Source organism: Bacteroides bouchesdurhonensis (assembly GCF_900155865.1).
Classification (GTDB): Bacteria; Bacteroidota; Bacteroidia; order Bacteroidales; family Bacteroidaceae; genus Bacteroides; species Bacteroides bouchesdurhonensis.
Genome location: NZ_LT707006.1, coordinates 288,357 through 343,217 on the forward strand (window position 1 = coordinate 288,357; position 54,861 = coordinate 343,217).

General features: G+C 42.6%; 42 protein-coding genes and 2 pseudogenes (1 of these 44 cut by a window edge). 15 read left to right on the plus strand and 29 right to left on the minus strand.

Going from position 1 to position 54,861, the window contains the following annotated elements:
* The 4 genes from CZ225_RS01115 to CZ225_RS01130 form a co-directional block, all read left to right on the plus strand.
* Window positions 1–182 carry the 3' portion of a RagB/SusD family nutrient uptake outer membrane protein gene (locus CZ225_RS01115; RefSeq protein ID WP_077152696.1) on the plus strand. It extends 1,798 nt beyond the left edge of the window, so only the last 182 of its 1,980 coding nucleotides appear in the window; its start codon lies beyond the left edge, outside the window; the stop codon is at window positions 180–182.
* Window positions 183–199: 17 nt separating this feature from the next.
* Window positions 200–1,147 carry a BT_3987 domain-containing protein gene (locus tag CZ225_RS01120; protein WP_077155632.1) on the plus strand — a complete coding sequence of 316 codons (948 nt, stop codon included), beginning with the start codon at window positions 200–202 and terminating at the stop codon, window positions 1,145–1,147.
* Between the two features lie 80 nt (window positions 1,148–1,227).
* A complete protein-coding gene (locus CZ225_RS01125; protein ID WP_077155633.1) occupies window positions 1,228–3,549 on the plus strand; it encodes a glycoside hydrolase family 3 N-terminal domain-containing protein in 2,322 nt (773 codons plus the stop codon).
* Between the two features lie 35 nt (window positions 3,550–3,584).
* Window positions 3,585–6,752: an alpha-mannosidase gene (locus tag CZ225_RS01130; protein WP_077152697.1), complete on the plus strand. Its 3,168-nt coding sequence runs from the start codon at window positions 3,585–3,587 to the stop codon at window positions 6,750–6,752.
* Window positions 6,753–6,907: 155 nt separating this feature from the next.
* On the opposite strand, the gene CZ225_RS01135 is transcribed toward CZ225_RS01130, so the two are convergent.
* Window positions 6,908–11,167, minus strand: coding sequence for a glycoside hydrolase family 2 TIM barrel-domain containing protein (locus CZ225_RS01135; protein WP_077152698.1), 4,260 nt, complete (start codon window positions 11,165–11,167; stop codon window positions 6,908–6,910).
* Between the two features lie 1,065 nt (window positions 11,168–12,232).
* Here CZ225_RS01135 and CZ225_RS01140 point away from each other — a divergent pair.
* Complete coding sequence (locus tag CZ225_RS01140) at window positions 12,233–13,996, plus strand: glycoside hydrolase family 2 protein (RefSeq protein WP_077152699.1); 1,764 nt, start codon at window positions 12,233–12,235, stop codon at window positions 13,994–13,996.
* 186 nt (window positions 13,997–14,182) lie between these two features.
* Here CZ225_RS01140 and CZ225_RS01145 read toward each other — a convergent pair whose 3' ends face one another.
* The 10 genes from CZ225_RS01145 to CZ225_RS23100 form a co-directional block, all read right to left on the minus strand.
* Window positions 14,183–16,324, minus strand: a complete 2,142-nt coding sequence (locus tag CZ225_RS01145; protein WP_077152700.1) for a S46 family peptidase — start codon at window positions 16,322–16,324, stop codon at window positions 14,183–14,185.
* 110 nt (window positions 16,325–16,434) lie between these two features.
* A complete protein-coding gene (locus CZ225_RS01150; RefSeq protein ID WP_077152701.1) occupies window positions 16,435–17,790 on the minus strand; it encodes a TIGR00341 family protein in 1,356 nt (451 codons plus the stop codon).
* Between the two features lie 2 nt (window positions 17,791–17,792).
* Entirely contained in the window at window positions 17,793–19,238 is a 1,446-nt protein-coding gene (locus tag CZ225_RS01155) for a lipopolysaccharide biosynthesis protein (RefSeq protein WP_077152702.1), read from the minus strand.
* Between the two features lie 32 nt (window positions 19,239–19,270).
* On the minus strand, window positions 19,271–20,053 hold the full coding sequence (locus CZ225_RS01160; protein ID WP_077152703.1) for a carboxylesterase family protein: 783 nt from the start codon (window positions 20,051–20,053) through the stop codon (window positions 19,271–19,273).
* A gap of 35 nt (window positions 20,054–20,088) precedes the next feature.
* Window positions 20,089–21,120: a Holliday junction branch migration DNA helicase RuvB gene (ruvB, locus tag CZ225_RS01165; protein ID WP_025076122.1), complete on the minus strand. Its 1,032-nt coding sequence runs from the start codon at window positions 21,118–21,120 to the stop codon at window positions 20,089–20,091.
* 202 nt (window positions 21,121–21,322) lie between these two features.
* Window positions 21,323–23,353 (minus strand): C2 family cysteine protease, encoded by a 2,031-nt coding sequence (locus CZ225_RS01170; protein WP_159441739.1) that lies wholly within the window; start codon window positions 23,351–23,353, stop codon window positions 21,323–21,325.
* A 455-nt stretch (window positions 23,354–23,808) separates the two neighbouring features.
* The gene (locus CZ225_RS01175) at window positions 23,809–24,498 is read right to left on the minus strand and encodes a hypothetical protein (RefSeq protein WP_077152705.1); all 690 of its coding nucleotides are present in this window, start codon (window positions 24,496–24,498) and stop codon (window positions 23,809–23,811) included.
* A gap of 2 nt (window positions 24,499–24,500) precedes the next feature.
* The gene (locus CZ225_RS24645; protein ID WP_077152706.1) at window positions 24,501–25,727 is read right to left on the minus strand and encodes an RHS repeat domain-containing protein; all 1,227 of its coding nucleotides are present in this window, start codon (window positions 25,725–25,727) and stop codon (window positions 24,501–24,503) included.
* 463 nt (window positions 25,728–26,190) lie between these two features.
* Window positions 26,191–28,404 (minus strand): RHS repeat domain-containing protein, encoded by a 2,214-nt coding sequence (locus CZ225_RS22870; RefSeq protein WP_077152707.1) that lies wholly within the window; start codon window positions 28,402–28,404, stop codon window positions 26,191–26,193.
* Between the two features lie 99 nt (window positions 28,405–28,503).
* Window positions 28,504–28,776 carry a hypothetical protein gene (locus CZ225_RS23100; protein ID WP_129585717.1) on the minus strand — a complete coding sequence of 91 codons (273 nt, stop codon included), beginning with the start codon at window positions 28,774–28,776 and terminating at the stop codon, window positions 28,504–28,506.
* Between the two features lie 54 nt (window positions 28,777–28,830).
* Here CZ225_RS23100 and CZ225_RS23105 point away from each other — a divergent pair, with 54 nt between their 5' ends.
* A complete protein-coding gene (locus CZ225_RS23105; RefSeq protein ID WP_129585718.1) occupies window positions 28,831–29,031 on the plus strand; it encodes a hypothetical protein in 201 nt (66 codons plus the stop codon).
* 110 nt (window positions 29,032–29,141) lie between these two features.
* Here the strand turns inward: CZ225_RS23105 and CZ225_RS01195 are convergent, their stop codons facing one another.
* The 10 genes and pseudogenes from CZ225_RS01195 to CZ225_RS24935 form a co-directional block, all read right to left on the minus strand.
* Window positions 29,142–29,687 (minus strand): hypothetical protein, encoded by a 546-nt coding sequence (locus CZ225_RS01195; RefSeq protein WP_077152709.1) that lies wholly within the window; start codon window positions 29,685–29,687, stop codon window positions 29,142–29,144.
* Between the two features lie 96 nt (window positions 29,688–29,783).
* The gene (locus CZ225_RS01200; protein ID WP_129585719.1) at window positions 29,784–30,311 is read right to left on the minus strand and encodes a hypothetical protein; all 528 of its coding nucleotides are present in this window, start codon (window positions 30,309–30,311) and stop codon (window positions 29,784–29,786) included.
* A gap of 12 nt (window positions 30,312–30,323) precedes the next feature.
* Window positions 30,324–30,560: a hypothetical protein gene (locus CZ225_RS01205; RefSeq protein WP_077152711.1), complete on the minus strand. Its 237-nt coding sequence runs from the start codon at window positions 30,558–30,560 to the stop codon at window positions 30,324–30,326.
* Window positions 30,561–30,888: 328 nt separating this feature from the next.
* Window positions 30,889–31,248: an RHS repeat domain-containing protein gene (locus CZ225_RS24770; RefSeq protein WP_077152712.1), complete on the minus strand. Its 360-nt coding sequence runs from the start codon at window positions 31,246–31,248 to the stop codon at window positions 30,889–30,891.
* A gap of 2 nt (window positions 31,249–31,250) precedes the next feature.
* Entirely contained in the window at window positions 31,251–31,532 is a 282-nt protein-coding gene (locus CZ225_RS24775) for a hypothetical protein (protein WP_394334014.1), read from the minus strand.
* Between the two features lie 161 nt (window positions 31,533–31,693).
* Window positions 31,694–31,936 (minus strand): hypothetical protein, encoded by a 243-nt coding sequence (locus CZ225_RS22880; RefSeq protein WP_083714542.1) that lies wholly within the window; start codon window positions 31,934–31,936, stop codon window positions 31,694–31,696.
* Window positions 31,937–32,239: a toxin-antitoxin system YwqK family antitoxin gene (locus CZ225_RS22885; RefSeq protein WP_083714543.1), complete on the minus strand. Its 303-nt coding sequence runs from the start codon at window positions 32,237–32,239 to the stop codon at window positions 31,937–31,939.
* 3 nt (window positions 32,240–32,242) lie between these two features.
* Window positions 32,243–35,851, minus strand: coding sequence for an RHS repeat domain-containing protein (locus CZ225_RS24055; protein WP_077152714.1), 3,609 nt, complete (start codon window positions 35,849–35,851; stop codon window positions 32,243–32,245).
* Window positions 35,852–36,210: 359 nt separating this feature from the next.
* Window positions 36,211–36,621, minus strand: a complete 411-nt coding sequence (locus tag CZ225_RS01230) for a hypothetical protein (protein ID WP_077152715.1) — start codon at window positions 36,619–36,621, stop codon at window positions 36,211–36,213.
* A gap of 665 nt (window positions 36,622–37,286) precedes the next feature.
* Window positions 37,287–37,865, minus strand: a pseudogene (locus CZ225_RS24935) (RHS repeat-associated core domain-containing protein); the annotation flags it as partial.
* A 364-nt stretch (window positions 37,866–38,229) separates the two neighbouring features.
* Here CZ225_RS24935 and CZ225_RS01240 point away from each other — a divergent pair.
* The 8 genes from CZ225_RS01240 to CZ225_RS01280 all read left to right on the plus strand — a co-directional run bounded on the left by CZ225_RS01240 (window position 38,230) and on the right by CZ225_RS01280 (window position 46,256).
* Entirely contained in the window at window positions 38,230–39,171 is a 942-nt protein-coding gene (locus tag CZ225_RS01240; protein ID WP_007557696.1) for a helix-turn-helix domain-containing protein, read from the plus strand.
* A 131-nt stretch (window positions 39,172–39,302) separates the two neighbouring features.
* Window positions 39,303–40,421: a tyrosine-type recombinase/integrase gene (locus tag CZ225_RS01245; protein ID WP_007557695.1), complete on the plus strand. Its 1,119-nt coding sequence runs from the start codon at window positions 39,303–39,305 to the stop codon at window positions 40,419–40,421.
* A 228-nt stretch (window positions 40,422–40,649) separates the two neighbouring features.
* Window positions 40,650–41,480 carry a hypothetical protein gene (locus tag CZ225_RS01255; RefSeq protein WP_007557693.1) on the plus strand — a complete coding sequence of 277 codons (831 nt, stop codon included), beginning with the start codon at window positions 40,650–40,652 and terminating at the stop codon, window positions 41,478–41,480.
* A 209-nt stretch (window positions 41,481–41,689) separates the two neighbouring features.
* On the plus strand, window positions 41,690–42,064 hold the full coding sequence (locus CZ225_RS01260) for a helix-turn-helix domain-containing protein (protein WP_040312055.1): 375 nt from the start codon (window positions 41,690–41,692) through the stop codon (window positions 42,062–42,064).
* 5 nt (window positions 42,065–42,069) lie between these two features.
* Entirely contained in the window at window positions 42,070–43,218 is a 1,149-nt protein-coding gene (locus CZ225_RS01265; protein ID WP_007558561.1) for an AAA family ATPase, read from the plus strand.
* Window positions 43,215–43,403 (plus strand): hypothetical protein, encoded by a 189-nt coding sequence (locus CZ225_RS01270; protein ID WP_007558559.1) that lies wholly within the window; start codon window positions 43,215–43,217, stop codon window positions 43,401–43,403. The genes CZ225_RS01265 and CZ225_RS01270 overlap by 4 nt, the downstream gene beginning before the upstream one ends.
* A complete protein-coding gene (locus CZ225_RS01275; protein WP_040312054.1) occupies window positions 43,400–44,512 on the plus strand; it encodes a DUF6371 domain-containing protein in 1,113 nt (370 codons plus the stop codon). Before CZ225_RS01270 ends, CZ225_RS01275 begins: the two co-directional genes overlap by 4 nt.
* Before the next feature lie 277 nt (window positions 44,513–44,789).
* Window positions 44,790–46,256, plus strand: a complete 1,467-nt coding sequence (locus tag CZ225_RS01280; protein ID WP_171028056.1) for a coiled-coil domain-containing protein — start codon at window positions 44,790–44,792, stop codon at window positions 46,254–46,256.
* A gap of 53 nt (window positions 46,257–46,309) precedes the next feature.
* Here CZ225_RS01280 and CZ225_RS01285 read toward each other — a convergent pair whose 3' ends face one another.
* The 7 genes from CZ225_RS01285 to CZ225_RS01315 form a co-directional block, all read right to left on the minus strand.
* Window positions 46,310–47,077, minus strand: a complete 768-nt coding sequence (locus CZ225_RS01285; protein WP_007558554.1) for a hypothetical protein — start codon at window positions 47,075–47,077, stop codon at window positions 46,310–46,312.
* Between the two features lie 89 nt (window positions 47,078–47,166).
* Window positions 47,167–48,009 (minus strand): DUF4848 domain-containing protein, encoded by an 843-nt coding sequence (locus CZ225_RS01290; RefSeq protein ID WP_007558552.1) that lies wholly within the window; start codon window positions 48,007–48,009, stop codon window positions 47,167–47,169.
* A 26-nt stretch (window positions 48,010–48,035) separates the two neighbouring features.
* Complete coding sequence (locus tag CZ225_RS01295; protein WP_007558550.1) at window positions 48,036–48,662, minus strand: hypothetical protein; 627 nt, start codon at window positions 48,660–48,662, stop codon at window positions 48,036–48,038.
* A gap of 15 nt (window positions 48,663–48,677) precedes the next feature.
* Window positions 48,678–49,658 (minus strand): DUF4249 domain-containing protein, encoded by a 981-nt coding sequence (locus tag CZ225_RS01300; protein ID WP_007569488.1) that lies wholly within the window; start codon window positions 49,656–49,658, stop codon window positions 48,678–48,680.
* A gap of 4 nt (window positions 49,659–49,662) precedes the next feature.
* Complete coding sequence (locus CZ225_RS01305) at window positions 49,663–52,224, minus strand: TonB-dependent receptor domain-containing protein (protein ID WP_007558544.1); 2,562 nt, start codon at window positions 52,222–52,224, stop codon at window positions 49,663–49,665.
* Window positions 52,221–53,024, minus strand: a complete 804-nt coding sequence (locus CZ225_RS01310; protein ID WP_007558542.1) for a FecR family protein — start codon at window positions 53,022–53,024, stop codon at window positions 52,221–52,223. The genes CZ225_RS01305 and CZ225_RS01310 overlap by 4 nt, the downstream gene beginning before the upstream one ends.
* 71 nt (window positions 53,025–53,095) lie before the next feature.
* On the minus strand, window positions 53,096–53,611 hold the full coding sequence (locus CZ225_RS01315; protein ID WP_077152718.1) for an RNA polymerase sigma-70 factor: 516 nt from the start codon (window positions 53,609–53,611) through the stop codon (window positions 53,096–53,098).
* Window positions 53,612–53,821: 210 nt separating this feature from the next.
* Here CZ225_RS01315 and CZ225_RS01320 point away from each other — a divergent pair, with 210 nt between their 5' ends.
* The gene (locus CZ225_RS01320; protein ID WP_007558537.1) at window positions 53,822–54,106 is read left to right on the plus strand and encodes a hypothetical protein; all 285 of its coding nucleotides are present in this window, start codon (window positions 53,822–53,824) and stop codon (window positions 54,104–54,106) included.
* A 245-nt stretch (window positions 54,107–54,351) separates the two neighbouring features.
* Here CZ225_RS01320 and CZ225_RS01325 read toward each other — a convergent pair.
* Window positions 54,352–54,861, minus strand: a pseudogene (locus tag CZ225_RS01325) (RHS repeat-associated core domain-containing protein); the annotation flags it as partial.

A 54,861-nucleotide genomic window follows, 5' to 3' on the forward strand; every position in this document is an offset into this window, starting at 1 on the left:
CCGGACCTTTGATGGGATGTGATATAGACGTAACGATGGCGAATGATGTTCGCCAGGAATATTATATCCCGACTCCCGTCAGTTATATTCAGAAGGTATTCTTACGTAAGATGTATCTGTTCCCTTTCCCACAAGCGGAATTGAAACGTAATGTAAACTTAACTCAGAATCCTGAATGGTAATCTTAAAAATAATAGATATGAAAAAGTTAATTAATATAGCACTCTTATTCCTTATCACAATAGGAGGCACCTCTTGCCAAGATGAATTAAAGGATGAATTATTTCAAAAGTATTCTTATCTGAATCAAAATGGCTGGAAAGAATGTGAAGTGAAAATTCTGGATGATAATACCGGTGTACTTTTACTTGATATGGGTGTAAACGGCACTTCAGTAAATAATAAGGATATCGTAATCTCTCTCACTAATGATCCTGACACATTGGAAGCGTATAATTTTGACCGGTATAAGTTTCAGACTGAAATGTATTTCCCGGAACTGCCGACCAACTGTTACACTTTCGATAAAGAATCTTACACAATCCCTGCCGGAGAGTTCAAGACTACAGCCAGTGTACATATAGATTTAAACCAGATTGAAAATATCTATGAGAATTATGTACTGCCTATCAAAATATCTTCTTCTACAGGAGAGCTGATAGGTCCGGGCAAGTACAGTAAACTCCTGGCCAACATCAAGTTTACGAACAAATTCAGTGGAACATACTCCGGCAATGGCAAAATGACAATCGAAGCAACAGGGCAAAACACAGCTACAGGTGCCGCCATATTGTATGCCATATCACAAAATTCTTGCTTCATGTATGCCGGAAATGTAACTTCCGAAACCGATCCGGCAACTTATAAAAAGTACATTTTGAATGTATCCTTCAATGAAAATGAAAAGATCACTATAACAGATCCAAGTGGTAAACTGGGACTGGAACCAGTCAAAGCTACCATTACCAGAAAGTATGAGAATCACGCTACAGATACCCGTTATTATATAGAGACCAGTATATTGGATCTGAAGTATAAATATAAAAACCCGTTAGACAACCGTAAACTGATTTTTGAAGGCACACACACACTGATAAGAAACGTGTTGAAAAGTGAGTATCCAAACGTTGTAGTAGATAAAGAATAATTTAATTCTAATATCATTAAAAAAGAAGAATGAAAGTACAACTGAAACTAACATTACTAAGTTGTCTGCTGGCTGTCCCAATGATTACTCAGGCCGATTCAAAAGATGGCATCTACCACAAAGGTTGGATTGACTTCAACAAGAACGGTCGGATGGATGTATATGAAGATCCATCAGCACCCATTGAAGCACGCGTCAAAGATCTGCTAAGTCAGATGAATATGGATGAGAAAACTTGCCAAATGGCGACACTTTACGGCTCGGGCCGTGTACTTGCTGACGCGTTGCCTACCGACAAGTGGAAATCAGAAATATGGAAAGACGGTATTGGTAATATAGATGAGGAACATAACGGATTGGGAAAATTCGGCTCAGAGTACGCATTTCCGTATGCCAAACACGTAAAAGCCAAACACGATATCCAACGATGGTTTGTAGAGGAAACCCGGTTAGGAATTCCGGTAGACTTCACCAATGAAGGTATTCGGGGGGTATGTCACGAAAAAGCCACTTTCTTCCCTGCCCAGTGTGGGCAGGGAAGCACCTGGAACAAAGAGTTGATAGCCCGTATAGGTGAGGTGGAAGCAACGGAAGCAGCTGCTCTGGGATATACCAACATATATTCGCCCATCTTGGACGTAGCGCAAGATCCCCGTTGGGGACGAGCCGTAGAATGTTACGGAGAAGATCCTTATCTGGTAGGTCAGTTAGGTAAACAGATGATCGAAAGTTTGCAGAAACATAAGTTGGTAGCTACTCCCAAGCACTTCGCCGTGTATAGTATTCCGGTAGGAGGACGTGATGGTGGTACTCGTACCGATCCACATGTAGCCCCGCGTGAAATGCGTACACTCTATCTCGAACCTTTCCGGGTAGCTTTTCAGGAGGCAGGAGCATTAGGAGTGATGAGTTCTTACAATGATTATGACGGCGAACCGATCACAGGAAGCTATCGGTTTCTTACCGAGATATTGCGTCACGAATGGGGATTCAAAGGATACGTTGTTTCTGACAGTGATGCCGTTGAATTTATTTCCGGCAAACATAACGTAGCCGAGAATGCTGAAGAAGCCGTTGTACAATCCGTCAATGCAGGTTTGAATGTCCGCACCAATTTCAGTTCTCCCGCAGGCTTTATCAAACCTTTGCGGAGTGCTATTGAAAAAGGTAAAGTTTCTCAGGCTACCATCGACCAACGTGTAAGCGAAATTCTGTATGTCAAGTTCTGGCTAGGTTTATTCGATAACCCTTATCGGGGAGATGGCAAACTGGCGGAAAAGGTAGTGCATAGTAAAGAACACCAAGCCGTAGCACTCGAAGCTGCCCGTCAATCTATAGTACTTTTAAAGAATCAGGATAACTTGTTGCCTCTTCAGAAAACACTGAAATCTGTAGTGGTGATCGGTCCTAACGCAGATGAGCAGAAAGAGCTTATCTGCCGTTACGGACCTGCTAATGCTCCCATTAAGACTGTTTATAAAGGTATAAAGGAAGCTTTGCCGGAAGCTAAGGTCGTTTATAAAAAAGGATGTGAGATTGTAGACCCAAATTTTCCGGAGAGTGAAGTTCTTCCTTTTGATATAACGCCGAAAGAACAACAGATGATGGAGGAAGCAATTACAGCAGCAAAAGAGGCTGAAGTGGTAATTATGGTACTGGGAGGCAGCGAAGTAACGGTACGTGAAGAACGGTCGCGTACTAGCCTCGACTTGCCGGGCAGACAGGAAGAACTGTTGAAGGTCATGTGCCAATTGGGCAAACCGGTTGTATTGGTCATGATTGATGGTCGTGCTTCCAGCATTAATTATGCAAAGAAATACGTACCTGCTATTCTTCATGCCTGGTTTCCGGGAGAGTTTTGTGGTCAGGCAGTGGCAGAAACTATTTTTGGAGATAACAATCCGGGTGGCAGACTATCAGTGACTTTTCCGAAATCAGTGGGACAAATACCCTTTGCTTTCCCTTTCAAGCCGGGTTCGGATAGTGGTTGCGGAACATCAGTGACCGGTGCGTTATTCCCATTCGGACACGGACTGAGCTACACGACTTTCGGATACAGTAACCTGAAAATATCCCCGGAACAACAAGGAGTGTTGGGAGACGTGAAGGTGAGTTGTACGGTGAAGAATACAGGAAAAAGAGCCGGTGACGAAGTAGTGCAACTTTATCTGAGAGACGAAGTCAGCAGTGTGACAACGTATGTGAAAGTACTGAGAGGCTTCGAACGTATAACGTTGCAACCGGGTGAAGAGAAAGTAGTAACGTTCACGTTACGTCCGCAAGATCTCGCTATCTGGGATAAGAACATGAAGTTTCAGGTAGAACCGGGAACGTTTAAAGTAATGGTCGGTGCCTCTTCAAAGGACATCAAACTGGAAGGTAAGTTCAAAATCAATAGGTAAATTAATATAGTAAACAAAGAAACGATCTGAAACACATGAAGAAAAGAACCATTCTTTTAGCTCTGCTTTTGGCAGCGACCGGATTAAGTCCGGTGCAGGCTCAAAAGAAGTATAAAGCGTATATCGTATCCAATGCCCATCTGGATACCCAGTGGAATTGGGATGTACAGACTACCATCGACGAATATTTGAAACACACGCTTGTACGAAACTTCTACTTATTCAAACACTATCCTAATTATGTATTCAACTTCGAAGGAGGGGTAAAGTACAACTGGATCAAGGAGTACTATCCTTCGGAATATGAGTTGGTGAAAAAGTATATTAAAGAAGGACGCTGGCACGTATCCGGCAGTTCATGGGATGCGAACGACACCAATATGCCATCGCCGGAATCATTCTTCCGTAATATCCTGCTAGGACAACAATTTTACAAACAGGAATTTGGTATCAAATCCACCGATATCTTCCTACCGGATTGTTTCGGGTTCAGTTATACTTTGCCCACAGTCGCTGCTCATTGCGGCCTCATTGGTTTCTCCACGCAGAAGCTGCAATGGAGACACAATAACATGCATGGTAAGTCTAAGATGCCATTTAACATAGGATTATGGCAAGGTATAGACGGTTCGCGCATTATGGCAGCCTTGAACGGAAAGAATTATGTTCACGAATGGGATGGAGGAGACATCAGTAAAGACAATGACCTGAAGAATACGGCTAAAAGCAGTACCAACCATACAATTTATCGTTACTATGGCGCAGGTGATCGCGGTGGTTCCGCCAATATCAATTCGGCTATTTCCATCGAAAAAGGAGTCAAAGGAGAAGGAGAAGTTGAAATCATCAGTGCTACTTCCGACCAATTATACAAGGACTATCTACCTTTCGACAAGCATCCCGAACTCCCCGTATATGACGGAGAATTGCTAATGGATATACATGCCACAGGATGTTACACCTCGCAAGCCGCTATGAAACTCTATAACCGTCGTAACGAACAGTTGGGTGATGCGGCAGAAAAAGTATCTGTAATGGCAGACTATATTGACGGAGCAACATATCCCGCAAATACGCTGACAGACGCATGGCGCAGATTTATCTGGCATCAATTCCACGATGATCTTACAGGGACCAGTCTGCCGAAAGCTTATACATACTCATGGAACGACGAGTTAATTTCACAGACACAATTTAATGATATCATCCGCATGGGAGTAGGCTCGCTGGCTTCATGTATGGATACTAGAGTAAAAGGAAATGCTATCATCGTATACAATGCAATGGCGGCACAGCGAAAAGAACTGGCGGAAGCCTATATTGACTCTCCAAAGAAGCCTGCGGCAGTACAAGTATTCGACGCTAACGGAAAAGAAGTTCTTGCACAACTCGTTGATTGGAAAGACGGTAAAGCACACATTGCTTTCAGTGCTTCCGTTGCCCCTTTAAGTTGTTCTGTTTATGATGTCCGTTTTGGAAAGAGTAGCAAACGTTCTTCATTGAAAGCAACTCAGAATACATTGGAAAACAGCGTCTACAAACTGACTCTGAACGCTAATGGTGACATTGCTTCGATTATAGACAAACGTACCAATCAAGAATTAGTTGAACCGGGTAAAGCATTCCGACTGGCACTCTTTCTGGGAAATGAATCAACAGAATGGCCAGCGTGGGAAATTCAAAAGAAAGTCATTGACAAACCCGGAACCGAAATTTCCGGAGAAGTAAAGATCAGTATCGCAGAGCAAGGACCATCATATGCAGCACTCCGCGTAGAACGCAGCTATAACACTTCCAAATTCGTACAATACATTCGCATGAGTGAAGGAGCAAATGACGAACGTATTGATATCATCAACGAAGTAGATTGGTCCACAAAGGATGCTGTACTAAAAGCGGAGTTCCCAATGAACGTAAAGAACCAGGAAGCTGTTTACGATCTGGGTATTGGAACGGTGAAACGTAAAAATAATACCAACACGGCTTATGAAGTGTATGCACAGCAGTGGGCAGATATTACTGCTCCCGATAACAGTTATGGGGTAGCTATCCTCAATGACTGCAAATATGGATGGGACAAACCGAATGACAATACATTACGTCTTACTTTATTCCATGCTCCTATCAGCAAAGACAGATATAAATATCAGGAACAGCAGGATTTCGGGCACCATACGTTTACTTATTCTATCGTAGGTCATCAGAATGAACCGTTACAAGCGGGTATCAGCCATTTGGCAGAATCACTGAACAGCCGTCTGGCTGTATTTAACACCCCGAAGCACAAAGGTACACTAGGACGCGAATATTCTTTCGTTAAAGTCAATACACCGCAAGTAGTAATCCGTTCACTAAAGAAAGGTGAGGAAAGCGATATGTATATGATCCGCTTTTACGAAATGCAAGGGAAAGCGGCACAGAACGTAGAAGTAACTTTCCCTGCTGCTATTGAATCAGCCTATGAAACAAATGGTATTGAGGAGAAGATAGGCGAAGCCACTATCCGCGACAATAAGCTCTGTTTCAATATGGCTTCCTACCAACCGAAAACATTCGCTGTCCGCCTGAAGAAAGGAAATGTGAAAGCAGCTCCTATACAGAACATCCCCGTTCAACTGGGATTCAACAGCAAGGCTTTCACACCCGAAAACTTCGGCTATATGGTTTCTTTTGACAAGAAAGGAAACAGTTTTGCCGCTGAGTTGATCGGCAATCAAGTGACTTACGATAATGTTTCTTTCAATATTGGCAAGCATGAAGTTAAGAATGTTCTCAAATGTAAAGGCGACACCATTCAATTACCTAAAGAAGCCGCTGGAAAGAAACTCTATATTCTGGCTACTTCGACTGACAAAGATCGTCAGGCCACATTCGTAGTTGGCGACCAATCGTATGAATTGGAAGTTCCTTATTATTCAGGATTCTATGGACAATGGGGTCACAAGGGAGTAAGCGACGGTTATATCCGCAATGCCACACCTGCATACATTGGTTCACACCGTCATACAGAGAAAGGCAATGATACTTATATTTATACATATATGTATAAGTTTGGCATCGAACTTCCGAAAGAAGCACAAACGCTCATACTTCCGAAGGATGATAATATCGCTGTATTTGCCATTACATTGTCCGACAATTATCTGGATGATGTGAGTGCCGCCAATGAAATGCGCGCATTACCATTAGAGACTAAAAAATAAAGAAACTAAACTTTTGCAACTGGCTTTTTAGGTATAAACAGACCTGGTTCTCAGGCATTAATAATCAGTGTGGCAAATATATATGCCCAGCACGGTGGAGCTATATACTCACCACGCTGGGCATATATGGATAGTAAACGACTAATAAAAGGCTGTTACTCTTCTACCAGAATTTCTAATTCTGCTACAGCAGCCCGTTTATCGTCTTTAGTACAAGCAGACAAAGCCTGAAGTTTCACATAACTTGCAGAACGCGGAGCAAACTCAACTTTCTGTGTATCTTTAGAGTCGGTAAAAGTGCCCGAAGCAACAGCTTTCCCCCACTCTTTTCCATCACGACTCACATATACTTCATATTTGGCTATCCGTCCTTCCGACGAATCTTGGCGAGGCGTATATTTAATACCTTTTATCTTCATCTCCTTAGACAGGTTCATTTGTATTTCATGAGGATAAGGAGCCAGATAGAACTGGTTGTGTACCGTATGCCAATAAGTATTGATATTGCCGTCAGCAGCCAATTTCATGCTATCGTCCGCATCACTGTCTACATATATAACCCGCTGTTTGCTTCCAGATACTCCTGACAGGTTTTTAGTAACATTGACATTTAATTCGGCAACCGAAGCCCAGTTTCTGCCAAACAATTCGGATAAAGCAACCAACTTGAAGTAACGCGCAACAATAGGCTTCTCCAATCGTACAATTTGTGACGAAGAAGAGTTCTCAAAAGCACCTTTGGTCTTATTCCCCCAAGTCTTACCATCTGTACTGAAATAAAGTTCATAGTCCTTGATACGGCCATTCTCTGAATTGCGTGGTTGATAGATGAACTGATCTATCTCGAGCAAAGAAGCCATATCTACAATGATCTCATGCGGATGCTTGGCTTCATTCTCACTCCAACGGGTATGCCAGATCGTATTCGGATTTCCATCAATTGCATTTTTCGCTTCTTCTCCCTTGTTTTCACTGCTGACAGAAACAATCTTCCAGCCCGAGCGATCCACATAAATCGGAAATTCAGCAGATGTGACCATACTTTTGCCCAGATTCTCTGAAACGGCATACGCTTGTACCTTACCACCGGAGATTAATTCGATAGCTCCTGTATATTCCTTATACTTTTCTCCGTTCAGGCTATAATAAATCTTAGCTCCCAGGGTACTTGTTTTCAGATTCAGGTAACCGTCATTGTCCCGCTCAATCAGAACAGGCATGGAAACCGGCATCCGCACACGTGCTTTTTTAGCCAATTCGTCTTTTAAATAACTTCTTTCCAAAGGCAACATCATAAAGCTGAACACAGTTGGCTGAGAGAAAAGTTCATACTTTCTCATCGGACCGGGACCGCAGCTGGCATTACCCAACGGACGGGTTGCAGCATCCAGGCAAAGAACTGTTTCTTTTCTTACAGGCACTTCATACCGGTGATGCAGTTTTCTAAGATCATTAGGATCAACCATATCCTGTGCTCTTGCATGCAAAGCAGTAGCCGACATCTTATCCCCGGCAACAAATACAAAACCTACCCCATTCGGATTCGTTATAGAAATCCAACGTACATCTTCATGATTACCCATTTCCTGTGACCTGATATAATTCAACCACTTGTTGGATACCTGATCATCATAGATACCTACATAAGAAGCATCTTTACGGTCTACATAATTTTCAAACGGGCCGCAACCAAACCAACGCATCCGTTCGAAACCTTCCGGCAATTCCAAACGATACCCCACACGAGGAATAATTTCTCCGTTCATGGCAGGAATAATCGTACTATTCACCAAAATAGAACCATCCGCAGCTACAGTATACTCAATCGTTGTCTCGAAATCAAAGCCTGATTTACCTCTATAGGTATTCTTTATTGCCAGAATCACCTTGCCGTCTTCCTGACGCATTTCCCACTGGCCGGGCTCCAAAGACATATTATACAGTCCTTTACGTTGCCAGTCTCCATCGACTTGTTTATCATTATCCGTAGGTGCACGGAAAACGTTCAGTTCCAGTCCTTTGCTTATCAAAGGCACTCCATCCAACACATAAGAAGATACGGTCCCTTCTTCTTTTGAGAAAGTGGCTTCGAAACGTTCACCTTTTACGAGATAACCTTTTTCTGTCTCCGTACAACTGATTGCCCCATTTTCTGCCTTGAAAACAGGCTTTTCACTTTCTGCAATCTTAATCTGTTCAGACGCTACTTCATATCCCGCTTTTTCCCAATCAGTATCTTTCTTCTGACAGAAACTGAACTTAATGAAATATTCGGCTCCGGGAACTTTCGTTAAGACCGGATCAGCAATAGTAATAACTTTGCTTCCCTGTGCATCCAACTGCAATTCATCCAGATTTCCTGACGAGAGTACTTTTCCGTCTTCCATTATTTCATATCTTCCGTATAAATCATCCAGACCTGTATGGAATCTTTTATTGGTCACCTTATACTTACCATTTCCCAAAGCCTCAACTCTAACAGGTTGATGTATTTTTTTAACTTCCAGTGCTTTCGGCGCATAAGTACGGTCTGAGAATATAACACCGTTCGTACAGAAATTACCGTCATTAGGCTTGTCACCGAAATCGCCACCCACAGCCATATAATAAGCTGTACCATCAGGAGTAGGTACTTTGATACTCTGATCTACCCAGTCCCATATAAAACCACCGATCAAAGCCGGATAGCGTTCGTATGTCTCCCAATACTCTCTGAAATTACCCATCGAATTACCCATAGCATGAGCATATTCACACACTACATGAGGTTTTACCGCCTCACCCTTCTGTGACTTTTCCAAACGTTCTTTTCCTACATTCTCCAGCCATTCTACACTGGGATACATATTGCTGGTGACATCACAGAAAGAGCTGTTCCCTTCGTAATGAGTAGGACGCGTTTTATCCAACTTCTTAACAGCTTCTTCTGCCGACTTAAAGTTGATACCGTTACCGGACTCATTTCCCAAAGACCACATCATAATGGAAGGATGATTTCTGTAACGTCTCACCATGTCCTCACTACGCTCTGTAAAAGACTTCTTCCAAGAAGGTTCGTGAGACAAAGCCATCAAACCATGGCATTCTACGTTTGCTTCCGCAAGCACATAAATACCGTATTTGTCACACAAATCATAAAAATAAGGATTATTCGGATAGTGAGAAGTACGTACAGCATTTACATTGAAGGATTTCATTAACTGCACGTCCTTCTCCATTTCTTCCTTAGAAACAGTGCGTCCGTTTTCAGAACTATGGTCATGTCTATCGACCCCCTTAAACAAGGTTGTTTTACCGTTGACCAGCATCTGACCGTCACTGGTAAACTCTATTTTACGGAAGCCTACCTTCACATTACGAATATCCGTTGTTTTACCTTTCTGTATCAGCGAGATAGCTAAGTTATACAGATTAGGAGTTTCAGCCGTCCATTTCAGCGGATTCATCACCTCAAACTCAATATGATTGGTTCCGATTTGAGCACGTGTAGTCTGCTTGGCAATTTCTTTACCATTCAGGTCCATCAGTTTAACCTGAATCTCATCATTACTCTTTTTACCCGTAACTTCTACGTCCAGATTAACAGTGGCATTCTTAAACTCTTTGTCCAGATCGGTTGTGAAAAAGAAGTCCCTGATCTGAGTCTTCGGTGCTGACCACAAGAAGACATCTCTAAAGATACCACTGAAACGCCAAAAGTCCTGGCACTCCAGAAAACTACCATCTGTAAAACGATAAACCTCAACAGCAAGTACATTCTTACCATCCTTCAAATAAGGAGTCAGATTAAACTCGGCAGGCAGATAGCTATCTTCTGAATAGCCGACTTTCTCACCATTCACCCAGATATAAAATCCGGCTTCTACTCCATTAAAACGGATGAAAATATCGCGTCCCTTCCAAGAATCCGGTAAAGTAAACTCCCGACGGTAACTACCTACCGGATTGGGCATAGTGGCAAATGTATAATCAGAAGGACGAGGTTGTATAACGTTAGGCCACTCTACTTTACGCCAATCACAAAAAGGATAGATAACATTACAATACAGTGGTTTGTCCCAATTTTTATTGTGACGTATCGCTTCTATCTGCCAAGGAGCAGGCACTTTAATATCATCCCACCCACTGACATCATACTCCGACCGGTAAAAGTCCTGCGGCCTGTCTTTAGGATCGGCCACCCAGTGGAACTTCCATGTGCCGTTCAAAGTTTTGTAATAAGGGGATTCTTCAATGGCTAAATCCATTGCTTGTTGTTCGTTAGCAAAAGGAATAGCTATCTGACAAGCCACTTCTTTATTCACTCCCGATACATACTCATTGTTCCATTCCGGCTTATCCGTATTCTGTGCTACAACAGATAAAGGCAAAGCCAGGAATGCAATCAATGTACTGTTCATGATTTGTCGTTTCATAAAATTGATTGGTTATTTAGTTTTAATGTTTCTCCATGGTTCATGTTTTCAAGAATTTCATTCGTTTACAAATGTAGCGTTTTTTCTCGGCATTCATAATGAATTTATAATATTTATGATATATACGCTTTAAATCATTAAGCAGTCATTCATATGCCCACATCTCACAATCGGCTTCCGCATAATCGAAAACCGTTGATTTCGTATGCCGTGCTGTGCCCATACTGCTCAAAACGGATGGTCTGAACACCCCCAAATCAAAGAGCATACGGAGATGACAACCCAAACCGTTGGAAAATGGGTCCCAGATTCACGAATAATCGACTTATATCTATAGAGAAAATAAAGTGGTTATTTATTGTCACTTGTCACTTTTTAGCATTAAGCCTCTGATAATCAATAATAAATTGGTGACAATAGATAGGTGACAATAGAGTGACAATAAAAGTCCAAGACATTTTTATTGTCACTTCTATCTTACTGCTTGTTTTTTACAATTAGTAGACACATTGCCTACTGATAAGGTATTGAGTTAAAACCAATACTGCTACCCTTAACATACCAACAATACTTGACTATCGTCTTTAGCAAGATACATATTCTCGTTTCACGTACGGGAACCATTCGGATGACGTACGAGAGCCCAAAGGACCACGTACGTGAAGCCATGGGATCATGTACATAAAACGATACTTTATCTTCTCAAAAAGTATTAATTGAAGCTTCAAAACCACTAAACAAACGGTTTATTGCCTTTTATATAAAGGAGATTACGCAATTATACACGCAATATCTATTTGACTGAGGTATAAAACACCCTAATTAGTCGATACTATAGTATAAATTCAAGTCTATTCGTCATTCTCCGTTTCGCTGAATGGCAGGTTAGTGTTTCTTTTGAAGATTTATATATAAAATTAATTTTGAATTATTATTCACCGGATTATTAATGAACAGACAATATTTTTATTATTTGAATAGTTTTTCTTTTTTTCTTCTTATTAATTCCTATATTTGCAATTAACTAAGTTTTTTGAATATTATAACACACAAAATTTACTAAACATGAGAAAAGCACATCTTGTTTTAGTTGGCTTACTACTTTCTTTTGTAGCTAAAGCAACAAATGATATTCCTCGACCGGAATATCCCCGTCCACAGTTTGAAAGAAGCACTTGGGTTAATTTAAACGGAACCTGGACATATGAATTCGATTCCGACAATACAGGAAACAAGCGCAACCTGCCAACATCAAAAGGGCTCAGCGGTACAATTACTGTCCCTTTCTGCCCGGAAAGTAAGCTATCGGGGGTTAATCACACGGATTTTATAAAAAGAATATGGTATCAACGATCTCTGACCATACCGACAGATTGGGAGAACAAGAAGATTTTACTCCATTTCGGTGCTGTCGATTATGTTACAGAAATCTATCTGGATGGACGTATGGTCGGTTTCCATTTTGGTGGAAGTACCCCATTTTCAATAGACTTAACTCAGATAACCAAACCCGGACAAACTTATAATCTGGTAGTAGCTGCATTCGACAATCTACAGTCAGGTGTTCAGCCATGCGGTAAACAATCTCTGGAAGAATCTTCTTATGCATGTTTTTACACCCGCGTTACTGGCATCTGGCAGACTGTATGGATGGAAGCTGTTTCTCCCTATGGACTGAAATCAGCAATTACATCTCCGAATATCGACAATAAACAATTGACAATCACTCCACAATTCTATCAAATATCCGATGGTCAGACACTGGAGGTTACGTTATATGACGGTCAGAGAAAAGTCGCTCAACAAATATCCCAATGTACCAATGGCGGTGATCTGGTTATACCTGTAAAAGGCATGAAACTTTGGAGTCCCGAAAACCCTCATCTATACGACATCACTTACCGTGTAAAAGATGCCAAAGGACAGGTTATCGACGAAGTAAAATCATATGTAGGTATGCGCAAAGTTCACACAGCCAACGGACAATTCTATTTAAACAACGAGCCTTACTTCCAGCGTCTGATTATGAACCAAGGCTATTATCCCGACGGAATTTGGACTGCGCCCACCGACGAGGCCCTAAAAAATGATATTCTATTAAGTAAAGCCGCCGGCTTCAATGGTGCACGTCTACACCAAAAGATTTTCGAAGAACGATTCCATTACTGGGCAGACAAACTTGGATTTATTACTTGGGTAGAATCTCCTAACGGCGGTATGGATCCTAATAACGAGGTTGCATCACGAAATTTCCTAAGTGAATGGGCGGAAATCCTTGAACGCGATCGGAATCACCCTTCCATAATCACCTGGTCTCCTTTCACTCTATTTAGTAGTATTACACCTACATTCATACGACTCATATTTGATACACAAAAGATGACTAAAGCCATTGATCCTAGCCGGCCATTCAATGATCTTACAAGTTTCCATTGCGTTACAGACATCTGGAGCATCATGAACTATGAGTCAGACGTAACGCGATTCACATTAAAACTGAAACCGGATAAAAATAGAGTAGAATATGCCAATCAGCCTCTTTTTGTCGGTGAATTTGGTGGTTTTGTTTGGGAAACATCAGGAAGCACCAAAGATATGTGGGGACATGGAATGTTTACCAACGAAGAAGATATCTATGAGTGTCTGGAAAATCTAGTCGAAGCAATTCAGGCTTCTGGAAACGTTACCGGATTCTGTTACACTCAACTGACTGATATCGAACAGGAAAAGACTGGCATTTATACCTATAATCGGGAACCCAAATTAGACGTTGAACGAATCAAAGCTATCTTTGAGATAATCCCAAGTAGACCGGCAAAGAAAAAATAAACCGGACCCATTCCCCTGTATACAAATGAGCCTGACAACATAATCCGATTCGGATCTTTGTTGCCGGGCTCATTATTTCTTCTAGTTTGCTCCACCCGAATATCAATACTCACTCCAACTTTCTGATTTAATTTCCAATCCGGATAGCATACAACGTTCAAATAAGGTCTATAAAAAACAGCCTTTTTATCGATCTATTTTCAATTCTCCAATCAGATTAGCAGCCTTTCCATATTTCTCTATAATGAAAAGTACATAACGAATATCCACACCAATACAACGTTGCAATTCAGGTTCGAATACAATATCACTGCTCATTGCCTCCCAATTGCCATCAAAAGCCAAACCGAGCAATTCTCCTTTAGCATTAAACATAGCACTACCGGAATTTCCTCCTGTTATATCATTATTGGAAATAAAGCAAACACTCATATCACCTTTCTCATTAGCATAACGACCAAAATCTCCGGAAGAAAACAAAGACAGTAATTCTGGCTGAATAGCAAAATCTATATCTCCGGCATGCTCTCTTACCTTCTCGGGAATGCCTTTTACTGTAGTATAATAATCGTAAGTAGCACCGTCAAAAGGAGAATAACCGGCAACAGATCCAAAGCTAAGCCTCATCGTAGAATTCGCATCCGGATAGAAGTTACGGTCAGCATACATGCGACGCATAGCGGCATTGAACAATCGTTCAGCTTGTTCTATTTGTTCAGATGCATCAGAAATACTCTGATTCATCTCATAATATTTCACAATTAAGTCGATGCTCAAAGCAATGGCCGGATCTTCAATCAGATTATAAGTAGTATCTTTTTCCAGAAAACGCTTCAATCCTTTGGGAGTAGTTACCTGCGAGGTAGCATACAGAGAATCTACATACGCCTGTATATTTCCATGATACAGGGTATCTATCTGTGCATACATAGGCGGCAGATACTTTTTATCGACTTTAGTTTGATACGTTTTCAACATTGCCGCAAAGACCTCTTTATCGATAGATAAATCGAGATTATCATATTTCTCCAATAATTTCTTCATCCGACTAATTACCTGCTTCTCTTCACCCTCAAAGTCGAAGTTCAAAATTTCCAATGCGACCTGAACCAGCTCAGGACCATTAATAAATGATTCTCCGAAAAAAGCCAGAGCACGATTTGTCTCACGACGTTGGCTATAGCCTAACTCCAGATTCGAAAACAGACGAATTAACTTCTCCCTTTCTACGGGATGTGTCTGAATCCAATCCCGAAGTGCCGCTTCTGCTTCCCGTTTTTTCTCTAAGACTTTCAAATGCCGGATTGCTTTGTTAGTACCGATGCTGTTTTTCCAATAATTGGAACTTTCATCGTACTTTGAAGCATATTTAATCCGAATATCCGGACGACGGTCCATTTCCCGTTTCCAAATAGCCTGTTTCACTCCACGCACATCAATCATTGCCTGATTCATTCCATTCATCATCTCTTCAATACCATACGAAGAAAGATAACGTTCCGTACTCCCCGGATAACCAAGTGTCATACAGAAAGAGCCCTCTTTGTATCCATCCAAAGAAATCGGAGCTACATACTCAGGGCGATAGGGAACGTTTTCCGGGGAATAATCTGCGGGACCATTTTCCTTATTGGCATAGATACGAAAAACACTGAAATCACCTGTATGCCGTGGCCACATCCAGTTATCCGTATCCCAACCAAATTTACCTACAGAAGATGGTGGCGCAAAAACCAAACGGACATCATTAAAATCACGATAAACGGAAAGCCAGAATTCATTTCCCGCATAATAAGCATCGACAACGCCCGTCAGAGTGGAATCGTTCTTTGAAACTTCATCACTGATGACCACCATCATTGAATCGATTGCTACTTTACGTTCACTCTCCGTATTTGCATCTTTAGTTGCAGCTAGTACCCGCTTCGTGACATCCTCCGTACGAAGCAGAAAACGTACATACAATTCAGGATTCGATAGTTCCTCCTGAAGAGTATGCGCCACAAATCCATCTTTCAGGAAATCGTGTTCTACAGAAGAATGCTGCTGGATACTACTGAATCCACAATGATGGTTAGTAAATACAAGCCCATCTTCAGAGACTACCACTCCCGAGCAAAAGCCTCCAAAGCTGACCACTGCATCTGCCAGACAAGGTTTCTTGGGATCATATAATTTACTTACGGGCATTTTCAGACCAAGCTCTTTCATTACCCGTTTTGCCTGTTTGTTTTTTTGAAGGTTTCCAAGCAACCACATTCCTTCATCAGCAGATACACTCTGCAAACAAATAGAAAGAACTACAATTACAAATAGTTTAAGTCTCATAAGTACCCATGCTTTATTATTTTAACTACTATATTATCTTATTCACTCACACAAGCTCGATACAATAATGTTGGACCAAACTAGTTATCAACCTTTCAAACTTACGTTCACTATTCCGTAATTAACCTTAGCTTTTTTGCTTTTACCCTCGCCTTCAGCCAAGCACTAATTTTCTCTTTCTCGGCTCCCGACGGATGTTTCGAAAACTGCAAAACAGCCAATGTCACTGTATCTGTTTTCATAGAATCAACCTGTGTTTCAAGTGAATGAGAGATAGAAAGCGACGTGATAGAAGGATACAGAACTTTCAACTCCGGAACCAATGTGCGGCTCATTGTATCATATTCTTTATATTGTTCAAGAGTGGTCTCTAGTTTAGCTATCTTTTTCTGTTGCTCCTGAAGACGCTCTTCACTATTCTTATAAAAGTCTTCCATAACCATGGCACGAATAGAAGAAACATCTACCGCCTCATTATTCATACCCTGCAAGACAATCAGTTTCGAATTCTTCAATTGATATGCTTCCAATTTATTACGAGCAATAGCAATCGAAGCATCCGGTATTTCAGGACCAATTAAAACAACACGAATCTCTTTATGTTCATAATTGATTTTCTTATCAAGCACCTGCGTGTTTTCAAAATTCAATTGCTCATTAATGAAACGATTAGCGGCAGCTTCATACAAAGTGCTTTTAATGATACCAAACGTTAGGTACACTGCCGGGCACATCGTCAGAATAACAATCAGTACAATATACTTACGAACCGTTTTCTCACGAGTCTTATCGACAAATTCTTTCCGTTGAAAATGCATCAGACGTACGCCAATATATGTAGCAAGACTAATAAAAACAGAGTTAATGAAATAAAGATAAAAGGCTCCTAAGAAATAAATCAAATTACCTGTTGCCAATCCATATCCGGCTGTACAAAGTGGCGGCATTAATGCGGTAGCAATAGCAACGCCCGGAATCACATTTCCTTTTTCTTTGGTAGAAAGAGCAACAACGCCCGCTAATCCACCGAAAAGAGCGATAAATACGTCATATATCGTAGGCGAAGTACGTGCAAGCAACTCTGACTGTGAACCAGCAATTGGTGCCAGAATAAAAAATACAGTGGCAGTAATCACACTAAATGCAGTCGTAATCAGGAAGCTTTTCAAAGAACGCTTCATCAACTCGAAATCATTCAAGCCGACAGATAATCCGACTCCCATGATAGGCCCCATAAGTGGAGATATCAACATGGCACCAATAATGACAGCAGTAGAATTGACGTTCAATCCCAAAGACGCCATAAATATGGCAAAAATAAGAATCCATAAGTTAGCCCCTTTAAACTCTACTCCTTTGCGGATAGAATCCACCGTTTCCAACTCATTATCCTTGTCCTTCTTTAAGTCTAAGTAATTCTTTAAGAACGACTTAATGGCAAATTTATTACGTTCATCTGTTTTCATAGTTATTTCTTCTTTATAAATCGATTAATAACAGGTATTTGATTTAATGGCAAGTCCATCTTGATAATATATGCTACAAACAACAAAAGGAGCAATGTACGGAAAGCCAACAGTAACACAATATTGGAAATAGATACCCATTCACCGGCAGCATACAACACTAAAGCCAAACCTACGTACAAAGCAATTCCACGCAAATCATAAGCGATCGGATATTTCTTTTGTCCTACAAAGTAAGAGAGAAGCATAGCTACTGCATAACCGGCAAAACCACCCCATGCACAAGCCATAAAACCGTATTTCGGTATAAATACAATATTGATTAGCACTAATACCGCGCATCCTGTAAATGAGAAATAGGCTCCCCACTCGGTTTCGTCAATCAGTTTGTACCAGAAAGAAAGATTAAAGAAAATACCCATAAAGATTTCGGCAGCCATCACAATCGGTACGACCTTCAAACCACCCCAATAATCAGGCTTTAAGATATATTTTAATAAATCCAAATAGAACATCACAGCTAGAAATGCCAACAGCGTAAAAATAATAAAATATTTCATGGCTTTTGCATAGATCACTTTATTGTCTTTGTCTCTGCTTTCACCGAACACAAACGGTTCATAAGCATAACGGAAAGCTTGGGTAAGCATTGCCATAATCATAGCGATCTTGCTACATGCACTATAGATAGATAATTGTGTTTTCGCCCCAGCTGGATCCGGATAGATATGCCGGAACATAATCTTGTCAGCCACCTGATTCAAGATACCTGCCACTCCCAGAATCAAAATCGGATAAGAATAATTCAGCATCTTCTTCGCTAAAACTTTATCGAATCCTCCTCTAAATTTCAAATCAGGAATAAGCAATATCATTACTATAGATGTACATATTAAATTGAATAGGAAAGCATAAAACACATTACTACCTCCTATTATCAAGTAATAAATCAGATTTAATGCGATATTGAGCACAATAAAGAACATCTTCAAAGCAACGAATTTAATCGGACGTTTCTTATAACGAAGATAAGCGAAAGGAATACATTGAAAGGCATCCATTGCAACTACCAACAACATCGTGCCAACATACCAAGGATGATCGGCATACCCCAATATAACTGCAATGGGATGAAGAAACAGCATACAACATATAACAAAAAGCAGCGATGTGCTTCCCACCATAATGAGCACAGTAGAATATACTTTTTCCGGTTCTTCCGTCCCTTTATTTACAAAACGGAAGAATGTAGTCTCCATACCATACGTGAGAATAACCATTAACAAGGCTGTCCAAGCATATACCTCTGTTATTATTCCATATCCACCTGAAGCAGTAGACATTGCTGCTGCATAGATAGGGACTAACAAATAATTTAAAAAGCGGCCTATGATACTACTAATTCCATACAACGCAGTATCTTTTGCCAATGACTTAAGTCCAGCCATGTTTACTAATGATTAGTGCCGATAAATGTTCGTTATTTCTTTTGTTTGAACAGCCAGTCCATAAATCCGGGATAGTTGAATGCTGGGTTCCAGCTATTATGACCGCAACCGGGAAACTCGATATATTCCACATCTGCCCCGGCAGCTTTCAATGCTTTATATGCACCACGAGAACCTTCTACCGTCACCACATCATCGGCATCCCCATGGAAAATGCGGAATTTGATATCCTTTGCTGCCGATAAACGGTTCGGATTCACCGTACCACAAATAGGAATAGCGGCAGTAAAAATCTCCGGATAGCGGGAAACCATATCGAATGTTCCCATTGCCCCCATCGAAAGACCTACGATATAAATTCTCTTTTTATCAATTTCCGGCATGGTTAGATAAGAATCAAGTAATTCTTTAACCGCACGAAATATCGGATTCATCTCTTGTCCGACAGGCATATTGGAAGGGGTAAAAGATCTAGGACGTTCCACATATCCCCAATACTTACCCTGCGGGCATTGTGGAATAAGTATGAAAGCCGGATGTTTTTCCCTATTCACCGGATTTAAAAACATCTGTCCTCCATGAGTCAATTGTCTTTCATTATCATTTCCTCTTTCACCTGCACCATGAAGGAATAGCACCAACGGATATTTTTTACCCGGTTTCACCACTTCGGGACGAAGTAACCGATAAGGTAAAGAATCTCCCTGAGTAGAGACAAATACTTCTTTTTCATATAATTCTTTTCCATATCTCTGTTGAGCCGATAAAGAGATACTTAAAAATAAAAAAGCAATGAAAGCAGTCCATTGTTTCATAATATACCATTTAAATTATTCTCAAAAAGTCAATATCAATCATTAAACAGCGTCTTCTGGCTATTATAAAGGCTTCTTCCCAAATGTTTATAAGCCAGTTCTGTTACTTCACGCCCACGAGGAGTCCGTTTCATAAAACCTTCTTTGATCAGGAATGGTTCATATACTTCTTCGATAGTACCCGCATCTTCTCCCAAAGCCGTAGCAATCGTAGTCAATCCGACAGGTCCTCCATTGAATTTATCGATGATTGTACAAAGTATCTTGTTATCGATCTCGTCCAATCCGTATTTATCAATATTCAATGCCTCGAGTGCATATTGAGCAATCTCCGTATCGATAGAACCGGAACCTTTCACTTGTGCAAAGTCACGTACCCGACGAAGTAAAGCATTAGCAATACGAGGCGTTCCACGACTCCGGGAAGCAATCTCGGATGCAGCAGGTACTGAACAAGGTACATCTAGTATAGAAGCAGAACGACGTATAATATTACTCAAAATATCATCGTCATAATATTCCAAATGCAGGTTAATACCAAAACGTGCACGAAGTGGTGCTGTCAGCAATCCGCTACGTGTAGTTGCTCCAACCAATGTGAAAGGGCTTAAATCAATTTGAATGCTACGTGCTGAAGGTCCTTTATCAATCATGATATCGATACGGTAATCTTCCATAGCAGAATATAAATACTCCTCTACCACCGGTGAAAGACGATGGATTTCATCAATAAATAACACATCATTCGGTTCAAGACTGGTCAGCACTCCCGCCAGATCACCCGGTTTATCGAGCACAGGACCGGAAGTTACTTTAAAACCGACTCTCAGCTCATTAGCAATAATGTTTGAAAGTGTCGTTTTTCCCAATCCGGGAGGCCCATGCAACAGAACATGGTCCAGTGCTTCCCCACGCAGACGTGCTGCCTTCACAAATATACGAAGGTTATCCACTACCTTATCCTGACCGCTAAAATCCTCAAAATTCAACGGGCGAAGCGCATTTTCAAAGTCACGTTCTTTCGAAGTAAGCTGATGATCACGTATATCAAAATCTTCTTGTTCCATTTTTAAGTCTCAATATAGATGACAAAGATAGAAATTTGCATTTACATATCACACAAGAGAGAGGAAAAAAGAGGTTACCTGATAAAACAGATTGGAATATCCATCAATCCGTTTTATCAGGTAACCTTTAGTAAGGATATCCCGCAGACATGCAGGAAACAGTTTTGTTATTATATCGTTAAAGCCTTGTTCAGAGGAAGAATTACTTTGTCGGAGAAACCGGAGTGATTCTTACCTCTTGAGGGGCATAATTAGGTGGGTAATAAGGTTCAAACACACCACCTTCCTTAGATTTTGCAGCAATACCCGGGTTGATAATGCGCAGGTCAATAGTGGAAGGCATCTGACCTTCAAAAACATTCAGCACACCATCCCGTTTACCATTGGCATCATAGCAAAGTCCCCAAGGATTACGCATACCAAACAACGCTGAAGGATCGGCTGAGAACATCAATGTCCATGCATGTCCGGTGACAGTCTTTCCACTTCCGTCAGGAGCCACCATATCCGCTTTGTTAAATCCACCTATCACGAGCTTTCCTTCCATCAAGGAAGTCATCACAGCACGTTGCAACTGCCATGCAGTAAGTCTTCCCGGAGCAAAACCAAAACTATAACCGTCTCCCGTAAATAACGGTGGTACATGCTCGCTTCCTATTCCTCCCGTGTTCTTATTTACTTCAAAGATATAGTTCCATTTCATAATCGCTTTTTCAAGCACGGTGGCCCATGTAGCTTTATTGTCCTTACCGGTACAGCAGAACATCTCCCCGTTTTGACCTGCCAGGAACTTTGAGGACACACAAACTTTGATAGGCTTACCTTGCGGATCGAACATGGACACGGTGTATGTTTTGTCACCATTGTCCTGAATCAGACTTTTTATGAAATCGGGATAGATATAAGCCATCGAAGCAAGTGCAGCCACGAGTGAGCAGTTACCAATACCATGTTGGTTCGCATCAGCCGGGAGAGGTTTTCCATAAGGATAAAGAGTTACAGGAAATTCTTTCCAATGTCCGTCCCATGCATAAAGCTCGTCCGATTCGTTTTCCGGATTGAGCAACCATTCGCGGTCTTCGGCAGTAGCCACATCTTTGTTGGCATAGTGTCCACCCATCGGAGTCAGATCGCTTCCCGAAAATCCATCTGCCAGTCCCATCAGGTCATCAATGTCGGGTACATCCTTTAAGGTCCATTCGGCTATCTGCGTACAATCTCCTCCATTGTTTGCTTCTATGTCCAGTTTGTAATATTGGTACGCCTCTTTGTTATTGAATACATAAATTTTATCCTTGAGCCTGTCACCAAAGTTCTGATCCATCCGTTGGTCAATTATATTCCAAGTGACTTTGTCATTCGAAGCGTACAGTTTCCATGCAGAAGGCGTATTCTTAGGATCATCCTCCGAAGATGTCAGCGAATAGTATTTGACAACTGTACTTCTATCACCTTCCCATAACAAATAGAAATGTGTGTGCGAAGTTGTATAGTGGGTTCTGTTGTCTCCATCGGCTATATTACGCACCCACTGTCCTTCCGGATAGTCTGAATATTGCGCAGTAAGCGTACCGACAGTAGGCATGTTCGTGAAGAACTCATCAATTTCCACCGAATGCGGTTCGTCCGGATGCAAAGAGACGTTTTTATATTTTAAAGTCCATTCGGATATTTGTGTAGCACTACCGCCATTGTTCCCCGCAACCTCTAGTTTATAATAGCGGTATTTTGCTTCGTTCTCAAACAAGAATTCTTTCACCTCTTTTCTGTCACTGAATGTCTGTCCGGTTTGTTCGTCAAGTGTGGTCCATTTGGCATTGTCGTTGGAACCTTTGAGCGTCCACGCTTTCGGATCGTTGGTAGACGGGCCGCTGCTTGCACACACCGTGTAGCAGTTGAGGAGTAAATCCTTGTCAGCTTTATACATCACATAGAAATTCGCATGATCTGTCTGATAACAGGTATTCACATTATTGTCTACAAGTTTGGCGATGTCCGACCCTGTGGGAGAGTCACCGTACTGAGCATAAACAGTACCCGAAGCAGGCATATTACGACTCGTGTTCCCTATCCGTACACTCGCCTCCTTAACTTCAGGTTCTGCTTCCTTTTTGCCATCATCGTCATCGGAACAAGCTCCTAATGACATAACAAACGAGAAGCATATTGCTCCTATCCCCATTACTCTCAACGGTCGCTGCAGAAAGGCTTTCTGAAAGCCTTCTCTCTTCATAGTAATTTTCATTTTCTTTTTCCCATTAATAGTTAACAATCGGTTTTATCCGTATTTAATGTATATGTTGACAAACATAAAGAAAATTTCAAGAACCTCCAAAGAAAACAGATTGTTTCAAACAACAAAATTCAAAAAAGTAGGAATACTAATCTTATAGTATTCTCCTGCCCTCCACATTTTTGCCACCAATCCCGTTAGGGCAAGCAAATAGTAGGAAACTTTGTCAATGAATATGACATTATTAATATCCTTGTTTAAATCTTTAATCAGATTATCATAGATACATTCCGTTGTCTGAATGTAATAATGAGAGTTTCTTTATCCAGTTTTCCTTGGATATGAATACGGCATAGGCCATTCTGTAGAAAAAGTATTTCCATAGACAAAAATTACCCTGACATAAATTGTCTATAACTAGACATCCAATATCAGGGTAAGACTTACGTTAATTATTACGACACTCCTAACAATATTTTTTTTTCAATGGTCCATTTATTATTAATCTTACGGATGCAAATAATTGCTTCTTCACCACAAAGCCGTCCACAAATATAAGAACTATAAAAAAGTCCAAATTGTTTTTTCGCATCAAAATAGATCCTTGATATTTCTAAAATACCAGAAAAAAGAAAACCATAGTTCTCTCTTTCCCAAATCTTAGATCCTCTAGGAAATTCTGAATAGTATTTCAATGTGACCCGTTTTCTATTTCCTATCTCGGATAAATTGAGTGGATTACTTATAATTGAGTGATTTTTCATAGTATTAAAAGCTTCAATATACCCCTGTTCTATTAATTGATTTTGAATGTACTTTACATCCATTTTTTTATCATAACAAGTGAATAGAGTATCAAAAACAGCAATAACAAAAGTGGTATCTCTCATTTTACTATTCCCTTTTTCAACCTCATCAATCTTTTTTTTATATCTAACAGTGTCATACCCTATAACATTGTTGTTGTCATCAAAAAATTGAATTTTAGTGGGCGGGGGACTTTCAAACTCACTTAAAGTTCCCATTTCTTCAATCAAACTATCAAAAATTTCATTAAGCACTTTCATCTCATAGCCATCAACACTATCAGTTCTACATGATTGTAGCCCAATCAATAACATTATTACGATAATATATTTTTTCATAATCAATTTAGAAATCCATAAACCATCTTTAAAATAGTATCATTTGATTTTACCATTCCTTTTAACTTGTAATATTGTCGCATTATAGGTACTCCAATTTTCTCCATAGCTCTGTTTACATTTCTTTCCTGCCAATGTTGTGTATAACCTCTTGAAGCGTTCATCTTTCTTAATGCTGGATAAGCATTTGAATTGTTCATCATTTTATCATCAATATAATCAGTGGCAGATTGGTCAGCATGGATTGCTATTTCGTGGATAAAAGTGTCCAACAGATCACCAATGTCGGAGGAATTACTTACTCCTATTTTAATATTTAGAAATTTCTCGTCTACCGAAAAAGACGTACTACCTGAAGAAATAGATTTAGATACTTTTGTTCCAAATAATATATTGACACCTTTTGTGTGGAATACTCCATTTTTATCAAAAGTAGCCCCTGCTATTTCTTGCCCTTTCGCAGCATAATTTGCTAATAACGCTTTTCCTTCTTTTGTACTTACTAGAAATTCGAAAGCTTCCACTTGATTGGGATTGATAAGCTCACCTTGTTTATTTCTTGCATAAAGATCCGCAACACTTATACTATCTCCCTTCAAATCAATATACTTTAGTGGATTGTTAGCTACATGCACATATGGACTAATCCGATAATATTTCTCACTCATCGGATCCACCACATGCCACCTTCCTATTGCCGCATCATACTGTCTCGCCTCATAATCATACCAGTTCAGTCCATTCTTCGCATCCAACTCCTTACCATTATACTTGCAAGGCTGAACGCTAGCTGTAGAAGTAAAAGTCCCACCAAACGGATAGTAATTGCTAGTTTCCTCCACATTACCATCCTTATCCGCCACCACACGGGTATTCCCCTGATGATCCTTCAAATAGAAATGGAACTTCCTGTCCGGGAAACTGACATATCCCGCCTCATTGAGCAGCATCCTCAACACCCCATTCTCATAGACCGCATTCCCGCAGTAATCCGTTGTTAAGGTAGTAGCACCCGTCTTGTGTACCGTACGAAGCTTCGTCCCGTCGGCAGCATACTCATACCGGATACTGTTACCGTGCAAAGCCAAGAAAGACTCCTGATAACGACGTAAATCCCCCCAAACACGGGAAAAATACCGCTTTGTCCCATTTATCACAGGAAAATAAAGGAAAAGGAAAAAAACTTCCTTTTTATCCGCTCCATTAGTAGAGAAAATATCAACCTCCATAAACCCTGCACATCTTTTGGTTGAATTGATGTAACAATAAAACATAGAACGATAAAATGAGAAAACTATATAAGGAACATACGTTACACATTATACGAGGGAGTTTATCGAAGACTTACGAATAAAACTACCCTAACATAGAGTGATAAAAGTCATATACTAGGGTAATAAGTCATTATTTTTCTATTTTACTTACATAATCTATATTAGATTATATATAGAAGCAAATATAAATCCAACTATAATCAGTATTATTTCCACGACCCAAATAGTTTTAAGCTTTAACTGTGATGCAATTAAACGATCAATTAAAAACATTATACACATTATAAGTGTAAATCCAATGATAAATAACAATCTAAATGGTATCCATCCTGGTTTATAGCATAAATGTAAAGCATATCCTATTATCGATATTGGAAAAAATAATAATATAGGAGTTAATTTTACCTTTTTCATAATATCACTTATAAATTAATTTACCTCTTGGATTATATTTAATAATTGATTTAAATGCAGTACTAGGCACAATAGACCTGCTCGTTAAGGTTGTTATAGAAAAAGATGATTCCCCGAGAGAATGATTGGAGGGTATTCTATATTGAGTGCTTTTTCTATTATATGTTTTAATACCTCCCGCTTCCAATGATTCTTGTACTACTGTAGAACAATTATTTGCAAGTAAGTCATATGATTCATTTGTACTTATATCCATAAATGTACTTCTGATTATTTCATCCTGTTCTTCAGATGTAGGGATTATATATCCTTCTGTAAAGCCATAACTGTTTATAGAAGTGTCACTACCATTACCTTCAGTATTATATTGGCTATTTAAAAAATCTTGCGGACTCTTAAATTCACCTACAGCAATATCATTAAATTTGCGCCCTCCAGTGAATTTTCCTGAAACGTAAACATTATCCCCATTTATTGAGAAATACTGCCATACCTTTTCTTTGTTTTGAATCAATATTGCCATATGTTGTTCTAATCCATATCCCAAGTTTAATACTGTTATACTATCTCCATTATAATCTACATATTTCATCGGATTGTTGGCACAATAATTATATAAGCTGAAATTATAATATTTCTCACTCATCGGATCCACCACATGCCACCTTCCTATCGCCGCATCATAATGTCTGGCCCCATAATCATACCAGTTCAGTCCATTCTTCACATCCAACTCCTTACCATTATACTTGTAAGGCTGAACGCTAGCTGTAGAAGTGAAAGTCCCACCAAACGGATAATACGCATTCGTTTCCTCCACATTGCCATCCTTATCCGCCACCACACGGGTATTCCCCTGATGATCCTTCAAATAGAAATGGAACTTCCTGTCCGGGAAACTCACATACCCCGCCTCATTGAGCAGCATCCTCAACACCCCGTTCTCATAGACCGCATTCCCGCAGTAATCCGTTGTCAAGGTAGTAGCACCCGTCTTGTGTACCGTACGAAGCTTCGTCCCGTCAGCAGCATACTCATACCGGATACTGTTACCGTTGGCAAAGGTTACCTCATCAGGCAAATTTAAAAGATTATATCCGATTTTACTAATATCCTTGTTTAAATCTTTAGTCAGATTGCCATTTTTATCATAAGTGTATTCTGTTGTCTGGTTACTGCCGTCTTTAAACTCCGTACCATTCCCATAGACAGAGTTTGTTGCCACATCCTTGACTGCCTGCAACTGATTGCCGTTATACGTCAAAGCCAGATGATCGATCAGTCCGTAGCTACTTGCAGCCGTCTGCCCGTAACGCTTCAACCCCAGAATATTCCCCATCTTGTCATACCCCGTAACCTGCTCATTGAATCGGTCCGTATTAGCGGAAAGCGTAGCGCCTTCCCCGTAGAGGGCATCCTTCAACCTGGAAAGACCGTCATACGTGAAACGATACCCTCTTGGGCTGGTTTCCGATCCCGCCTTCCACGACATGCTGCTGATATTCCCATTATAGCAGGGAGTATTCCCCGTTATCGCCTCCTGATAATTGAGCGTCTGGCTGAACAACGTTCCCGTAATACTCTTCGTCCACGAACGAACGTTATACGCATACTCCGTTTTCAGCTTCGCATTCCCGTTCCTGCTGTCCGACTTCAAACGTCCCACCTCATCATAGGTGTTGTTCACCAGGGTCACCGCCGCGGCATTATCCAACTGATAAGTTGTTTTCAGCAAACGTTCCCCCTGGTCATAGGTATGGGTATATACTTCCGTCCGTGTATCCGCCCCGACCGTATGCACCTTCCTGACTTGCGTGGGATTCTCCGGGAAGTCGTAGGCGGTAAATATCTTATCCTCCCCTCCCAAAGAATTGTTTCCCCGCTGCTGGATCAAACGTCCCCGCCCGTCGTAATACATCACAGAGTACAGGTATCCCGATACAGCTCCGCTGCTGTTCAGTTTCGCCGTCAGCGTTCCGGTGAGCAACCCTTTGACTCCCACTGTCCTGAGCTCATCATATCCCGCTACTTTCTCGTAAGCAGTGGCAGCACCCGAAGGGATGCCGTTGGAACCGATAAAGTCATAGCGGTCATAATAATTCACGCTCAATACCGTCGGGGTAGCCAGGGTGACTTGGGAGGGAAGCGTATATCCTTTCAGGTCATTGGTCTGACTCGTTCCCTTGAGCCGGGTAGCCTTTACTACGATGTCCTTCAACGGATCGTTTGTATAATCCAGTGTATTCCTGCAGGTCCCCGTCAGGACGATCCTTCCAAAAGCGTCCGGTATACTGAAGGACCATTCCCCTTTGGAACGTTACCCGCCGTCCTGTACGAAGACAGGACGGTCGGCGGCATCATACACCGTATAGACAGGATCGCACCCGGGAAGTTTCCTGTAGATGCAACGGTTCCGCCCGTCATATTTATAGATATAAGCATACTTTTGTATGGCTGCCACAGTCTCAATCCATGAAGCGGGAGTGGTGGTAGAAGTCAGCAAATCCGAAGCCGCCGGAGGCAATACCATCCGCAGGTTCCCGTAGCCGTCATAGACGTAATAGGTATCGAGCATCACTTCCCCGTCCATTACGCGTGAAAGGAGTATCCGGTCCGTAGCCCGGTCCTTGAATTCCAGGCTGGTGTGCCCGTCCTCGTCGGTGGTCTGCGTACAGTCGAGGGTACCTGTCGCATAGTCCTGACTGTAGGTGAGGCTGTCCGCCGACAGGGAATAGATGCGCACGCCCAGCTTAGGGTAGAAGGTCAGGTAATGCGCCAGTCCTTTCCGGTTCTGGTTGGTAAGGAACGAGGTCTGTACAGGATGTTTGCTGTGTTGAACGGGTAGAATTGGTAAACATTTATAGAATAAACATTCAATTATAAAATACCCTGATATAAATTATCTTTAATTAGACAATTTATATCAGGGTAAGATACTCTTGGAAGTATTTGAGTTTACTTCCAGTGATCAATAGCTTCTCTTATCTTCATAATAGTTTCAATAGGTAGTTTATTTTTAGAAATAATACGTACACCATTTACCAAAAAAGCAATTTGAAACATTCCATTCTTATATTTAGAATAAAGTTTCTTAGGTACTTTTGATAAAGTCATCCCGTTTACTATATAAAACTGAGACAAAGATGAACCATGAGATTGATAGTTGTCTTTAAAAAAATTATAGTCATCATACGAGATGAATTTATCTTTTTCAAGTAAAAACACTTCTTGTCCATATTTATTCCATAAAAATAGTTTTATAAAATAAGCAGAAGTACCTAAGCCAACAATGCAGGAAATAATAAATCCTATAGGTATTCCTTCCCCAAGACTTGCCATATAAATAAATGAACCTATAAGTATAAAATTTATAATTATAGGGGGAATTAATAGCAGATTAGTTGCCACTTTATTGGATTCTTCACCCCATAAATACAAACAAATACCATTCTCTGATATTTCTAATTTATAAGATTGTTTATTTACTATTATTGTTTCCATTTTTGATAATCTAAACTTTTAGTACCATAGCACTAATCGGTTATTATAAAATACCCTGATATAAGTTGCTTTTTGTTCAATTCATATCAGGGCAACTTAGTTCTTCCTATTGTAAAAAAATTCCATAGCTCCAATAAATGAGTCACCTAAGATAGACATCATTTTTATTTTTTGCCAACAAGTTTCATCATTACGTATTTCTTCAAAAATAGTATTCGCCTTTTGATGATTGTTTAAATAATATCCGTATTCGTATAATTTGTTACTTGGTTCTAATATCCAAGCTTTATGATGCATTTCGTTAAGATCTTCTATATCCAGTTTCAGAAGCCATTCTGCAATAGAAGCAACATATGCAGTATAGAAAATAGCTTTTGCATTTTTTTTATACTTTTTGATGATGTATTTATAAATTATCTGTACGTTCTTTGATAAAAAAGTCATTTGACTTTCAGTGTTACTTTCCTTTTTTAACATAAACATATACATGTATACATACATCAAATTAAGAGACAAATCCTCATCATCACAGAAAGATTTTGCAAGCTCTTTTTTCAACAGGCTGGTGCACTGTTCATAATCTTCTTTTTCGAAATAAATTCGAAGTTCTTCTCGCCAACTCATAATCATAATTAATTAAGGGATAAACATTGTGCCTATCTTAGGAAATCCATCATGTACTACAAACCGAACAGTCACATTACTTCCTGCAACATTTACAGCTACTTCTTTTACTATACCGCTAGTGGCTAAATGACCTCCATCATTTAATGCATTTAAAGTTGCTTCAATAACATTTCTTTCACCTCCTAGTTTAACTGTTAGCTCTCCAAGATTATGGGCTATATTATGTCTCAATTTATTATTTCTCATTGCAAATTTAACACCTTTATTTATTGCACTCTGGGAAAGTTTGTTTACAGTAGTTTTTTAAGCAGCAATCTTTCCTGTTTGATTTATTCCAATTTTTGCTCCTTGATTTGCTAAAAAACGAGCAGTTGTTATGAGCCCAAATTCAGGATAAACATTTAGTAAACCCGCTTCACCTATAAGCTGTCTTTTCCCAGTATATATGTTTAATATGTTGATCCACCAACGGTTTCTCTTACATAAGGATATGTCGCAGTTATTTGTACTTCTTCTAAATCAATAATATCCTCATTGGGGTTGAAAATATTCCAATTTATACTATCAATAGGTATCATACCTGTAGGATCGATAAATCGTGAAGGATTATTTTTAGCGTATTGATATGGCGATAAATTATAAAAACACTCATCGGATCCACCACATGCCATCTTCCTATCGCAGCATCATACTGTCTGGTCCCATAATCATACCAATTCAATCCATTCCTCGTATTCAGCTCCTTCCCATTATACTTGTAAGGCTGAACACTATTAGTTGAAGTGAAAGTTCCCCCAAACGGATAATACGCATTCGTCTCCTCCATATTACCACCCTTGTCCGCCACAACCCTTACATTCCCCTGATGATCCTTTAAATAGAAATGGAACTTCCTATCCGGGATGCTCACATACCCCGCTTCATTGAGCAACATCTTCAACACACCATTCCATAGATCGCGTTACCACAGTAATCCGTTGTCAAAGTAGTAGCACCGGTTTTATGTATGGTACGCAGCTTCGTTCCGTCCACCGCATAGTCATACTGTACGCTGTTACCATTCACAAAGGTTACCTGATTAGGCAAATTTAAAAGATTATATCCAATATTACTAATATTTTTATTTAAATATTTAACCAGATTGCCATTTTTATCATAAGTATACTCCACCGTCTGGTTAGTACAATCTTTAAACTCTAAGCCACTATGGAGTACCAAATTAATGACAAAACAGGTGCCTTCATTATAAACAGTATTTTTAAAGTGGGATAAGTTATCATATGTGAAATGATACCCTGATATATGTTATCTTAATTAGACAATCAATATCAGGGTAAAACTACTTCAACTTTACTAAAATGCAAACTTGATTCCAAAAGTTATTTGAATACTTCTGCCTTTATAAATTTGCCGCTTTCATCATAATATTTCCATTCACCATACTTAACTGACATGTCCGATTCTGGAGCATCACCTTCTGACCATAAAAGCCAGCCTTCCTCTTGAACATTTCCATTGGGATAATAGCTAAAACTGCGACATTTATAATCAGGAACATATCTTTTTTTATCTCCTTCATTGATTATTGAGGCTGTATTTTTAGAGAAATCTTTAAAGACCATCTATAAAGCTCCCATGTCGTTAAAGAAATACCATGTTCCACACCTTTTACCATTTAGATACTCTCCAAAAGTATATAGTTTTCCATCGCTATTAAATTCTTTGTATATTCCAGACAACATACCATTTTTAAAATATCTCTCTCTTATCCAGTAAGTACTTTTTTCTACCCAAAAGCCTTCTTTTTGCCCTTTATTATTGAATTGATTCTTTTTATAAGCAAGATTTCCTTGGGAAAATGCATTATAGAAAGACATCATTAATATAAAAGTAGCAGAAACTTTAATTAAATTAATTTTTTTCATATTCTATTTTATTTTTGAATTAAAAAAATTAGATCTTGAACCATTCATTATAAAATTGAATGCTGGAAGTCGATTCCCATTTACTGGTGTCGAAAATGTTCTTGAAACTGTAACACTAACGGGATTTGACCGTTGGATATTGTTGTTGAAATTACTTATGAAATTAGACCAAGCATTAATATCAATAAGTAAGCAACCTTGGGATACACCATTTTTTCCATCGTTGATAGTACCTGTGAAATTATTCTTCCCTGCATAATGTATATCAATACCTGTAGCAAATGTTCTTCCATCCTGATATGCTGGATTAGGTATTCCTAGCTCTAATGTTTGAGACTTAGCTCCAATATCTCTCATCTTTAAGGCAGTATAATTTCTTTTTGAGCCATGATGGATTCCTACATTTGCCTCATAAATACCCTCAGGGACTGTTGCAAAAGCTTCAGAATCGGAGGGATTAGTAGATGCGTCATACTCTAGAGTCGTTCCGTCAGCTAGATATACAGTCGCAGTGGAAGAACCTATATTATGGCTTTTCTTAGAATCAAAAGTGCCATTATCAGAGAAGAAAATAGCTTGTGCATATAATCCTTTCTTTAATGAGCCATCTTCATTATATGATTCTTCCTCTGACACCCATTCATAACCATTATATTTTCTTTTTCCATCATGGTCTTCATCATATGTTAATCGCCACGCTAAACCTGTTGGATCAATATACTTTATTGGATTGTTTGCACAATACATATAAAGACTAGAAGAATAATACTTTTCACTCATCGGATCCACCACATGCCACCTTCCTATCGCAGCATCATACTGTCTCGCCCCATAATCATACCAGTTCAGCCCATTCTTCTGATCCAGTTCCTTACCATTATACTTGTAAGGCTGAACACTAGCTGTAGAAGTGAAAGTCCCACCAAACGGATAATACGCATTCGTTTCCTCCACATTGCCATCCTTATCCGCCACCACACGGGTATTCCCCTGGTGATCCTTCAAATAGAAATGGAACTTCCTGTCCGGGAAACTCACATACCCCGCCTCATTGAGCAGCATCCTCAACACCCCGTTCTCATAGACCGCATTCCCGCAGTAATCCGTTGTCAAGGTAGTAGCACCCGTCTTGTGTACCGTACGAAGCTTCGTCCCGTCAGCAGCATACTCATACCGGATACTGTTACCGTTGGCAAAGGTTACCTCATCAGGCAAATTTAAAAGATTATATCCGATTTTACTAATATCCTTGTTTAAATCTTTAATCAGATTACCGTTTTTGTCATAAGTGTATTCAGTTGTCTGGTGTGTACCGTCTTTAAAATCGGTTCCATTGCCATAAGCAGAACTAGTGGCATTGTCATTGACAGCTTGCAATTGGTTGCCGTTATAAGTCAGATTTAGGTTATCAATCAATCCGTAGCCTGTAGAGGAAGTCTGTCCGTAGCGTTTCAAGCCAAGGATATTTCCCATCTTGTCATAACCAGTGATCTGTTCGTTGAAGCGGTTAGGATTAACGGCAAGTGAAATGCCTTCTCCATAGATCGCATCCTTCAATCTGGAAAGACCGTCATATGTAAAGTGGTATCCGCGTTCGCTTGTTTCCGCTCCTGACTTCCAGGACATACTGCTGATATTACCATTATAGCAAGGAGTATTACCCGCTGTTTCTTCCTGGTAATTCAGCGTTTGATTGAATAACAGACCCGTGATATGCTTGGTCCATGAACGTACATTATACGCATAGTCCGTTTTCAGTTTAACATTGCCGTTGTGACGCTCAGTTTTAAGACGACCCACTTCGTCATACACGTTATCGACTAATACAACGGGAGTCTCGCTGTTGAGTTGGTAAGTCGTTTTTAACAACCTGCCGGCATTGTCGTACGTATGTGTACGCAGTTCCGTCATGGTATCTTTACCGGGAACGGTACGTACCTGCTTTACCTTCGTTGGCTGACCGTTAAAGTTGTAAGCAGTAAACAACTGGTCCGTTCCGCCAAGTTCGTTATTGCCTTTCTGCTGGATAACGCGGTAACGTTCATCATAGTACATCACGGTGTATAATGGGGTACCGGTTACTCCGACCTTGGATAGGCGTGCCGTCCAGGCTCCGGTCTGTTGTCCTCTGCAGCCACCGGAGTATTGTTTGCCGTATCCCGTTTCAGGTGAATAGGTGGTGGAAGCATTATTAAGGATTCCGTTATAACCCAGAAAAGTGTAATCATCGTAATAATTAGCGGATAATACCGTAGGGGTAGTCAGTGTATAACCGGATACACGATACCCTTTGAAAGTATTATTCTCTTTAACACGGGTGGCTTTCACGAGCTTGTTCTTCAAGGGATCGGCTGTGTAGCTCAAGGTGTTCTTACAAGTTCCCGTCAAGGCTACACGTCCCAAAACATCCACAATACAGAAGGACCATTCTCCCTTATCACGCTGATTGCCATCCTGAGTAAAGACGGGGCGGTCGGAAGCATCATAAATGGTGTATACAGGTTCACAGCCGGGAAGTTTCTTATAGATACAACGGTTGTATTTATCGTAATGATAAATATAGGCATATTTTTTCAACGTCTCGTTCGTTTCAGCCCAGGAAGAATTACCTGTCAAACCATCGGCTGCCAGCGGGGGAAGAACCATACGCACATTGTCGTAGTTATCATAAACCATATAGGTATCGTGCTTAGTATCCCCTTCGAGTTGCCGGGTCAGAATGCTCTTACCGGATTTATCCTTGAATTCATAACTGATGTGGCCATCCTCATCCGTAGTCTTCGTCACATCCAGCGTGCCGGTCGGATACGTTCCAAAACTGGAGATGCCGGTATCAGTCACCTCATAGATACGGGCAATCAGATGTTCCGCAGGCACATCAATTGATGAAGTGGTTTCCGCATCTTCCGCGCTCAGGTTCGTCATACGGTCGGTGCGTACCGGACGCACGCCGGAATGCCAGTCCGAGCCGGGACCGTATTGCTCGACAACTTCATTCAATGGCGAGTTATCGTAAATAGTACGGCTGTAAGGATGCGCATCCTCACCATAAGGCGGGAATTCTTCAGCAGTAGATTTCAACGCAGCTGGATCGACATACGAACCATTAGTACCGCCTTTGGTCACCGGAAGCCAGAGGTTGGACTCACGACCGATGCCGTCATATTCCTGCAACGTGAAAAGGTCGTCGCCATAAGGAGAGAAGCCATGCTGGACCTTGACGGTAGGATTACCGAAGAGATCGTAATACTGGATCTCGTGGCGCACTTCGTCAGCTCCCAAAGTGAGAACATTGTCGCTTGCTACCGTAGGGATATAAGAAACCACATGAGGCCGGTCCATTGTCGTGGAAAGCGTTCCACAAACTCCACGCCCTTCAATATTAGTCGTGATAAATCCGTCCTGAGTGTTGCCTTCGGATACTATGTAATACGTCCCTGCGGCTAACTTGTTAATCTTTATCAGCGCATTTCCCGTACTGCCGCATTGCTCCGCTCCGGTATAGTTGTCATTGGAGTAGAGGACGGTTCCCGACGAATTCAGGATGCTCAGATACGTATCGGTGATAACAGAACCGCAATGGCTGACCTTCAGGTCTACAGGATGTTTCAACGTCAGTTTATAGAAAACGTCATGGGTCGATTTGCCACTAAGATATACGAATTAAACAAATGGGATCTATATAATCTACTTGAAACTTCGTGAGAATCTTCTTACCATTTCACTCTGTCAATTGTTCAATACATTATGTAAATGTAAAAAATGCAGCCTCCCTGTGCTCTTGACTGCATTTAACCATGTAATCAAAATTACTTTTAAACTAAATTGTAAAAATCAACTTATATCAGAGTAAGACAAATAAAATCATCCCGATAGAAATTGCTTATATAAAAGCAATCACTACCAGGATGATATAAAGTTACAAGATATGATAATTACGCAAATTACCGTTCTCTTGGCACAAATCCGATTTATTCCATAAGATTAATATGTCTCATATCCTTTTCATTGAGTCCTAATTCTTTTTTGATTTTTTCGTACTCCTTTTCTGATAATGGACCTGTAGTTTTGCATGGTATAGCTTTTTTTGCTGGCGGGAATATTTTTATCACATAATATCCTATCAATGTATCGGCATATGGGTGCCACCTTTTTGCTAAAATATAGTTTTTATTCCAATATACATCGGTTACACCACCACCGATATTAATACCTACCCTACTACCAGTACCATCCGGAAAATCATAATATACTGTTGTCGTTTGAGGCATATCTATCCAACCTACACTATAGTCTGTTCCTTTCAGTTTTTTGAAATATGAATCGCAGGACACTAATAATAAAGCTAATAAGAATATAAAAGGACATAATTTCATTTTCATTATTCTATCATTTTTAAAGTTTTCCAAATATAAAATTGGTAAGTATTACTCATCGGTTTCTGAGAACTTCTTCGTTGATTCCAACTACTTGACCACATATGGTATAAAAAAGAAGACATACTTTTACTATCACTTATTACATTGTTCAAAGACTTTCCATCCTTGCTAGTAAAGGCATCAAAACGATAACTTCCGATAAATTGTTTAGCGACTGAAGTTGTAGTTAAAGCATCCCATAAGGTCCAGTCGCCAGGCCATTCTGTGATCTGTCCTGGAATATCTGTAATTCCATCAACAATTCTTTGGTGTGCCTCTAAAACCGACTTATCATTCATCATAGCCATGGTATAAGGATGGTCACTTAAAAAAATAGAAAATTCAGGTCCTACGCCATTAGCAAATTCATCGAGAAAATCCCAGTCTCTTTCTTTTGAACCTAATAAAGCTCCTTTATCATTTTCTACTATATCAAATGTGAACCCATCACTGTATAAACTTCCAACGTCAAAACCGTCAGTTAATAGTTTATCAATAATTGATTCAAACTCACCTAATACAGAACCTTTTCCACCTATATAAGTATATCCTTCACGCTCTTCATCTTCATCCTCCTCATCATCAAACCATGTATAATACTTAGTTTTTTTGTTTTTATACCAAGCCATACCTGTAGGATCAACCCTATTAATAGGATTATTACCACAGTAATTATATGAACTGAAACCAAAATATTTCTCACTCATCGGATCCACCACATGCCACCTTCCTATCGCAGCATCATACTGTCTCGCCCCATAATCATACCAGTTCAGCCCATTCTTCTGATCCAACTCCTTACCATTATACTTGTAAGGCTGAACACTAGCTGTAGAAGTGAAAGTCCCACCAAACGGATAGTAATTGTTAGTTTCCTCCACATTGCCATCCTTATCCGCCACCACACGGGTATTCCCCTGATGATCCTTCAAATAGAAATGGAACTTCCTGTCCGGGAAACTCACATACCCCGCCTCATTGAGCAGCATCCTCAACACCCCGTTCTCATAGACCGCATTCCCGCAGTAATCCGTTGTCAAGGTAGTAGCACCCGTCTTGTGTACCGTACGAAGCTTCGTCCCGTCAGCAGCATACTCATACCGGATACTGTTACCGTCGGCAAAGGTTACCTCATCAGGCAAATTTAAAAGATTATATCCGATTTTACTAATATTCTTGTTTAAATCTTTAGTCAGATTGCCATTTTTTCTACTAGTATTTAGAATCTCAAAACAACCAAAAATAACCAGAAATATTCAAGCGTAAGTCTTTATCTATCAGAATATTCTAAAAATTAACACTTTTCGGCTGCTTTTTGATGCTTCCCAAATTTCCACATATTTTTGAGACGTATTTCTGACGTGGAGAATTTGCGGAGCTTGTTTTTTGCCACATCGTGCGGACAGTTGACAAGGGTTTACAACCGTTTACGATGAGCGACAACAACCGCCCTGATATGCAGCAATAGTAACATTGTGCAGAAAGGCGACAACGGTTGACCTCCGTTTACATCCGTTCACCATTTCAGAGATATACGATTGAAGGAATGAACCAGTAAACGATAAAAGCAGCATGAAAACAACCAGAAAATGCAATTTTTGCAGCAAGTCATTTGTAACCCGGAGCGGGGTACAGAAATATTGCAGCGAGGCTTGTCAGGCGGAAGCCAAACGAGCTAGAACGGAACAGAAGAACAACCTCTTCAAAGCTGTCCGCCCCTTGATGGAGATACAGCATCAGGAGTATCTCACCTTTTCCAAAGCAGCAGTACTCATGGGCTGTTCCCGACAGTACATCTATAAACTCGTAGCCCTCGGCAAACTGAAAGCCTCACGTATCAGCAACCGCATGGCGTTTATCCGCAAGACAGACATCGAGCGGATGCTGGAGGGCAATCCCTACCACCGTGTCCTGCCCGGCAGTACTTCCACTCCGAGAAAGTCCGCTTCATCTTCCCCGCTTGCCAAAAAAGAAAAAAGGGAAAAGGAAACCTATGAAGTGCTGGACTTCTATTCTGGCGAGGAGGTGATGTCGCTCTTCAAGGTCAGGCAGTCGTGGCTCTATACCACAGCCAAGCGCAACCGCATTCCCATCTGCCGCATCGCAGGGAAAAACTATTACAGCAAGAAACACGTTGACGAGTTCTTCGGTATGGCTATAGATACAAGCAATATCACCGATTGGCTCCTGATTGAAGAAGCGGAAGAACTGTTCGGCATGAAACCCTCCGCACTCCGGGCATACGCCTACCGCCACAAGATACCGACCAAAAGAGAATACGGGCGCACCTATTACTCCAAATCCCATCTGGACGAACTCCGCAGGACAGACCTCGTGAACGATGAACGCTACTACACCGTGGAGCAAGTCCGGCAGATTTACGGGCTTTCCTCCGCCAACATCAGCCATATCGTCAAGGTGAAGCACATCGAAAAGATAAAAGTAGGCGTGAAAAACCTGCTTTTACGCTCCGATGTGGAGCGTGTCATGGCTGAAAGGGAGAAACAACCGTGAGCAACCGACATTGCCGGAAAATTATTTCAAAATGATTGTCGTGGAGGTATTCACGGTTGTTTCACGTTGTTCCTTTGCCACCGTAAACACGGGAACACCCCCGAAAATGTACAACTTAAAACATCATCAATATGAGCAAATGCAAGACAGTTACCTTGCGCAAGCGCAAGATTAAGAACGGAACACAGTATTCGCTGTGTCTGGACTATTATCCCGGCTACCGTGACAACACCACCATGAAGGTGATTACACGTGAAGCTCTTGGGATTTACATCTTCGCCAAACCTGCCAACCAGCAGGAGCGTGATTTCAACGCACGCATGATGAAAAAAGCGGAGATACTGCGTAATAGGCGTTATGAAGCCATCTTCAACGAGAACAACGGCTTCTTTGACAAAGCCAAGATGAAAGGCGATTTCCTCGCCTACTTCAAGGGGTTGGCAGACAGGAAGAATATCAAGTGGCAGCACGTCTATAAACATTTCGAGCGGTTCGTGAACGGCAAATGCACCTTTGAGGAGGTGGACGTGGATTTGTGCCGCAAGTTCATGGAATATCTGCTTAACGCCCCACAATCCATACACACCAGCCAAAAGCTGCATATCAATTCTGCGGCGGGCTACTGGTCGGCTTTCCGTGCGGTACTTCACACCGCCTACCGGGACAGGAAGATAAAGGAGAACCCAAACGGATTCTTAGACCGCATCGAGTGCATTCCCACCATGAGGGAACATCTGAGCCAAGAGGAACTGATACGGCTTGCCGAAACGCCTTGTGAGGAAGAGGTATTGAAAAGGGCGTTCCTTTTCGGTTGTCTGACCGGACTAAGAAAGAGCGACATCAGGCAGCTCACTTGGCAGCAGATACAGCCGTACACCAACGGCAAGATGTTCGTGACCACCCGTATGCAGAAGACCAAACAGATTGTACACAACCCCATCAGCGATGAAGCCTACGGACTGCTTGGGGAACGGCACGAGGGACTTATCTTTGACGGTTTCAAGGACAAGATGCTGCAAGGACCACTCAAACGCTGGCTCTTGGCGGCAGGCATAACCAAGAAGATAACCTTTCACTGCACCCGGCATTCATTCGGAAGCCTGCACGTGGAAATGGGTACGGACATGGCTGTCATCCAAGCCTATCTGGGACACAAGAACATTACCACCACGCAGATTTATTCCAAGATGGCGGCACAGCAGATGTGCGAGGTCGTGGACAAGATAACCCTGAAACGCAAGGAAGCGTAAGGCGGTTCAAAATCCATGATATTCAGAGGGAGCGGTTATTGTTTGGAGCTTTAACCGTTCCTTTTATTTTGGTTGGTACTTAAAGTATGATAATTGAGTATGATTCCGGACATTTGGTGAAAAACATTGAAAAAGAAACCACTGACAAAGGATAATGAGTAATAATTGAAAGAAGACTATTAAATTTGCGAAAACAGTAACAAGTAACAACCGAATAAGACAAAGAATATGGAACCGTCCGTAAAAGACAAACATATCATTTTAGGATTTGTCGGCTTTGCCATCCTCCTAATATCTTCCATAGCGACACTGATTGTCGCTGAGAAATTCAACCAAGACACCTTTGTAAGGCTGATAGTCTTTGTGTGCAGCAACCTGTTGGGGTGGCTGCTCTACTTCTCCTTCCAGACAGTCATTTTCGATACATACGAAATCTACAGAATCAAGTTCGGCAGGAAAAAGACACCTGCCGAAATCACAGAAATTCAGGAAGACCAGTCCCAAGATGCACACAAGCCTGTAATATCGGCATCAATGCCAACAGGTGGAGAAGCGACCCCGGATATAAAACCGACAGAGATTGCCATATCCCCGGAGCTTCACGAGAAGAACCGTGCCGATTACGAGGACAGGGAGCAGCGGGAAAATGAGGAGCGCATCGCTATGGTCATGGAATACATCCATTTCATCATGCCCCGTATTGCTGACAAGGAGACCGTGAACCACATCTGTGCCGAGGTCAACAACTGGATGCGGCTCCACAGTTACAAGCCCAAGCCGATAAAAGGGCGGCTGACCAAAGATATTTCAAACATTCCGCTCCGCCATTTCGTGTGGAATATCTCCGAGCGTTTCATGTACAAGAAATACTACACGGGGGATAACCGTGCCCGCTTCATCAGCACCCTTTTCCCACGGGAGTTTGCCGATACGGACATAGCTACCATCAAGAACTTCAAGGTAGAGCCGTTAAAGACACTGATTCCCATTGACGAGCCTGAAAACGGCAGACTGGATTTCCATTATCCTGCGGATTATGTGCAGGAGAAGCGGATTTAAGCCTGTTTTAGAGTAATCACGATAATAACGACAAACAGCCAAAACTCATAATCCTCTGTTATACAATAATTCCCGAATAACTTTACCCGTCATTTGCGGTTGGGCATCGTTATTCGGGAATTATTTTGCAATGACCTTTCGTGGAGATATTCACGGCTGTATCATTCCAGTCCTTTGCGCCAAGCCTTACAAAAGAGGCGAGTACGCAAATGGAAAAAACAGTGATTACATTCAACGACCTCCCGGAGATTGTGGCTCAGCTTCGGGACGAGGTGATGAGCCTTAGAAGCCTGCTTACTGAGCAGCGCAGTGTGAACAACGCAAGGGCGGTGGACACCCATGTCCCCATGTCAGTGGAAGAGGCGGCGGAATATCTGGGCATTCCCAAAGGCACGCTCTACATGAAGCTGTCGGAGGGAAGCATTCCCGCCACCAAGCCCGGCAAACGATATTGCCTTTACAGGGACGAACTGGACAAATGGCTGGAATCCTCCCGGAAGAATCCCGTACCCCTGTCCGATGAGGAACTGAGCGAATCCTTATATTCTTCCCACCGCCGCAAGCCCGCTCCGCGTAATTGGTAAACGTCATGGAAGAGGACAAGAATTATATCAGTCTGATACATGGCGACCTGACGAGGGCGACCCAAGTACAGCACGGGATGCCGGACAGCATCGGCGTGATGAGTATCAAGACCGCCAACCGGACGATACTCGAAGCATCGCTGCTGCCCACGCCCCGTGCGCTCTGGGACAGTTTCTGGTATGAGGGGGAACTGTCCTGCCTCTTTGCGGATTCCAATGTGGGCAAGTCCATCCTTGCCGTGCAGATAGCCGACCGTATCGCCCGGACTGACGATGTGCTGTATCTGGACTTTGAACTCTCCGAAAAACAGTTCCAGCTACGCTATACCAGCGAGCATGGAACGCCATACATCTTTCCTGAAAGGCTGTACCGGGTATCGCTTGACTGCAATTCGTTGCTGGAAGCCGATTTCGAGGAAGCCATCATGGGAGGCATAGAACAGATGGCTCTGCAAACCGGGTGCAAAATCTTCATCGTTGACAATCTTACCTACCTGTGCTGCGCCATGGAGAAAGGCGATGCGGCAGGACGGCTGATGATACAGCTCAACAACCTCAAAAAGAGATACGGATTGTCCGTCCTTGTTCTGGCACATACACCCAAACGCTCTTTGGACTGTCCCATCACTTCCAACGACCTTGCCGGAAGCAAACGGCTCTACAATTTCTTTGACAGCGTGTTCGCCATCGGGAAGAGTGCGCAGGACGGAGGGCTTCGCTATGTGAAGCAGCTCAAAGTCCGGTACGGGACATTCTCCCACGATGCGGACAATGTAATCATCTACGAGATTGAGAAGGTGGACGCTTTCCTGCAATTCGTGTTCAGGGGTTATTCAACGGAAAAGGAACACCTGAAGAAACTGGGTGACAACGAATCCAGCCAGAGGGATTGCCAAATCCTGCAATTGTCCCAGTCCGGCAAGTCCGTCAGGGAGATAGCCTCACAGGTGAACTGCGGCAAGTCCACCGTCAGCCGGATAATCCAGCGCAGCAAGGAGGACAGGAATGCAGCCGTCCCAAGTGTCCCGCTGTCCCAACAGACAGGAAGTGGGACAATGGGACAGGTGGGACAGCATGGGACAAGCGGGACAGTAAGAGAAACAAAGCAGGCAGAGTTGTTTACAGGATATGGGAAAGAGGAGAATAAGGCATGAAAAAGCAGTCTGCACATAGCTGTATAAAGGATAACCGCTTCATTTACGGTACAAGGGATGATACAGGCAGAAGCCTGATGTCCCAAGGTGTCCCGGGGTGTCCCACTGTCCCAAGTCTTATAGGGACGGGACAATGGGACAGCGGGACAACAATCGAAAAACTCAAAAACAAAGACAAGCCATGAGCAACTATTCGTTACAGAAATATAAAGGAACGGCAACACGGCATACTTGCCCGAATTGCGGGGACAAGCGTTCTTTCACATGTTATGTGGATGAAAGCGGTATGCTCCTGCATCCGTCTGTCGGCAGGTGCAATCATGAGAGCAGTTGCGGGTATCATTATACTCCCAAGGAGTATTTCCACGACCACCCCGAATGCCATACCGACAAGGGGTTCTCTTTTGACAGGCAAAGGTCAGAACGGAAGCCCGGACAGACATCACCAAAAGCAAGCATAGGCTACATACCGCCAAAGTATGTGGAGAGGTCGCAAAGCGTGCACAGCAACTTCTTCCGCTTCATTTCCTCGCTCCTTGATTCCTATTACGGCAGCAAGGCAAAGGAAGTGTTGAAGCGGTTGCTGGAAGAGTACCGTCTTGGAGCAACCCGTGACGGGGCTGTCATCTTCTGGCAGATAGACCGCACAAACAGGGTACGCACGGGCAAGGTGATGCAGTACAATCCAGAGGACGGACACCGTATCAAGGGAGGAGAGGTGTCGGCAGTGGACTGGATACACAGCATACTGAAAAGGCAACGGGTACTGCCGGAGGATTGGCAACTTTCCCAATGCCTGTTCGGGGAACACCTGCTGAATGTCTATCCCGACAAGGTAGCGGTCTTGGTGGAATCCGAAAAGAGTGCCGTTATCGGCTCTGCCCTCTTTCCCGGTTATGTATGGCTGGCGACAGGCGGCAAAAGCCAGTTGAGAGAGGAAAAGCTCCGTGTGCTGAGCGGACGAACCGTGCTTCTCTTTCCCGATGCGGACGGATATTCGGAGTGGAAACAGCATGCCAGGGACATGACCTATTGCAAGGTTGTCGTGTCTGACATCATAGAGAAGAACGCCACACCGGAACAGAAGGCAGCCCATATCGACATAGCCGACTGGATTGTCTTCCAGATACGAGAAAGTAAAATAATGTGTACAGCCAATCATCTTGTAGAGGCGGAAAAAGTCCTCCGGCGGATGATAGAGAAGAACCCCGTCCTGCAAAAGCTGATAGATGATTTCGACCTTGTACTGGTCAGTACATCCCCAATCGGCAGTGGCGATGAAAACCCTCCTTAATGGAGGAGAGCGGAAGCCGTAGGCTGTAGCGGACAGACAAGGGCTTGCCCTTGATATAGCCCACTATAACTACACGCTCCGCTTTCGTAGTTGTGGGCTCTCCCGAGGGGCTGGGCGTTGCCCCGTCCCACTCAGGGCGTTTCACCCCTGAGAACCCCGAGCAAAGAGTGACCCTCTCTTTGCAATCTCCCTTATGGGCACAGCCTCTAAGAACCCCATAGCGGTTATGAGCGAACAGCGGCAAACAACTTTAGTTAATAACCAAATCAACATAAAAATGGCAACAAAATCAAGCATACATATCAAGCCCTGCAGAGTCACATCAAGTGGGGCTCATAACCGGAGAACTGCCGAATATATGCGCAATATCGGCAAGTCTCAAATCTACATCGTACCCGAATTGACTGCCGGTAACGAGCAGTGGATAAACCCGGGCTTCGGCAATCCCGACCTGCAGGCGCACTATGACTACATCAAGCGGATGGTCAAGGAAAAGACAGGACGTGCGATGCAGGAGAAGGAACGTGAACGAAAAGGCAAGAACGGGAAAATCACCAAGGTGGCTGGATGCTCGCCAATCCGTGAGGGCGTGTTGCTCATCAGACCGGACACGACACTGGCAGATGTGTGCAAGTTTGGCGAGGAGTGCCAGAGACGCTGGGGCATCACTCCTCTCCAGATCTTCCTGCACAAGGACGAGGGACACTGGCTGAACGGTCAGCCGGAAGCGGAAGACAGGGAGAGTTTCAAAGTCGGCGAAAGATGGTTCAAGCCGAATTACCATGCCCATATCGTTTTTGACTGGATGAACCATGACACAGGCAAGAGCTGCAAGCTCAATGACAAGGATATGACAGAAATGCAGAATCTGGCATCCGACATACTCCTGATGGAGCGTGGGCAGTCAAAGGCTGTTACAGGCAAGGAACATCAGGAACGTAACGACTTTATCATTGGGAAGCAGAAGGAGGAAATGAAGCGGCTTGATGCCACGAGGCAATACCGGGAACATGAGCTGGAAATGGCGAACAAAAAGATGCATGAAACGGAAAGCATTACCAACGCCCTTATCGAAAAGGCAAATGAAAAGGAACGGCAGAGTGAAGACCTTGACAGGGCTATCAGCGAGAAACGCTCCAGACTGAACAAGGAAAAAGGAAGTGAACTTCTGAACGCCGCTGTCGGCTGGGCTACCGGGAAATCGAAAGCCCTGAAAAATGAAATAGAGGATTTGCGCTGTGAGATTTCCACGCACGAGGAAACCATCGAACGGTTGCAGGATAAAATCCAGACCATACAGAACGACCACAGCCGTGAGCTGATGCAACTGGAGGCCAAACACCGGTCCGAACTGAACCGCAAGGAAACGGAACATGTACAGGAAACTACGAGACTCAAGAACCGGATTGCATGGCAAAGCCATATTATCGGCTGCCTCAGTTTCCTGCTGCTAAAAACAAGCGACATCTTCCGCAAGGCGGTACACAGTATCATCCGTTTTGCCCGTGATTATTACAAGTCCCGTTTTGACACGGAACAGGTATATGACATCAAGAACGCCCTTAACCTGTTCGGGGATGACAGACAATCACATCAGGCGGCAGGGGATTTCCTGTACTTCACTGCCAGGCAAAAGGGTGAATTTGACAACCGGGAGCAAATCAAAGCCAGACGGGAAGTTGACAATGTGGTGGAAGGGAATTATGACCAGCAGCAGAAAAGAGGTTTTTCGATGAAAAGATAATACCTTTATCTTATAATCCTCGCTTCAGGAGTAACGATAGAAATCAGTGCAGGTTATTTGAATAGCAAATTAAATAATCCGCCACCGATATCAATACCCAATTTGTTGCCTTTATACTGAAAATACGGAGCTACTATCGGAAGCGTTTTCGTTTTATGCAACGGAAAATCGGTATGGCTTCTGACGCCGAAATCCATCCCCCAGTTGGGAATGATGTCATAGGAAACGAATCCCCCGTAATTCGAGGAACTGAAAGGAGAAGAAAGAATGAAGGAGTATGAGGCAAATGTGTTTAGACGAATTTTCTCGTTGACGGGATATGTCAACAGCCCGGACAATCCCAATAGCTGACTCTCGCGTCTGGGGACACTCCATTTTACGGTATATGCCTGCAAGTTAAATGACCAGCAACCGGGAGAATATACATATCCGATACCTGCATAGTTCATTGTTCCCAAGCCGATGAAGTTTTCCTGCCTGCCTATGCCGTAAAAATAGCCGGAAGGATAGCTTTTAATGATACCGGAGGTCGAATATTCCCCCTCATGCAAAGGCGATTTGTCGGTAGGGAATGTCGGATTATATGGGTTCTGCACGTCAAATGTTATCTGGGACGGGCAACTGCCGGAAGAAAGATCAACCGCTTTCCGTATATCCAAAGGCTTTGGGGTAATGCTTCTTTCGTTATGAGGCGAAGTATTTCCTTCCTGAACGGAAACCTTGACGGTGTCACGCGACACTTGAAATTCCTGACCGTAAGAAGCGGCTTTATTTAGAAAAAAGAAAATCACTATAAAACAAGTAAATACTTTCCTGCTCATAAAATGATAATTTTAATATTCGGGACGAACATTTGGCTATATCAGAGATTCGTCCCGAATGATTGGTGAATAATCCGGTTCAATAAGGATTACAATTGCACAGTCATTATTCCGCAGTTTTCTTCACCGGTACCGCGAGTCCACATATACAATTTCGCTCCATTTGGGAAAGGATTGCCCACGATCATAATGTCATGACCGCTTTTCACTTCTTTACCAAATTGTACAGGGCCGTTAGGCGTGTATTTCCAATAGTACGCAGTCGTATATTCCACCCAGCCCCATAAAACTTTTTTAGACGCATTTACACGGATAGCCTGTTGGTTTCCTCGCATACCAATCTGTGCGGTGAACTTTCTTTTCTTCGTTTTCACGTAAACCCTGTTTATACCATTTTCGATCGTTACACCCAGCGGGACAGGATAAAGTAAAGAAAGTTCTTTTTTATATCCGTCATAATTTTCAAACTCCTTCATGTTCTTTCTCTCACCGGCGATACATACGAACCCTTCGGGGGTCAATGTGATTGCCTTGCTTACATTCAACACCGGCATATATATCGACAAATCGGTGCTGTCCTTGTCGTTGAATATAAAATCAGTCTGGTAAGCAGTCTTAATGGATTCATATTCTTCCTTGCATGTGGCGTTTAATATCTGTCCCAAGGCTTCGCTGTGCATCCTGTACATGGAGGTGAAGCCTTTCTGTCCGGATTCCCATTGCAGAAGTTCCTCATCGGACAACGTGCCCAAGGAATCGAGCAAGGCATTGTATTCCTCCTCACTGGAAAAGGAAAGAATATTTTCATGCAAACTTCTGGAGGCCGGGAAAGAATGGTTCTCCTCATTCATCGGATTGTTCACTATGTCATCAGAACTACATGATGATAAGACAGCCATTGCCAAAGCAAGACTAAAAAGCGTTTTTCTCATAATTGAAAAAATTTAATAATTGGTTATTATTTAAACATGGGCACATATAATGATATGCCGAACTCTTTGTTATTCTTTGTATTGGAGGCAAAAGCATTGTCATACAATGGCTTGAAACCATGCTTGTAGGAAGCGGACAATTTCATGCCGTTCTTAAACTCATAGCCTAAGGTGAGGACTATCGGAAAGTCGAAAACCCGCCCTTCCAAGTTTTCCTTCAATTTATCGGTTTTGAAATAACCGGTGGGTTCAATGCCAATACCGGCATACAGTCCGGAACAGATGCGGTAATTGATTGAGCCGTTCAAAGCAAGTCCCCATATCCATGCCTTGTCAGACCAGGGAACAACGTTGTTTCCATTCAAATCGAAGGACTCTGCTTTTCCCTGAACGGCTTTTCCCAATATGGAAGCATCAATCCAGAAACGGTTGGAAAGATCGAAGCCAAACTGGTAGCCCAAATTAAAGCCTACTCCGGGTGTCCATCGGGTTTCGGGGTAGGAAGAGTTGTTCGCCGTTCCCGTACTCATGTAAGCATATCCCGAATATTTTCCCAAATGTCCGTCCGTCACACCGATGATAATGCCGGATTTTTGTGCAAAGCATCCTATTCCTGCCAGCAAGAAAAGCATTGATAAAATTGTCTTTTTCATTTTTTTTATTATTATTTAGTTTTCCTGTAAATTGTCTATCCATTTCGTCTGGAACATCCTGCATCCTCCCACGACACCTATCCCGTTTATGACATTGGTGTAAGTAGAGCGTATGGGAGCCAGTTCAGAGTTTCCAAGCCCGTTGTTTTTCTGGTCGTTCAGTGATTTCAGATACCTGTAAAACTCTTCCGAAAGGCTGTACAGGCTGATTCTGTATTTCACTTGGCGTTTGATATGTTCGGTTCCGTCAGGGGTTATGAAGTCGTCTTCATAGTCTGCCTCGTAATTGGTATTCAGACGAACCGTGTAGCTTTTCCCTTTAATTTTCGTATCGTCCCAGTAATACAAATTCCGGTAGAACCCGTTTTCAATCATCAGGATATCGTCTAACCCGGAAGATGTATTCAGCAGAGGTTCGTCGTCCAAGTTCAACGCGAGGGTACTGCTTTCTTCCGAATACTTGCCATCGTTCCAGAACAGTTGTTTACGCTCCACCTTCAACGCATAATAGTCTTTTGTCTGCGCATTGTCTGTAAAGCCTATCCGAAACTGAAGCAGGTTCGGTTCACCGTCTTTGAGAGCCAATTTGATTGATGTCAAAGGGAATCGGGACGGGACAACCGTAGCGGATGAAACCGCTTTCATTCTTTCTGCCGCTGCGGTTATGTTGACCTTGTCGCCATCTTCATACGCCTTTACCGCGTAATAGCTTTGGGCGGGGACTCCCGGTATGGAATCGTCCGTCCATGCAAGGGGTACCGCTTCACCGTTTACGGACAGGTGGACGTCCGCTCCCTTCAGTCCCCGGACGAGCTCGCCTTTCTGACTGACGGGAAGGCTGCGTGAAAGGTGGACTACCGTTGTGTCGCCGCTTCCCGGATAGCTGTATAGCACCAGTTTGGGAGAAGCGCCCACATCGTCCAGTTCAAAATGATAGGTACAGGACGAAAGTAAGCCGATATACACGGGCAGTAATATATGATATAAATGTTTCATGCACTTAAAATTTGAGGGTATAACTAAACGAGGGTATAATCGGGAAAATGCCAAATCCCTTACCCCTGAAACCGCCGTCGGGCAGACGCTCTATCCGGGTATAAAACGCATTCATACGGCAATAGGCGTTATAAATGCTGACGTTCCAGATACGCTCGAATCCCCTTTTGGTAGTACGCCGGAAATTGACACCCAAATCGAGCCGATGATATGCCGGGAGCGTGATGTTGTTCGGTTTCTCGTAAACCAGTTCCGGTTCGCCTGAATCCGGTATGCCCGGAAAAGAGGGCCCGTTTACATACTGGTTCGGGACGGTGGCACGGTCGCCGCTACGGTAAACCCATGCGGCGTAGGCATCTATACGGTCATTGAACTTATGCCGGTAGGCGATGTTCAGTTTATGCCGGTTGTCGAACTTGCTGGAATACCAGCCGGGATAAAAATCAGTAAACTTTTGCAAGCTCCATGAAAGCGTATATCCTGCTTCGATGACATTGTAACGGTCTTTGTATGCCAATGACAATTCTACGCCGTAAGACTTTCCCTTGCCGGTCTTGACCAGATTGTCCCAGTTCTCGGCAGGAAGCATCAGGCTGTTGCCCCCGTCGTATTCCAGCAGTTGGCTTGTGGTACGGTAATATCCTTCCACGTTCAAACTGATATGCCAAGGCAACTCCGTATATATCCCGGCTGCCACTTGCCTTGAACGCATGGGACGAACTTTGCGTGTGGAAGGAACCCAACTGTCTGTCGGCAGGTTCAGATAGGTGTTTGACAGTTGGTGCGCAAATTGGCTCATTTCCGTATAGGACACTTTCATCGTGGCTTTTTCCGAGCATTGGTAACTCATGGCCAGTCTTGGCTCCAAGGAATGGTACATCTTTCCGTCTGTCTGATAAAGGGTGTAATGCAGTCCCGCGTTTAATTTCGTCCTGGAGGACAGCCGCATTTCATCTTCCACATAAAAAGCGACCTCGTTACCCTTATAGCTGCTTGCGTTTTCTGTCGATAAGGTATCCCTGTCCGTCTGGTTTCTGGAAGCCGTGCTTTGCGGATGATATATGTGATGCAGATAATTGCTGCCAAAGCGTATATGATGATTCGTGCCGGGACGGTAGTCGAACTCCATGCGGTATCCCATGTCGTCGATTGTGGAACGGTTGGACCGTTCCATTCCCGTCATGGAAGTTTGTTCCCCGTCGGAAAAGAAACGGCTGCCTTCCACATAATCATACATGGAGATATTGCGTGAATAGACACCGGTGAAACTGCCGGACAACTTCGGGACGATTTGACAGTTCCACGTCAAAGCCGTAGTCAGGTTGCCCCATTGAGCCTTGAAATCGGAGTCGTAATGTTCCCCGTCTTCGAACGTCTGCCGGGCTTTTGTCTTCAGCAGGTCATTTCCGGAATACACGCTAAGGGACAGTTTATTATTGTCCGAAAAACGGTGGGTGATTTTCCCGTTGATGTCGTGAAAGGCATAGCGCACGTTCTTTTTGTCATCGGGATTGGAACGGTTGAGCAGGAAGAATGCCGGAGCTGTGAAAAGATCTGCCCAACTTCTTCGCATGGCTATGTTGAACGAGGTCTTGTCTTTTATGATCGGGCCTTCAAACTGGACTCTGCCATCGAGCAGCCCCAAGGAGAAAGTCCCGTGAAACTCCTTCATGTTCCCCTCTTTGGTGCGTACATCCACTACGGAAGAAAGTCTGCCGCCGTAACGTGCCGGGAAACCGCTTTTATAGAAATCCACGTTTTTGATAATATCCGTATTGAAAGCGGAGAACAGCCCGCCCAAATGGTTGATCTGGTAAAGCGGTGTTCCGTCCAGCAGAAAAAGGTTCTCATCGTTCTTGCCTCCGTGTACATACATGCCGGAAAGCAGCTCCGTTCCGGAAGCCACACCGGGAATATTCTGGAGGGTCTTTACCAAGTCCGGTGAACTAAGCAGCGAAAACTCCGTATTCAACTGTTCCGAGGTCAGCGACACTTTGCCGGTCTGTGTCGTGCGGAGGGAAGCGTTCAAGTCTGCAACCACTACTACTTCTTTCAGCGAAGTATTGCTTTCTTTCAGGTAGATGACACCGTTGTAATTGGATGTCAAATCCACCTCCTTCACCACATCCTGATAACCTATATAAGAGAAACGAAGTTTGTGTTTCCCCTCCGGCAGCGTAATGCTGAAAAATCCCTGTTCGTTACTCAGTGTTCCCGTTTGGGTATTCAAATCGAAAATGGTCACGTTGATCAGCGTTTCTCCCTTATCCTCGCATATGTGGCCGGAAAAAGTATAGTTGTTCTGGCGGAACAGCAGGACATATTCTCCCTGAATCTCCCATCGGATGCCGGTTCCGCTGAAAATCCTTTTTAGGTTCTCAGGCAAGGAACTGCTCCGCTGGAAGATACCTTTGGGCTTTATATTTGCCAAGGAAGAATCGTATACGAAATGAACAGAATACATTTTTTGCATGGCATCTATGGCTTTTTTCATTTCGGTTGAATCCTGTTGGGCTTTAGCACCCAGAGAGACACACAATATAATCGCAATGATTGTTAACTTCATTGTTTTACTTTTTCTATCTTTACATTCAACACTTTCTCTATAAACCTGATTATTTCATCAAGGCTTTTGTTCTTGAAGCTGGCCGTCAGGCGTTTATTCTCATTGCTTGCGGATAGTTTGACTTTATAATATCGGGACAATTCCTCAAGTACCTTTGGAAGTGGGGCGTTGTCGAAAATAAAGCTGCCCGCTTTCCGTTCTTTGATTACCTGTACGTCCGGTTGTTCTTCCGTCACTTGCGCTGCCATGCCTCCGGTCAGTATCACAACGTCCGGTTGCCCGATTGCTGAGAACTGCACCTTTCCCGATGTGACTTGCACGATAGCTGTGTCTGCACGGCTCTCATCGACGGTAAAGACAGTACCCAATACCCTGACTTGGGACAGTTTCCCTTCTACCGTAAACGGGTGGGCATTGTCATGCTTGACAGAAAACGCGACTTTTCCTTCCATGTGAACTTTGCGGCTGGATTTCCGGTAATCTTTTGCGTGGAAACGGACGGAAGAATGCGGGAACAGGGTTATGGAGGAACTGTCCGGAAGCATATAATCCACGGGGTGCGAGTAAGCCGTTACCTCCTTCCATGCTCCGTTTTCCCGGAAGCGGGGATAAATAAGGACTGCGACCAGAATGGCTGCCGCCATACCGGGAAGTATCCACCACAAGCGGAAGGATTTCCGTTCCTGTTCCGTTATCTGGTATTTCTCTTTGAAAGCCTTCAATGCTTTTTGCGTATCCAACTTGTTCTTCTGATAGTGGCGCAAGACAAAATGAAGGCATTTTTCATCCGTGGTTCTCATACTCTTTTATTTTGGTTTTCGTATTAATGACTGGGATTACAGACAAATTCACTATGCGGAATTTGTGAATATTAGTTAAATAAGAATGCGTAAACTTTCTGTGTCCCTTCCCGTATCAGTCGGAGCGCCTTGCTGATGTGGTTATCCACCGTATTTACGGAAATCTGGAACTTGGCGGCTATCTCCCTGTATTTCATGCCGTCGCGTTTGTTCAGCAGGAATATCTCCCGGCAGCGTTCGGGCAAGGCATCAATGGCAGTCCACATCCGCGCTTCCCTGACCGAACGTTCCTCCGCTTCCTCATCGCTCAACGTATCTTCAAAATCAGAAGGGGAAAGATTCGGATCACAAATCTCCTCCTTCTTCAGATAGTCCAGGCTGCGGTTGCGGGCAGTCGTATAAAGGTAGGCTTTGACATTTTCTATCTCGGCTCCACTGATACTTAATTTCTCCCACAAGGCAGAAAAACTATCTTGTACGATGTCTTCTGCAATATCCGTATCATGGACATAGTGCAGCACGTACAAGCATAACGAACGATAATGGTATTTAAATGTTTCGTCTATGTCTATTGTAAATTTATTCATACAAATAGGCTTATTATTCTGTGTGTCTACATAAAAGGACACAAAATAAGGCAAAATTCACTATTTCATATTGTTAAAGAAATATAACGTACCCCTTTCCCATATACACATGGTGGAAAACATCACGGGGTTTCCGCACTTTCCTTTCCGTTTTTCCACATTCTTTCTTTTTTTCCGTCCTATATCTATCGGAAAATAAAAAATACGTTTATGGAAGAAAAAGAAGTTGCGCAAGGTTTATTTGATGGTGGAGTTCGGAAAACCTTTTGCGGTAAAAAGGAGATGTATGTAGCCCTCATGGCAGAACCAACTTTTTCGCAGTTCTCCAAGTTCATGCCCGTATCCAAGAAAGACGAGGTATCGGCTATGAGAACGCTTATCAAGGACTGCTTCATCGAAGGTGACCACGAACTGGTAAATAATAATTTCCGGTTCCTCTTCGGCTTGATGGGACAACTCACCGACTTATTATCACCCGCTAGAGCACGCTCATAAATTAATAGAATGTTGGGCGGTACGTGACGACCAGCAACATCCGGCAACAGATGATTTACGCGCGTCACTACTTTCCCGGCGTCAACCAACATAAGGTGACGGACGAGGAGCCCGAACAACTTTCGGAAGAAGTACTCTGACTGTACGAACAGGTGATAATAAGTCAAATAAGCTAAGAAATAATAAAAATGTTAAATCTTCATCCTTTAGAATGTACAATTAAAGACAACGACCATATTCCTGACTTATTGCTTATAAAATATTGAGGAATAATTAGTTGTAAATACTCTACTAGTATACTCCACCGTTTGATTGGAATTGTCTTTAAATTCCGTACCATTCCCATAGACCGAGTTTGTTGCCGCATCCTTGACCGCCTGCAACCGGTTACCGTTATACGTCAAAGCCAGATGATCGATCAGCCCGTAGCTGTTTGCAGCCGTCTGCCCGTAACGCTTCAAACCCAGAATATTCCCCATCTTGTCATACCCCGTAACCTGCTCATTGAACCGGTCCGTATTAGCGGCAAGCGTAGCGCCTTCCCCGTAGAGGGCATCCTTCAACCTGGAAAGACCGTCATACGTGAAACGGTACCCTCTTGGGCTGGTTTCCGATCCCGCCTTCCACGACATGCTGCTGATGTTTCCATTATAGCAGGGAGTATTCCCCGTTATCGCCTCCTGATAATTGAGCGTCTGGCTGAACAACGTTCCCGTAATACTCTTCGTCCACGAACGGACGTTATACGCATACTC

Excerpts from the sequence above, each read along its gene's own strand:
- CZ225_RS01175 (WP_077152705.1), bottom strand. The coding sequence starts at position 24,498 with ATGAAAAAATATATTATCGTAATAATGTTATTGATTGGGCTACAATCA.
- CZ225_RS01320 (WP_007558537.1), top strand. The coding sequence starts at position 53,822 with ATGGAAGAAAAAGAAGTTGCGCAAGGTTTATTTGATGGTGGAGTTCGG.
- CZ225_RS01245 (WP_007557695.1), top strand. The coding sequence starts at position 39,303 with ATGAGCAAATGCAAGACAGTTACCTTGCGCAAGCGCAAGATTAAGAAC.
- CZ225_RS01200 (WP_129585719.1), bottom strand. The coding sequence starts at position 30,311 with ATGAGTTGGCGAGAAGAACTTCGAATTTATTTCGAAAAAGAAGATTAT.
- CZ225_RS01305 (WP_007558544.1), bottom strand. The coding sequence starts at position 52,224 with ATGAAGTTAACAATCATTGCGATTATATTGTGTGTCTCTCTGGGTGCT.
- CZ225_RS01285 (WP_007558554.1), bottom strand. The coding sequence starts at position 47,077 with ATGAGCAGGAAAGTATTTACTTGTTTTATAGTGATTTTCTTTTTTCTA.
- CZ225_RS24770 (WP_077152712.1), bottom strand. The coding sequence starts at position 31,248 with ATGTTGCTCAATGAAGCGGGGTATGTGAGCATCCCGGATAGGAAGTTC.
- CZ225_RS01120 (WP_077155632.1), top strand. The coding sequence starts at position 200 with ATGAAAAAGTTAATTAATATAGCACTCTTATTCCTTATCACAATAGGA.
- CZ225_RS01160 (WP_077152703.1), bottom strand. The coding sequence starts at position 20,053 with ATGAAACAATGGACTGCTTTCATTGCTTTTTTATTTTTAAGTATCTCT.
- CZ225_RS01205 (WP_077152711.1), bottom strand. The coding sequence starts at position 30,560 with ATGAGAAATAATAAATTGAGACATAATATAGCCCATAATCTTGGAGAG.
- CZ225_RS01130 (WP_077152697.1), top strand. The coding sequence starts at position 3,585 with ATGAAGAAAAGAACCATTCTTTTAGCTCTGCTTTTGGCAGCGACCGGA.
- CZ225_RS01265 (WP_007558561.1), top strand. The coding sequence starts at position 42,070 with ATGGAAGAGGACAAGAATTATATCAGTCTGATACATGGCGACCTGACG.
- CZ225_RS01150 (WP_077152701.1), bottom strand. The coding sequence starts at position 17,790 with ATGAAAACAGATGAACGTAATAAATTTGCCATTAAGTCGTTCTTAAAG.
- CZ225_RS01310 (WP_007558542.1), bottom strand. The coding sequence starts at position 53,024 with ATGAGAACCACGGATGAAAAATGCCTTCATTTTGTCTTGCGCCACTAT.
- CZ225_RS01275 (WP_040312054.1), top strand. The coding sequence starts at position 43,400 with ATGAGCAACTATTCGTTACAGAAATATAAAGGAACGGCAACACGGCAT.
- CZ225_RS01125 (WP_077155633.1), top strand. The coding sequence starts at position 1,228 with ATGATTACTCAGGCCGATTCAAAAGATGGCATCTACCACAAAGGTTGG.
- CZ225_RS22880 (WP_083714542.1), bottom strand. The coding sequence starts at position 31,936 with ATGGTCTTTAAAGATTTCTCTAAAAATACAGCCTCAATAATCAATGAA.
- CZ225_RS01295 (WP_007558550.1), bottom strand. The coding sequence starts at position 48,662 with ATGAAAAAGACAATTTTATCAATGCTTTTCTTGCTGGCAGGAATAGGA.
- CZ225_RS01290 (WP_007558552.1), bottom strand. The coding sequence starts at position 48,009 with ATGAGAAAAACGCTTTTTAGTCTTGCTTTGGCAATGGCTGTCTTATCA.
- ruvB (WP_025076122.1), bottom strand. The coding sequence starts at position 21,120 with ATGGAACAAGAAGATTTTGATATACGTGATCATCAGCTTACTTCGAAA.
- CZ225_RS01255 (WP_007557693.1), top strand. The coding sequence starts at position 40,650 with ATGGAACCGTCCGTAAAAGACAAACATATCATTTTAGGATTTGTCGGC.
- CZ225_RS01140 (WP_077152699.1), top strand. The coding sequence starts at position 12,233 with ATGAGAAAAGCACATCTTGTTTTAGTTGGCTTACTACTTTCTTTTGTA.
- CZ225_RS22885 (WP_083714543.1), bottom strand. The coding sequence starts at position 32,239 with ATGAAAAAAATTAATTTAATTAAAGTTTCTGCTACTTTTATATTAATG.
- CZ225_RS01315 (WP_077152718.1), bottom strand. The coding sequence starts at position 53,611 with ATGAATAAATTTACAATAGACATAGACGAAACATTTAAATACCATTAT.
- CZ225_RS01230 (WP_077152715.1), bottom strand. The coding sequence starts at position 36,621 with ATGAAAATGAAATTATGTCCTTTTATATTCTTATTAGCTTTATTATTA.
- CZ225_RS01240 (WP_007557696.1), top strand. The coding sequence starts at position 38,230 with ATGAAAACAACCAGAAAATGCAATTTTTGCAGCAAGTCATTTGTAACC.
- CZ225_RS01170 (WP_159441739.1), bottom strand. The coding sequence starts at position 23,353 with ATGAAGAGAGAAGGCTTTCAGAAAGCCTTTCTGCAGCGACCGTTGAGA.
- CZ225_RS01135 (WP_077152698.1), bottom strand. The coding sequence starts at position 11,167 with ATGAAACGACAAATCATGAACAGTACATTGATTGCATTCCTGGCTTTG.
- CZ225_RS01145 (WP_077152700.1), bottom strand. The coding sequence starts at position 16,324 with ATGAGACTTAAACTATTTGTAATTGTAGTTCTTTCTATTTGTTTGCAG.
- CZ225_RS01270 (WP_007558559.1), top strand. The coding sequence starts at position 43,215 with ATGAAAAAGCAGTCTGCACATAGCTGTATAAAGGATAACCGCTTCATT.
- CZ225_RS01300 (WP_007569488.1), bottom strand. The coding sequence starts at position 49,658 with ATGAAACATTTATATCATATATTACTGCCCGTGTATATCGGCTTACTT.
- CZ225_RS23100 (WP_129585717.1), bottom strand. The coding sequence starts at position 28,776 with ATGGACGGGGAAGTGATGCTCGATACCTATTACGTCTATGACGGCTAC.
- CZ225_RS01195 (WP_077152709.1), bottom strand. The coding sequence starts at position 29,687 with ATGGAAACAATAATAGTAAATAAACAATCTTATAAATTAGAAATATCA.
- CZ225_RS01260 (WP_040312055.1), top strand. The coding sequence starts at position 41,690 with ATGGAAAAAACAGTGATTACATTCAACGACCTCCCGGAGATTGTGGCT.
- CZ225_RS01155 (WP_077152702.1), bottom strand. The coding sequence starts at position 19,238 with ATGGCTGGACTTAAGTCATTGGCAAAAGATACTGCGTTGTATGGAATT.
- CZ225_RS24645 (WP_077152706.1), bottom strand. The coding sequence starts at position 25,727 with ATGGAGGTTGATATTTTCTCTACTAATGGAGCGGATAAAAAGGAAGTT.
- CZ225_RS01280 (WP_171028056.1), top strand. The coding sequence starts at position 44,790 with ATGGCAACAAAATCAAGCATACATATCAAGCCCTGCAGAGTCACATCA.